50 protein-coding genes and 1 pseudogene (2 of these 51 cut by a window edge) are annotated in these 57203 nt (G+C 63.4%); 34 read left to right on the forward strand and 17 right to left on the reverse strand.

Annotated elements, in window-relative coordinates; all coding sequences use genetic code 11:
• The 3 genes and pseudogenes from ACFOWB_RS10120 to ACFOWB_RS10130 all read right to left on the reverse strand — a co-directional run.
• Nucleotides 1-218 (reverse strand): annotated as a pseudogene (locus tag ACFOWB_RS10120) (SDR family oxidoreductase); it reaches 842 nt to the left of the window's first position.
• 67 nt (nucleotides 219-285) lie between these two features.
• Nucleotides 286-690 (reverse strand): DUF2177 family protein, encoded by a 405-nt coding sequence (locus ACFOWB_RS10125; protein ID WP_261405050.1) that lies wholly within the window; start codon nucleotides 688-690, stop codon nucleotides 286-288.
• Nucleotides 687-899, reverse strand: coding sequence for a hypothetical protein (locus ACFOWB_RS10130; protein WP_261405049.1), 213 nt, complete (start codon nucleotides 897-899; stop codon nucleotides 687-689). Before ACFOWB_RS10130 ends, ACFOWB_RS10125 begins: the two co-directional genes overlap by 4 nt.
• A gap of 185 nt (nucleotides 900-1084) precedes the next feature.
• On the opposite strand from ACFOWB_RS10130, the gene ACFOWB_RS10135 reads away from it, so the two are divergent.
• The 3 genes from ACFOWB_RS10135 to ACFOWB_RS10145 are packed head-to-tail and all read left to right on the forward strand — an operon-like array spanning nucleotide 1085 to nucleotide 2981.
• A complete protein-coding gene (locus tag ACFOWB_RS10135; protein ID WP_261405048.1) occupies nucleotides 1085-1276 on the forward strand; it encodes a hypothetical protein in 192 nt (63 codons plus the stop codon).
• 47 nt (nucleotides 1277-1323) lie between these two features.
• Complete coding sequence (locus ACFOWB_RS10140; RefSeq protein WP_261405703.1) at nucleotides 1324-1707, forward strand: LexA family protein; 384 nt, start codon at nucleotides 1324-1326, stop codon at nucleotides 1705-1707.
• Entirely contained in the window at nucleotides 1704-2981 is a 1278-nt protein-coding gene (locus ACFOWB_RS10145; protein ID WP_261405047.1) for a Y-family DNA polymerase, read from the forward strand. Before ACFOWB_RS10140 ends, ACFOWB_RS10145 begins: the two co-directional genes overlap by 4 nt.
• 7 nt (nucleotides 2982-2988) lie before the next feature.
• Here the strand turns inward: ACFOWB_RS10145 and ACFOWB_RS10150 are convergent, their stop codons facing one another.
• Nucleotides 2989-3894 (reverse strand): LysR family transcriptional regulator, encoded by a 906-nt coding sequence (locus ACFOWB_RS10150; RefSeq protein ID WP_261405046.1) that lies wholly within the window; start codon nucleotides 3892-3894, stop codon nucleotides 2989-2991.
• Between the two features lie 102 nt (nucleotides 3895-3996).
• Here ACFOWB_RS10150 and ACFOWB_RS10155 point away from each other — a divergent pair, with 102 nt between their 5' ends.
• Nucleotides 3997-4866, forward strand: coding sequence for an SDR family oxidoreductase (locus ACFOWB_RS10155; RefSeq protein WP_261405045.1), 870 nt, complete (start codon nucleotides 3997-3999; stop codon nucleotides 4864-4866).
• A 19-nt stretch (nucleotides 4867-4885) separates the two neighbouring features.
• Here ACFOWB_RS10155 and ACFOWB_RS10160 read toward each other — a convergent pair whose 3' ends face one another.
• On the reverse strand, nucleotides 4886-5821 hold the full coding sequence (locus ACFOWB_RS10160) for an ATP-dependent DNA ligase (RefSeq protein ID WP_378147096.1): 936 nt from the start codon (nucleotides 5819-5821) through the stop codon (nucleotides 4886-4888).
• A gap of 1085 nt (nucleotides 5822-6906) precedes the next feature.
• Nucleotides 6907-10143: a response regulator gene (locus tag ACFOWB_RS10165; RefSeq protein WP_261405043.1), complete on the reverse strand. Its 3237-nt coding sequence runs from the start codon at nucleotides 10141-10143 to the stop codon at nucleotides 6907-6909.
• A gap of 763 nt (nucleotides 10144-10906) precedes the next feature.
• On the opposite strand from ACFOWB_RS10165, the gene ACFOWB_RS10170 reads away from it, so the two are divergent.
• The 5 genes from ACFOWB_RS10170 (at nucleotide 10907) to ACFOWB_RS10190 (ending at nucleotide 14727) form a co-directional block, all read left to right on the forward strand.
• Entirely contained in the window at nucleotides 10907-12325 is a 1419-nt protein-coding gene (locus ACFOWB_RS10170; protein WP_378147099.1) for an MFS transporter, read from the forward strand.
• Nucleotides 12326-12338: 13 nt separating this feature from the next.
• A complete protein-coding gene (locus ACFOWB_RS10175) occupies nucleotides 12339-13187 on the forward strand; it encodes an alpha/beta fold hydrolase (protein ID WP_261405041.1) in 849 nt (282 codons plus the stop codon).
• A 104-nt stretch (nucleotides 13188-13291) separates the two neighbouring features.
• Nucleotides 13292-13822, forward strand: coding sequence for a VOC family protein (locus tag ACFOWB_RS10180; protein ID WP_261405040.1), 531 nt, complete (start codon nucleotides 13292-13294; stop codon nucleotides 13820-13822).
• Between the two features lie 21 nt (nucleotides 13823-13843).
• Complete coding sequence (locus tag ACFOWB_RS10185) at nucleotides 13844-14029, forward strand: hypothetical protein (protein WP_261405916.1); 186 nt, start codon at nucleotides 13844-13846, stop codon at nucleotides 14027-14029.
• A 179-nt stretch (nucleotides 14030-14208) separates the two neighbouring features.
• Entirely contained in the window at nucleotides 14209-14727 is a 519-nt protein-coding gene (locus ACFOWB_RS10190) for a GNAT family N-acetyltransferase (protein WP_261405039.1), read from the forward strand.
• Nucleotides 14728-14827: 100 nt separating this feature from the next.
• On the opposite strand, the gene ACFOWB_RS10195 is transcribed toward ACFOWB_RS10190, so the two are convergent.
• Nucleotides 14828-15664 (reverse strand): oxidoreductase, encoded by an 837-nt coding sequence (locus ACFOWB_RS10195; RefSeq protein WP_261405038.1) that lies wholly within the window; start codon nucleotides 15662-15664, stop codon nucleotides 14828-14830.
• A gap of 156 nt (nucleotides 15665-15820) precedes the next feature.
• Between ACFOWB_RS10195 and ACFOWB_RS10200 the strand changes: the two genes are divergently transcribed.
• The 6 genes from ACFOWB_RS10200 to ACFOWB_RS10225 all read left to right on the forward strand — a co-directional run bounded on the left by ACFOWB_RS10200 (nucleotide 15821) and on the right by ACFOWB_RS10225 (nucleotide 19784).
• Nucleotides 15821-16714 (forward strand): LysR family transcriptional regulator, encoded by an 894-nt coding sequence (locus tag ACFOWB_RS10200; RefSeq protein ID WP_261405037.1) that lies wholly within the window; start codon nucleotides 15821-15823, stop codon nucleotides 16712-16714.
• A gap of 158 nt (nucleotides 16715-16872) precedes the next feature.
• A complete protein-coding gene (locus tag ACFOWB_RS10205; RefSeq protein WP_378147103.1) occupies nucleotides 16873-17172 on the forward strand; it encodes a hypothetical protein in 300 nt (99 codons plus the stop codon).
• A 72-nt stretch (nucleotides 17173-17244) separates the two neighbouring features.
• A complete protein-coding gene (locus tag ACFOWB_RS10210; protein WP_378147105.1) occupies nucleotides 17245-17955 on the forward strand; it encodes an SDR family oxidoreductase in 711 nt (236 codons plus the stop codon).
• A 149-nt stretch (nucleotides 17956-18104) separates the two neighbouring features.
• The gene (locus ACFOWB_RS10215; protein WP_261405034.1) at nucleotides 18105-18641 is read left to right on the forward strand and encodes an RNA polymerase sigma factor; all 537 of its coding nucleotides are present in this window, start codon (nucleotides 18105-18107) and stop codon (nucleotides 18639-18641) included.
• Nucleotides 18642-18682: 41 nt separating this feature from the next.
• Nucleotides 18683-19414, forward strand: coding sequence for an anti-sigma factor family protein (locus ACFOWB_RS10220; protein ID WP_378147108.1), 732 nt, complete (start codon nucleotides 18683-18685; stop codon nucleotides 19412-19414).
• 100 nt (nucleotides 19415-19514) lie between these two features.
• Nucleotides 19515-19784: a hypothetical protein gene (locus tag ACFOWB_RS10225; protein ID WP_378147110.1), complete on the forward strand. Its 270-nt coding sequence runs from the start codon at nucleotides 19515-19517 to the stop codon at nucleotides 19782-19784.
• A gap of 100 nt (nucleotides 19785-19884) precedes the next feature.
• On the opposite strand, the gene ACFOWB_RS10230 is transcribed toward ACFOWB_RS10225, so the two are convergent.
• The gene (locus tag ACFOWB_RS10230) at nucleotides 19885-20778 is read right to left on the reverse strand and encodes an AraC family transcriptional regulator (protein WP_261405032.1); all 894 of its coding nucleotides are present in this window, start codon (nucleotides 20776-20778) and stop codon (nucleotides 19885-19887) included.
• 170 nt (nucleotides 20779-20948) lie between these two features.
• Between ACFOWB_RS10230 and ACFOWB_RS10235 the strand changes: the two genes are divergently transcribed.
• The 6 genes from ACFOWB_RS10235 (at nucleotide 20949) to ACFOWB_RS10260 (ending at nucleotide 30007) form a co-directional block, all read left to right on the forward strand.
• Nucleotides 20949-21527: a DUF308 domain-containing protein gene (locus tag ACFOWB_RS10235; protein ID WP_378147322.1), complete on the forward strand. Its 579-nt coding sequence runs from the start codon at nucleotides 20949-20951 to the stop codon at nucleotides 21525-21527.
• Nucleotides 21528-21587: 60 nt separating this feature from the next.
• On the forward strand, nucleotides 21588-22013 hold the full coding sequence (locus ACFOWB_RS10240; RefSeq protein WP_261405031.1) for an organic hydroperoxide resistance protein: 426 nt from the start codon (nucleotides 21588-21590) through the stop codon (nucleotides 22011-22013).
• Nucleotides 22014-22062: 49 nt separating this feature from the next.
• Nucleotides 22063-23436 (forward strand): FAD-containing oxidoreductase, encoded by a 1374-nt coding sequence (locus ACFOWB_RS10245; protein WP_261405030.1) that lies wholly within the window; start codon nucleotides 22063-22065, stop codon nucleotides 23434-23436.
• 307 nt (nucleotides 23437-23743) lie between these two features.
• Nucleotides 23744-25672: a toll/interleukin-1 receptor domain-containing protein gene (locus ACFOWB_RS10250; RefSeq protein ID WP_378147113.1), complete on the forward strand. Its 1929-nt coding sequence runs from the start codon at nucleotides 23744-23746 to the stop codon at nucleotides 25670-25672.
• A complete protein-coding gene (locus tag ACFOWB_RS10255; protein ID WP_378147115.1) occupies nucleotides 25669-27219 on the forward strand; it encodes an argonaute/piwi family protein in 1551 nt (516 codons plus the stop codon). The genes ACFOWB_RS10250 and ACFOWB_RS10255 overlap by 4 nt, the downstream gene beginning before the upstream one ends.
• A 262-nt stretch (nucleotides 27220-27481) precedes the next feature.
• Nucleotides 27482-30007: an MFS transporter gene (locus tag ACFOWB_RS10260; protein ID WP_378147117.1), complete on the forward strand. Its 2526-nt coding sequence runs from the start codon at nucleotides 27482-27484 to the stop codon at nucleotides 30005-30007.
• Nucleotides 30008-30051: 44 nt separating this feature from the next.
• On the opposite strand, the gene ACFOWB_RS10265 is transcribed toward ACFOWB_RS10260, so the two are convergent.
• From ACFOWB_RS10265 to ACFOWB_RS10290, 6 genes are all read right to left on the reverse strand, one after another.
• Nucleotides 30052-30498, reverse strand: coding sequence for a hypothetical protein (locus ACFOWB_RS10265; protein WP_261405024.1), 447 nt, complete (start codon nucleotides 30496-30498; stop codon nucleotides 30052-30054).
• Nucleotides 30499-30630: 132 nt separating this feature from the next.
• Nucleotides 30631-31842 (reverse strand): MFS transporter, encoded by a 1212-nt coding sequence (locus ACFOWB_RS10270; protein ID WP_261405023.1) that lies wholly within the window; start codon nucleotides 31840-31842, stop codon nucleotides 30631-30633.
• Between the two features lie 127 nt (nucleotides 31843-31969).
• On the reverse strand, nucleotides 31970-34216 hold the full coding sequence (locus ACFOWB_RS10275) for a xanthine dehydrogenase family protein molybdopterin-binding subunit (RefSeq protein WP_261405022.1): 2247 nt from the start codon (nucleotides 34214-34216) through the stop codon (nucleotides 31970-31972).
• Between the two features lie 10 nt (nucleotides 34217-34226).
• A complete protein-coding gene (locus ACFOWB_RS10280; protein WP_261405021.1) occupies nucleotides 34227-34673 on the reverse strand; it encodes a (2Fe-2S)-binding protein in 447 nt (148 codons plus the stop codon).
• A 17-nt stretch (nucleotides 34674-34690) separates the two neighbouring features.
• Nucleotides 34691-34891 carry a hypothetical protein gene (locus ACFOWB_RS10285; RefSeq protein WP_261405020.1) on the reverse strand — a complete coding sequence of 67 codons (201 nt, stop codon included), beginning with the start codon at nucleotides 34889-34891 and terminating at the stop codon, nucleotides 34691-34693.
• 139 nt (nucleotides 34892-35030) lie between these two features.
• Nucleotides 35031-35681: a response regulator transcription factor gene (locus tag ACFOWB_RS10290; RefSeq protein WP_261405019.1), complete on the reverse strand. Its 651-nt coding sequence runs from the start codon at nucleotides 35679-35681 to the stop codon at nucleotides 35031-35033.
• A gap of 452 nt (nucleotides 35682-36133) precedes the next feature.
• Here ACFOWB_RS10290 and ACFOWB_RS10295 point away from each other — a divergent pair, with 452 nt between their 5' ends.
• The 7 genes from ACFOWB_RS10295 (at nucleotide 36134) to ACFOWB_RS10325 (ending at nucleotide 44890) form a co-directional block, all read left to right on the forward strand.
• Nucleotides 36134-37624, forward strand: coding sequence for a PAS domain-containing sensor histidine kinase (locus ACFOWB_RS10295; RefSeq protein WP_261405018.1), 1491 nt, complete (start codon nucleotides 36134-36136; stop codon nucleotides 37622-37624).
• Nucleotides 37625-37754: 130 nt separating this feature from the next.
• Nucleotides 37755-38480 carry a cysteine hydrolase gene (locus ACFOWB_RS10300; RefSeq protein WP_261405017.1) on the forward strand — a complete coding sequence of 242 codons (726 nt, stop codon included), beginning with the start codon at nucleotides 37755-37757 and terminating at the stop codon, nucleotides 38478-38480.
• A gap of 47 nt (nucleotides 38481-38527) precedes the next feature.
• The gene (locus ACFOWB_RS10305; RefSeq protein ID WP_378147121.1) at nucleotides 38528-39718 is read left to right on the forward strand and encodes an HlyD family secretion protein; all 1191 of its coding nucleotides are present in this window, start codon (nucleotides 38528-38530) and stop codon (nucleotides 39716-39718) included.
• Between the two features lie 11 nt (nucleotides 39719-39729).
• Nucleotides 39730-41316, forward strand: a complete 1587-nt coding sequence (locus ACFOWB_RS10310) for a DHA2 family efflux MFS transporter permease subunit (RefSeq protein ID WP_378147123.1) — start codon at nucleotides 39730-39732, stop codon at nucleotides 41314-41316.
• Between the two features lie 106 nt (nucleotides 41317-41422).
• Complete coding sequence (poxB, locus tag ACFOWB_RS10315; RefSeq protein ID WP_261405016.1) at nucleotides 41423-43147, forward strand: ubiquinone-dependent pyruvate dehydrogenase; 1725 nt, start codon at nucleotides 41423-41425, stop codon at nucleotides 43145-43147.
• A gap of 147 nt (nucleotides 43148-43294) precedes the next feature.
• Nucleotides 43295-44062 (forward strand): alpha/beta fold hydrolase, encoded by a 768-nt coding sequence (locus tag ACFOWB_RS10320; RefSeq protein ID WP_378147126.1) that lies wholly within the window; start codon nucleotides 43295-43297, stop codon nucleotides 44060-44062.
• Nucleotides 44063-44170: 108 nt separating this feature from the next.
• A complete protein-coding gene (locus ACFOWB_RS10325; RefSeq protein WP_378147128.1) occupies nucleotides 44171-44890 on the forward strand; it encodes a hypothetical protein in 720 nt (239 codons plus the stop codon).
• A 468-nt stretch (nucleotides 44891-45358) separates the two neighbouring features.
• Here the strand turns inward: ACFOWB_RS10325 and ACFOWB_RS10330 are convergent, their stop codons facing one another.
• Together ACFOWB_RS10330 and tehA are read right to left on the reverse strand one after the other, a co-directional pair.
• The gene (locus tag ACFOWB_RS10330; protein ID WP_378147130.1) at nucleotides 45359-47050 is read right to left on the reverse strand and encodes an FAD-dependent oxidoreductase; all 1692 of its coding nucleotides are present in this window, start codon (nucleotides 47048-47050) and stop codon (nucleotides 45359-45361) included.
• A 105-nt stretch (nucleotides 47051-47155) separates the two neighbouring features.
• Nucleotides 47156-48154 (reverse strand): dicarboxylate transporter/tellurite-resistance protein TehA, encoded by a 999-nt coding sequence (gene tehA / locus ACFOWB_RS10335; protein ID WP_378147132.1) that lies wholly within the window; start codon nucleotides 48152-48154, stop codon nucleotides 47156-47158.
• 377 nt (nucleotides 48155-48531) lie between these two features.
• On the opposite strand from tehA, the gene ACFOWB_RS10340 reads away from it, so the two are divergent.
• From ACFOWB_RS10340 to fdhE, 6 genes are all read left to right on the forward strand, one after another.
• Nucleotides 48532-49044, forward strand: coding sequence for a Dps family protein (locus ACFOWB_RS10340; RefSeq protein ID WP_261405011.1), 513 nt, complete (start codon nucleotides 48532-48534; stop codon nucleotides 49042-49044).
• A gap of 126 nt (nucleotides 49045-49170) precedes the next feature.
• Complete coding sequence (locus tag ACFOWB_RS10345; protein WP_378147134.1) at nucleotides 49171-50805, forward strand: Na+/H+ antiporter; 1635 nt, start codon at nucleotides 49171-49173, stop codon at nucleotides 50803-50805.
• Between the two features lie 270 nt (nucleotides 50806-51075).
• Nucleotides 51076-54159, forward strand: a complete 3084-nt coding sequence (fdnG, locus tag ACFOWB_RS10350; RefSeq protein ID WP_378147136.1) for a formate dehydrogenase-N subunit alpha — start codon at nucleotides 51076-51078, stop codon at nucleotides 54157-54159.
• Nucleotides 54160-54169: 10 nt separating this feature from the next.
• The gene (fdxH, locus tag ACFOWB_RS10355) at nucleotides 54170-55138 is read left to right on the forward strand and encodes a formate dehydrogenase subunit beta (RefSeq protein ID WP_378147139.1); all 969 of its coding nucleotides are present in this window, start codon (nucleotides 54170-54172) and stop codon (nucleotides 55136-55138) included.
• On the forward strand, nucleotides 55135-55893 hold the full coding sequence (locus ACFOWB_RS10360; RefSeq protein WP_261405010.1) for a formate dehydrogenase subunit gamma: 759 nt from the start codon (nucleotides 55135-55137) through the stop codon (nucleotides 55891-55893). The genes fdxH and ACFOWB_RS10360 overlap by 4 nt, the downstream gene beginning before the upstream one ends.
• A 4-nt stretch (nucleotides 55894-55897) precedes the next feature.
• The gene (gene fdhE, locus ACFOWB_RS10365; protein WP_378147141.1) at nucleotides 55898-56827 is read left to right on the forward strand and encodes a formate dehydrogenase accessory protein FdhE; all 930 of its coding nucleotides are present in this window, start codon (nucleotides 55898-55900) and stop codon (nucleotides 56825-56827) included.
• A 312-nt stretch (nucleotides 56828-57139) separates the two neighbouring features.
• Here the strand turns inward: fdhE and ACFOWB_RS10370 are convergent, their stop codons facing one another.
• A protein-coding gene (locus ACFOWB_RS10370; RefSeq protein WP_261405007.1) for a response regulator transcription factor crosses the window boundary here: on the reverse strand, nucleotides 57140-57203 show its 3' end. The gene runs 323 nt beyond the window's last position; only the last 64 of its 387 coding nucleotides appear in the window; its start codon lies beyond the right edge, outside the window — the gene reads right to left on this strand; it ends in the stop codon at nucleotides 57140-57142.

Here is a 57203-nt window from a genome sequence, read left to right on the forward strand (position 1 = left end):
CGCAGCCAGCTCGTGATGAACACGTGCATCGGCTTTGCGCCTGACAGCTTCCCCCGGAGCGCGGCCTCGTCCAGCAGGTCGGCTGCGATCGGCTTCACCCCCTCCTGTCTCTCGGGGTTGCGTGCGAGACCAAGGACCTTCCATCCGTCGGCGACGAGGGACTCGGCGAGCGCGCTTCCGGCGATCCCGGTCACGCCGACGATGAGGGCGGTGTTCATGGACAGTCCTTCAGTTGAGGTTGAGCGGCCGCGGGGCTACAGGACCAGCCTTCACGGCCGGAGCGCGTCAGCCTGAGACCGCCGGCGTTGCGACGAAGCCGACTGTTGCGGCGACCGCGGACAGGACCGTTCCCCAAGCCAGGTCGACCATCGCCAGCATCGGCGGGAAGCCGCGCACCACGGCGAGGTTCGTGAGGTCGTAGGTCGCGTAGCCGACGAGACCGAGGACCGCTCCGTTGACCAACGCTGTCGTCCACGATCCCGACGCAAGCGCCGGCGAGACCGCGAACCACACCAGCCCGAACACGAAGATCAGGTAGAAAGCGGCCGCCGCGGCGATGCTGGGACTGGGCGACATCAGGTCGCCCATCTGGCTCCTGTAAAAGCCACGGGCAACGAGACCGAGCCAGATCCCGTCGATGACAAGGAAAGCGACGGCCGTGAAGCCGTAGGCGATGAGGTTCGTCTTCATGCCTTCGCCTGCTGGACGGCCTTGCCTTGCTCGAGTTGGTAACGAGCAGCGTCCGCGCTCGGAATGGTGTGCTCGTCGACGATGCTGGTCTTGGAAGGTGCGGTCTTCGTGAAGATCTCCATCGCCGCCTCCTTGCTGTCGGCCTGCACCGCCCAGCGGCCGCCGTCCTTGTCGTCGAAGACCCATCCGACCACGTCGTTGTCGCTCATGCCCGTCTCCTGAAAGAATTCGGCGGCGCGTCTGCGCCACCCTCAGACAGGCAACGTCCTGCGGACATGGACGTTCGGAGACAGCGTCCGGTGCCCCGAGGCGGACTGACGCGTCGCTCCGATCAGGAACGGACTTGTTCCCTAAATGTTCTCATGCATCCTTGCGCTCCTTTTGGGAGAGTTGGATGCCGGACGTCGCGGACAAGCTGCTGGAAGACGAGGGCTCGGACGTCGAGCGCGCCGTCGACGACGCGATTCGGCAGGCTGGAAGCGAGCGCGCCGCGATCAGGTCCCTGATCGCCCTTCTGGAGAACGCCGAGCGTAACGTGTCCCTCGGCTATCGGCGCGGACTGCAGCCGCCGAGGCCCGCCCCGTGAGCCGCTTCGTCCGTGCGGTCGCGCTCGGCCCCGAGCTTCGGGTGCCGATGTTCGAGCACGGCCTCTGCGCGGGCTTCCCGTCTCCGGCCGACGACTTCCTCGAGGACGCGGTCGACGTGGCGCGGCTGCTCATCACCAACCCGCCGGCGACGTTCCTGTGGCGGGTGGACGGCGACAGCATGCAGGACGCGGGGATCTTCGACCGGGACATCCTGGTGGTCGACCGAAGCCTCGAGCCGCGCGACCGCGACGTGGTCGTCGCCATCGTGAACGGCGAGCGGTCGCTGAAGCGGCTCTCGCTGGCGGGCCGTCCGCGGCTCGCCTTCGCCAACAGGCGGCTCCCGGACTTCGAGGCGCCGGAGCTGGCCGAGATCGAGCTCTGGGGCGTCGTCACGTGGAACCTGCACCGCCTACGGGCGGTGCGCCCGTGACCGAGCGTTCCTTCGCCCTCATCGACGGCAACAGCTTCTACTGCTCCTGCGAGCGCGTGTTCGATCCCAAGCTCGCGACCCGTCCCGTGATCGTGCTGTCGAACAACGACGGCTGCGCGATCGCAAGGACCTCCGAGGCCAAGGCGCTCGGCATCAAGATGGGCGACCCCTTCTTCAAGATCCGCGACCTCTGCCGCCGCGAACGGATCGCGGTCTACAGCTCGAACTACACGCTCTACGGAGACATGAGCCGCAGAATGGGCTGGATCTACGAATCCTGGGCTCGCGAGGTCGAGACCTACTCGATCGACGAGAGCTTTCTCGATCTCTCGAACTTCCGGCTGTCCGAACGGGCCGAGCTGGCCCGGGACTTGCGCGCGACCGTGCTGCGCTGGACGGGCGTTCCGACCTGCGTCGGCATCGGGCCCACCAAGACCCTGGCTAAGGCGGCCAACGCCATGGCCAAGAAGGATCCCGAGGCCCGCGGCGTCGTCGACCTCACCGATCCGGCCGAGCGACAGGCCAGGCTCGACCGCTTCCACGTCTCAGACGTGTGGGGCGTCGGACCGCGGTCGTGGGCGAAGATGGAGGCGCTGGGGATCAAAACGGCGGGCGACCTCGCGCGCATGGACCCACGTCAGATCCGGATGAAGTTCACCGTCGTCGGCGAGCGGACGCTCCACGAGCTCCGCGGCGTCACCTGCATCGACCTCGAGACTGTTGTTCCTCAGCGGAAGGGCATCGCCGTCACGCGCAGCTTCGGACGACCGGTGACCACGCTGGAGGGCCTCATCGAGGCCGTGGCCTCGCACGCCTTCCGCGCGGGCGAGAAGCTGCGGCGCCACGGCCTCGCCGCGACGCACCTGTCGGTGTTCGCGCACTCCAACCTCCACAACGGCGACCCGCACTTCTCCGCGGGCGCCACCGAGGACCTAATCGAGGCGACGAGCGACGGGCTGGCGCTCATCGCGGCGGCCTCCCGCGGGGCGCGTCGCCTCTGGCCACCGCGCGGCGCCAAGCTCGCGAAGGCGGGCGTGATCTTGGACGACCTGGTCCGCGCCGACCACGCGCCCGCTGCGCTGATCGGCGGGCGCGACCGCGAGAAGGCCGACCGGATGATGGCCGCGGTCGACGCCGTGAATGCGCGCTTCGGCCGAGGCGCCATCATCTCGGCGGCGGCGGGCATGAAAATGCCGTGGGCGACGAAGTTCGAGATGCGCTCGCCGCGCTACACGACGCGGGTCGACGAGCTCCCGGTGGCGAGGGCGGGCTAGCCCCGGATCAACCCGCGCTCTGACTGACGTAGGCGGCGAGCTCGTCAGGGCTCCCGTTCGGGAAGGCATCCCTCAAGTGGTCCAGGAACGCCGCCACGCGAGCGCTGAGAAGCCGTCGGGTCGGGTACAGCGCCCACAACGTGGTCTCGGGTCCCTCGACGTCGCCCCAGTGCGCAAGTCGTCCGGCGACGATGTCGGGACTGGCGAGCGACAGCGGAAGCCGGGCCGCGCCGACGCCCATGCGAACCGCGTCTCGCACCATGACGAGCGACGACAGCCCCAGCTTGGGATCCACGGCGATGGATGATCGCCCTTCCTGCGTGCTCACCTGCCAGGCTTCGGCACCACCCACCGATCCCCTCACGACGGCCGGGACGGCTTCGCTGCCGATCAAGGGGCGTGCGAGACCGGGACTCGCCACGACCACCAGGCGGTCGCGGAGGAAGACGCGGCCGACCAACGTCGCGTCAGGCTCCGGGTTCACCCGGATGACGAGGTCATAGCCTTCCTCGATCATGTCGACGGGCCGATCCTCGGCCGTGACCTCGAGCCTGACGTCGGGATGCTTCAGCGCGAAGCCCGCGGCGAGTCTTCCCATGGTCGTCTGGGAAAACAGCGACGGCGCGCTGATCCTGAGCCTCCCCCGCGGACGGCCTCCGCGGGATGCGATCTCGGTCGCCGTCTCGTCCAGCTCGGTCAGCATCACAGCAGTCCGCTCGAACAGCGCGCGGCCTTCCTCAGTCAGTTTCAAGACACGGGCCCCTCGCTCGAACAGGCGGAGCTCGAGGCTAGCTTCCAGCTCGGTTACCCGTCGGGACAGCGTGGCCTTCGGGCGTGCGGCCGCGCGAGCGGCCTTTCCGAACCCGCCATGGCGGGCGACGAGATTGAAGTCGGCGAGCGCAAGCAGATCCATCTGTTCCACCAGTGAGACACAGCGTTCAGATATAGCGTCTATCGAGACGAATGTGGATCACTCACTTTCGGGCTGTCCTCAACCCGAACAGGAGCGATTCCAATGACCATTCTCGTCACCGGCGCCACCGGCCGCGTCGGCCGCCATGTCGTCGACCAGCTCGTCAAGCGCGGCGCGGCCGTGCGCGTCCTCACCCGTGACGCCTCGAAGGCGGATTTCCCGAAGGAGGTCGACGTCGCGCAGGGCGACCTTCTCGACATCGAAGCGCTGCGCAAGGCGTTCGACGGCGTGACCACGCTGTTCCTGCTGAACGCCGTCACGGGCGATGAATTCACCCAGGCGATCATCACGCTCAACGTGGCCCGCGAGGCGGGGGTCGACAGGGTCGTCTACCTCTCGGTGATCCACGCCGACCGCTTCGCGAACGTGCCGCACTTCGCGGTGAAGTCCGGGGCGGAGCGGATGCTCGAGCAGGAGGGCTTCAGCGCCACGATCCTGCGGCCGTCCTACTTCATCGACAACGAGGTCATGGTCAGGGACGTCATCGTGAACCACGGCGTCTACCCTATGCCGATCGGCGCCAAGGGCGTCGCCATGGTGGACGCCCGTGACATCGCCGAGGTCGCAGCCATCGAGCTAATCCGGCGCGACCAGGCGCCCGGCAAGCTGCCGATCGAGACCATCAACCTGGTTGGCCCAGACACGCTGACGGGCGCCGATGTGACCGCGATCTGGTCCGACCTCCTGGGCCGCCCCGTCGTTTACGGCGGCGACGACCCCAGCGCCTTCGAGCAGAACATGGCGACGTTCATGCCGAAGTGGCAGGCCTATGAGATGCGGCTGATGGCCGAGCGTTACGTCAGCGACGGCATGATCCCGGAACCGGGCGACGTCGAGAGGCTGACGACAATCCTCGGTCGTCCCCTCCATACCTACCGGGAAGCTGCAGCCAAGCTCGTGCCCACGGTCTGAAGGTCGACGCGCGGGTCGCTTAGCCCGACGCGACGCCTTTTAAGGCCGGATGCCTGAGGTTCCCCAAGGGCGTCCGGCCGCGGTACTCGACCTCGACCAAGGCGAAGCCCTCGGCTGCAATCCGCGCCCTAATCGCGTCCGCGGCGCGCTCGCTTAGGCCCGCCCCGACCGAGCCGACCGAGACCAGGCCACCGTCCTTCAGCTCGGCTAGGTCCAAGGACCGCGAGCCCGGCAGGTAGGCGGTCACACCGAACGTGCCGACCTGCGTGCACTTCACCTTCAGCCAGCTTTTGCTGGGACCCGAGCGATAGGGGGCATCCTGGCGCTTGGCGACGACGCCCTCGAGGCCCATCCGGCAAGCCGCGGCGACGATGTCGGCGGGCGCGCCCTCGACATTTTCCGAGAACCGAATCGCCTCCGGTTCGCCCGCCCTCAGCAGCAGGTCTTCAAGCAGCAGGCGCCGCTCGTCGAGGGGCAGCTCCCGAAGGTCCTGGCCGTCGAGGTGCAGCAGGTCGAACGCGTAGAGAAATGCCTGCGGGGCGCGCTTCTTCGCCAGCGCCGAGTGCAGGGCGAAGAAGTCGCTGATACCGTCCTCGCCGACCATCACGGCTTCCGCGTCGATCACCGCGGCCTCGACGGGCAGCCGCTCGAGGGCGGATCGGATCTTTGGCGCCCGGTCGGCCCAGTCGAGGCCGGACTTCGTAAAAAGCCGGACCGCCCCGGCGTTCACGTGGGCCTGCATGCGGTAGCCGTCGTGCTTGATCTCGAACGCCCAGCCCTTGGCCGTCGGCGCGTCGGTGACGAGCGTCGGCTTGCATGGCGGGACGAACTCTGTGCGGAAGAGCTCCGCCTGCCGCGGATCGCGGCGGCGGACAAGAGGACGGCTCGCGACTGCAGCGTCGGACGCCTCGGTCGACCGCTTGATCTCCCGAAGTCGGCGCGGGGTCTTGGCCATCCACAAGAGGATCACCGGGACCGGTTAAGGGTGGGTGGAGACCCTACGCGCGTTCAGCGGTAGCGCCCCAATTCCAGTGACACGTTACCGGCCTATCGAACGTCTGCTTGTCGGAGAACACACGAAGTCCGCTGTTGATGCTGGACGGCTCTCCGACCCCGAGTGACGGCGCCGCTGATGCGTCCAGCGCCTCGTCCGCGCCAGGGCACCCCTCGAGCATGGGCAGACTAATCGGAAAGAAGGCGGTCCCGCGCCTAGATTCAAAGTATGAGTACATATACTCATCGCAGATAAATGTGAGTATTAATGCTCACGAACAAAACGAAATGTTCACTGTTATCGATATCTATACAAAACAAGAACGCGCTTAGTCAGCGCTATTTATTTCGCCTGACGCAGATATTCCATTTAGACGGTCCGCTTCGCGTTGAGCGTCTTCTTTTATAAGACGGATAAGCAGCCTGTCATCGTCTACGATGGCCCCGACATTATCCACGACGCACCAACTCGCGTCGGTAAAAAAATTGAGCCTTTGAATCGAGTATGGTGGGCGACTTTCGCGTGTGGGGCGCATCGCGCTCGCTCCCTAGAGGGGCGAGAGCGCGTCGCATCTCCCAGTCGCCGATGCCTGTATTTTGTCGACGATGACAGGAACTTAGGTCAGCACAGCAAGCAGGCAACGACGGGTCGTACGCAATCAAAATTTCAAGCCTTGACGACATCGATCCAAGTTAGAGGGAAGAACGATCGTTATTCCATCGCTGGAAGTCGAACGAGGATCGGTCGAAACTCCATGAGCAGAAGCAGCTCAAACGTAGAGACGTGGTCGCCGTCGATTGTTTTCACGTCTATGGTTTCGCGGAATTTGGTCCGCAAAGCTGTAGCCGTTGCAAAGGCCTCAAATGCGCCGAGCACAACAAACGTAGGAAACTCCCGTCTGCCACGTCTTGAGACACAATATGCTTTTTGCCTTAGCATCACGCGCCCCGAGCATGCTCAGAATTCGACCTGCTCGGCAAAATCTTGAGCGGGCTGAGCCGCGATCCTTGAAAAGGATCTGAGGTCCGACAAGCTTCGGAAAATACTTAGGCACCAGTTCCGTCGCTTGACGCGGTGGCTGCGAGACGGACAAGGTCTGGAAGTGATTTCGCGCCGGTCTTGGCCATGATCGCCGCTCTGTGGTTTTCGACCGTTCGCTGACTGAGGCCGAGATCGCTCGCGATGATCTTGTTCGGATGCCCAGCAAGGATTCGTCCGAGGATGTCGTGCTGGCGCATGGTCAGCCCGGCGATCTGCTCCGCTGCGAGACGCCGCGCCGCGTCGCGACGGCCGGCGTCGACCGACTGGTCAAGCGCCTGCCGGACGCTCGCAAGTAAGTCGTCAGGCGTCACGGGCTTTGAGATGAAGTCGGAAGCGCCGGCCTTCATCGCGTCGACCGCCATCGCGATCTCGCCCGCGCCCGTGATCATGATCGTGGGCAGAGGGTCGTGATCCTGACGCAAACGACGAAGCACATCGTGGCCACTCATGCCCGGCAGTCCGACGTCGACAAGCAGGCATCCACTCAACCCACTTCGATAGTTCGCGAAAAAGTCCTCACCGCTCGAATAGGTCAGGACCGTCGCGCCGCTGTGCGCCAGGATTGCGCGCATGGCGTCCAACACCATCGGGTCGTCATCGACGACATACACGACTGAAGTTTCGCTTTGGAGGTCGGCGGAACTGGCCTGTTCTTGTCGCGGCGATGATAGTTGATCAACGAGGTCGAGAAGCGCCGAGGGTTCGACGGGCTTGCTCAAGCGATGGTGGCCGGCGTCGGCGATCTCCCGAAGCGTCGACGTAGAGATGTCGCCGCTCAGGATGATGACCGGGATATCGCGATCCAGTCGGGTACGCAGCTCCTTCGCAGCCTGGACGCCACTGAGCGCCCCGGGCAGATTGTTGTCCGCGAGGATGAGATCGGGTCCTGCATCGCCGCGATTAGCAAGACGCAAGGCGTCTTCGCCGTCGCGCGCCGTGGTGACCTGATGGCCGGCCTGGCTGAGGAGAAGCGCCAAGAGCTCGCGGATCTGCGGATCGTCGTCAATCGCGAGAATCCTGGAGCCGTGCGTTCGCCGTTGCGGCGGCGAGATCCGCCTTCCGACAGTCTCGGACGCCAACCGCGACGACAGCGCTCGATCGGCCGAGATCGAGAACATTGAGCCGCGATACGGCGTCGAACGGACGTGGATGGAATGGCCGAGAAGGTCGGCGAGACGCTTGACGATCGAGAGGCCAAGCCCGAGGCCGCGGCCCCGCCCATGCGCGGGCGAGCCGATCTGGTAATATTCGTCGAAGATCAGAGACAGTTCTTCGCTCGGCATGCCGGCGCCGGTGTCCCACACCTCCAATCGAACCGATCCCGCGCGCCGGCGACAGCCGAGCACGATCCTGCCCTGATCGGTGTATTTGAGCGCGTTCGACAGCAGGTTGCGGAGCATCTGCTCCAGAAGCTGGCCGTCACTCCGAACGGAGAGACTGCACGGGATGACACGCAGCTCGACGCCCTGAGCGCTCGCCGGATAGCTGAACTCGTCCTTCAACCGATTGAGCAGGTCGCCAATCGCGACATCCGCGGCTGCGATCTGGATCGTCCCGGCTTCGATCTGGTTCACGTCGAGCAGCTTGTTGAGCATGCCGGTCATCGCCCCGAGCGCGCCGGACATTCGGACGAGCAGGTTCTGTGCGTCGGGCTGATGGACCGTGGTCGCAAGCAAGCCGTGCAGCAGCGACAGGGTCTGAAGCGGCTGACGGAGATCATGGCTTGCGGCGGCGAGAAAACGGGTCTTGGCGGCGTTGGCCTGGTCGGAAACGCGCCGTGCGGCGTCGAGCGCATGAGCGACGCGACGTCTGTCGGTTACGTCGGTGAACGTGATGACGACGCCTTCGACCGCGCCGTGCTGCGTTCGGTAGGGCTGAATCCGCCGAGTGAACCAGATGTCGTCTTTGGTCTCGATTTCCGTCTCCATCGAGACGGAGGTTCGCATCACCTCGCGGGCGTCGTCGAGCAGGCCGAGGTCGTTCGACAGCGCGCTGAGGTCGGCGAGAGGACGGCCAACGTCGCTCGGGATAACGCTGAACAGTGATCGGATCGCGGGGGTGTAAAATCTGATCCTGAGTTGGGCGTCCAGAAACAGCGTCGCGACGTTGGTGCTGAAGAGGACGTTCTGTAGGTCGTCGCTGGTCCGGCGCTGTTGCTCGAGCGTCTCCTGCAACTGGGTGTTCAGCGTCGTCAGCTCTTCATTCAGCGATTGAAGCTCCTCCTTCGAGGTGACCAGCTCCTCGTTGGTGGACTGGAACTCCTCGCTGATCGAGAGCGCCTCCTCGCGGAACGTCTTCTCCTCTTCAGTCGCCCTCTCGAGCTCCTGGAGCGCGGTCTGAAGATCGAGCCGCGTCGCTGTCAGCTCAGTTTCGAGTTCATCAACACGGACCGTTTCCTGGGGCGAGAGATCCCGCCCGGGCGAGGCGTCGTGGCGCTGTGTTTCGATGAAGCAGACCAGCGTCAAAGGCTCAGCCTCGTTCGGCGCCGCCTGCGCGGTCAGCGTCAGCTCGTACGTGCCCCCGCCATGCGAGACCTTTCCTCCCGTCGCTGTCGCGCGGGCCTGGGTGCGGGCGGCTTCCTCGATGACATTCCTGAGACGCGTGCGAAGCGCCTGTGGGGCCATCGCGAGGAGATCATGCGAGGCGTAGCCCTGCGGGATCTTCAGATATCGGTCGAGCGGTCCAAGCGTGTAGAGGCAAGCATATTGGGCGTTGATCAGGACGGCGGCTGGCGCGTGCTCCGCGAGCACGAGCTCTCGCGTGAGATCCGCGAGCGCTGTCGCGCGGGGCGGAGGTTCACGGCCGGCGGCGCGTAGCGGGCTGCGGACCTCCAGCGCGCCGCCGGCCGAGAACCCGAAGTCCATCGGACGGCTGCGACCGATGCGACGGTACAGCCGCTGGGCCTTGGAGATCGGCTCGAACCGCCCGGCGATGTCGCCGGCGGTCTCGGCCCCGCCAAGCAGAAGCAGCCCTCCGTCTTTGAGCGCGAAGTGGAACAGGCCGATCACGCGCGCATGCGCTTCGGGGCCGAAATAGATCAGGAGATTGCGGCACGAAACCAGATCAAGCCGCGAGAACGGAGGGTCGGACAGGACGTCGTGGACGGTGAAGACCACGGAACCTCTGAGTTCGGGCGACGCCCGGTACCCGGTCTCTTCCTTGATGAAGAACCGGTCGAGGCGTTCGGGCGAGACCTCGGCGGCGATCGACGGATGGAACAGACCGCCGCTGAATGTCGGCATTCAGGACGAGCGGCAACTTCCGTTATTGGCGCCAGGCGGCCGTGCTTCATTGGCCGCGGATGACCCGTTGCGGTCCTTGAGACCGTCCGCTTGATGCAGGCCACACCGGTCACGTTCGGACATCGACGCGACCCCTCTATTCGCTCGCCATTGATGTCGGTCACGAGAGGTTCGGCACGGCATTTCGCGGCACTGAGCGGAAGATTGCGCGCCCTCGACGAGCCATGCGCCGTCGCACAAGCATCGCGCCGGATCCTGGCGACCCGCCCCCGGGGTCGAGGAGACAAGATTGACCTGACGGTGCGGCTCGCCGTCCTCGAAATACGATTCAGAGCTCGCCGGCCCTGACTAGGACCATCTTCCGAGGGGACCGCAGCGCGTCCTCTTGGCCGGATCGGCGCCGCTTGCTCGGCTAAATGAGATCAACAGCGGGCGCCGATAGAGTACGGAAGTCGAGCGCCATCGACAGCAGCCCGCACAAAACTGAACGCCGACAGTACAGTTGTGTCAGTTCCGAAGTAAATTGGCGCAGTTATGTTATGCGCCATCGGCTGAGGCGCGTCCTCCGTAATATTTCCGAAGCCCATAGAGGCGCGCTCTCCGAGCGGCGCATCGGCTCCTGTCGCTTTTGGGGCTGATCACTCCAGCACGGTGTCAGCCAGTGAAGGTAAACGCCATGAGCGCTAGCAACTCACCTGCGCCAGATGTGATTGGTATCCCGACTGAGCCAGACGTCGTAGCGCTGGACCCTCGGCGATGGGCGATGTTCGCTGTGCTGCTGGTCGGCGCTTTCCTGCCTCCGCTCGACTTCTTCATCGTCAATGTCGCTCTGCCTTCCATCCAGCAGGACCTCGGCGTGTCTTCGTCAGTCGAGCAGCTGGTCATTTCCGCTTATGCAGGCCTCTACGCCGTCACTCTGATCACTGGCGGACGGCTCGGCGATCTCTTCGGTCGAGAGCGGATGTTCGTTGTCGGGCTGCTCGGCTTCGCCTTGGCGTCCATGCTCTGTGGTCTCGCCTGGTCTCCATGGGCGCTCGTATCAGGCCGGGCAATCCAGGGCGTGACGGCCGCCGTGATGGCGCCGCAGGCGCTCGCTTCGGTCCAGGCGAGCTTTTCAGAGAAGGAGAAGCATCTCGCGCTCAGCCTCTACGGCGCCGTGTTCGGTTTGGCGTCCGTGGTCGGTCAGGCCTTGGGCGGCGTGCTGATCTCGTTGAATGTCTTCGGACTGGGGTGGCGAGCGATCTTTCTCGTCAACCTGCCGGTGGCGTTCCTGCTCATCGCCTTTGCTGTCCCGCTACTGCGCGCGCCGCGCGCCCGCGATCCGCGCAAGCTCGATCTGGTCGGGGCCGGGCTCTCGGTGGCGACGCTCGCCGCTCTGATCATCCCACTTACTGAAGGCCGAGAGGCGGGATGGCCCCTATGGACGTGGATGTCGCTGGCCGTCGTTCCGATCCTGGCGGGCGCTTTCTGGCGCTATGAAGGGACGCTCGCACGGGCGAGCGGGTCTCCGCTGCTTGACCCCCGCGCCCTGGGCGCGCCTGGACTGGCCCGCGGGCTGACGATCGCGTTGCTGTTCTACACGATCTCGACGTTCTTCCTGCTGTTCTCTGTCTATCTGCAGCAGGCCGTGCGCCTAAGCGCGCTGGAAGCAGGCCTGGTCTTCCTGCCCTATGGCCTGGGCTACCTGCTCGGCCCCCTCATTTCGCCGGCGCTGAGAGGTGTGTTTGGGCTCACCGTCACCCCACTAGGCATGACTCTGGAGGCGATCGCTCTGTTCGGCATCGCCTGGCTGATCGGAACCACGACGCCGGGCGCGCCGCCCGACCAGATTTGGATGGTCGCGCTGCTATTCCTGACCGGAGCCGGTCAGGGACTTGCGACGCCCGGCCTTATGCAGATGGTCACCAGCCGCGTTTCGCCCGCCTTCTCGGGAATGATCGCAGGAGTGACCGGATCCACCCTGCAGGTCAGCGTGGCGCTCAGCGTCGCGGTAATCGGCGGCGTCTTCTATGCGCTCGGCGGAGCACGCGCCGGCGCCAGCCAGATCGCTCACGCTTTCGTCGTGACCCTCCTTGTCATCGCCTCCAGCCAACTCATCGGCGCCGGGCTCGGCCTGACGATCGCCCGACGGCCTGCGCCCGATCCCGCGCACAGATCTCATCCGAACAACGCCAACATCTGACTGGAGGGCGATCATGATCGCGACTTTGAAGGGGTTCACCCAGCGACTGGCGCCGGTGAACGGCATCAAGATCAACGCCGTTACGGGCGGATCAGGACCGCCGATACTCTTGCTGCACGGTTGGCCGGAGACATGGTGGGAATGGCACGACGTGATGCCGCTCCTGGCGGAGCATTTCAGCGTTGTGGCGATCGATCTACGCGGCGCTGGCTTTTCCGACTGTCCGATCGACGGCTACGACAAGGCGACGATGGCGCGCGATGCGCACGAAATCATGGTCGCCCTCGGGCATGAGCGCTACGCCGTGTGCGGACACGACATCGGTGGGATGGTGGCGTTGCCGCAAGCCGCCATCTTTCGAGAGGCTGTCACGCATCTTGCTGTCCTCGATGTGCCGCTTCCCGGATGGAGCGGATGGGAGGCGACGACCTCCAGGCTCTGGCACTTCAGCTTCCATATGAACCGGGATCTGCCTGAGCGCCTGATCCACGGGCGTGAATATGACTATGTATCGACCTTCATGGCCGAGCGGTTCTACGATCACAGCGCATTCGATCCGGCCAACATAGAAATCTACGCCAAAGCGATGGCTCTTCCGGGCCGCATCCGCGGCGGGATGGAATGGTATCGCACGCTCGAAGCCGATCATGCGGCTGCGCTTGAGTACAAGAAGCAGCCGCTTGAGATGCCGGTGCTTGGCCTCGGCGGGGACCAACGGTTCGGCCCGCATATGGTGCCGATGCTCGAGGAGTTCGCCTCTAACGTGAGAGGCGGTTCGATCGCGCAGTGCAGCCACTATGTCGCGGACGAGCGGCCGCATGAAGTCGCGGCCGCTCTCATCGATTTTCTCAAAGCCAACTGAATCTCTGCGCCTGGGCCGCGGTGGCTCCGGCGGGATCGCGACGTTGCCGGTGAAACGCGCCGCAGCGATCGCGATGGATCGACCAAACAAGAAAGGGAAATGTCATGACCAGCCCCGTCATTCGCGGCGTCAATCACATCGGCATCACGGTGCCCGACATCGAACAGGCGAAATCGTTTCTCGTCGAAGCTTTCGGCGGCCAGCTGATCTACCAGTCCTTCGGACCGCAGGACCCGCCGCGGAAGGGTCCCGAGTTCGAGCGGGCCGTCGGGGCCTATCCCGGTACGGTCGTGCGCGCGCAGGCGATGGTCAAAATCGGAACCGGAGCTGACATCGAGCTCTTCGAAATGCATGGCCCCGAGCAAGCTGAGCCTGTGCGGGCGAGCGACTTCGGCATCACGCACTTCGCTGTCTACACCGACGACATCGACGCGTCGGTCGAACGCTTCGAGAAGGCGGGAGGCACACCCTTCACTGCGCCGCGCGCCATCCCCTACGCGACCGAGAAAGGGTCGGGAAACAGGGTCTGCTACGGCCGCATGCCCTGGGGCACGACGATGGAGTTCATCACCACGCCTGACCGGATGGCCTATCGCGATCAGACGGATCTGCGCAGGTGGCAGGACGAGGACTGAGCAAGGCGCAAGTCTGAACAGATGCACCACGCCGTCGATCCAGTCCGCGGCCTCGGCGCGGCGATGAATGCAACCGGGCAGCGCGAAGAGCTTGCCCACAGGCTCCTACTGAAGCACGCGGCCGACGCAGCCATACCGGGCGTCGCGGACATCGCGCCCTACGTGGCCTTCGGCGCCTTCTACTTCCTCGTGTCCCAATCTGGATGACGGTGGAGCAGTTCCGGTCGCCGAGTGAGACCTTCGAACCATCAACCCCGCAGGTGCCGCTCGAGCTCGGCTAAAGGGCAGCGAACAGGGAGGTCGGCGGCAGACGCCGGCCTCCAGAAGATATGGCGACCCATGGCGACTCTTTGCGACTTTCCACATAGCCGCTTTAATGTCCGTCTATGAACATCTTAACGACTGCGCGGCTTGTGCTTCGGAGCCCGTCCCCTCACGATTTTCAGGATCTGCACGAACACGTGCTATCTGATCCAGTCGTCATGGGACGAGTTTTCTCTGGCCATGCTCTGCAATTAATGCAGTCCAGAGAATTCTTTGAAGCTAATTTCGATCATGATCAATCCGGTAAGAAGCTCGGTATGTTAGTGGAGCGCGGGACGGGGTCTCTCATCGGCTTCGCAGGCTTAATATCTTGCAGCGCGCTTGATCAGCTAGATTACGAACTTGGCTTCGTTCTGCGTCGGGAAGCCTGGGGCCACGGCTATGCGACCGAGATCGGGCTGGGCCAACTTGACCACGGCTTTAAGACGCTCGGTCTGCCGCGCATTCTGGCCCAGGTTTACCCAAGTAATGCCGCATCGATTTCTGTCATCACGAAAATCGGCATGACGCTTCATTCCAGAGTGCGCAGCCGAGAGCGCGGCGAGCGACACGTTTATATGAAAACGTGTAACTCGCTCTAGCACTCCCGGAAGTACGGTTGAGCCGACCAGTGTGATGGAAGCTATCAGCCTGTCGGCAGAGCTGCCGCAGGTGACAGTCATCCTGATTAGGTCGAAGCGTCTAGGTTGGAGCGCCGAAATCGGTCGCGATGGATATGTCGCGCCAGGCGGCGATGTCAGCTCGGAATGCGTCCAGCTTTCGCTCCGCAATCGCGTGAGCGCGCGGCCCGATCGGAAGGTGCAGCGGCGGATGCTCGGCGTCGATCGCTTGCAGCATGACAGCTACGGCCTTGTCCGGATCGCCCGCCTGCCGACCGTCGTTGGTCTCGCGATAGCGTCGCCTCGCCCTTACGGTCTCCGCGTATGCGTCGATCTCGCGCGCGGCGGTCGCCATCGAGCGGCCCAAGAACTCGGTGCGGAAGGGGCCAGGCTCGACGATGATCACCTTCAGGCCCAGAGGGGCAAGCTCCTGCGCGAGCGCCTCTGAGAGGCCTTCCACGGCGAATTTGGTTGCGTTGTAGAAGCCGAAGCCTGCAGAGCCGGCTATTCCCGCCCCCGACGAGAGATTGACGAGACGGGCGCCTGGACGTTCGCGGAGCGCGGGAAGCGCGGCTCGGGTCGTCTCGATTAGGCCGAAGACGTTTGCCTCGAACATCGGCCGGTATTCGTCGGGCTCCGCCTCCTCGATCGCGCCAATGAAGCCGAAGCCGGCATTATTGACGAGCACGTCCAACCCACCGAACGCGCGCTTGGCCAATGCCACCGCCTTCGCGGCGTCGCCCGCGCGGGTTACGTCGAGCGAGATGCTACGCACCGTCTCGGGATATCGCTCGGACAGGGGCAGCAGGCTATCGGTGGAACGAGCGGTGGCGACAAGCCTGTCGCCGCGCGCGGCGACGGCTTCAGCAAGCCGTTGGCCCAGGCCGGACGAGCAGCCGGTAATCAGCCAGGTCTTCATCATGTTCTCCTTCAGCTTCTGAAGTGGGGCCGGGCGACCCAACGCGATGGGCTTGGTCCGGACCCAAGTCTCGGGATGAGGAGACATGTGCCGATTGAAATCGTTCGATAACTGACAGTATCGTACATTTTTCGTTCGTTTTTGTGGGGGTGCGCGATGGAATGGAGCGATGTCAGAATCTTCCTGGCGGTTGCCCGCACTGGCACGTTGGGGGCAGCCGCGCGCGCTCTTCACCTAAGCCACCCCACGGTCGGACGCCGACTTCGCGCGCTCGAACAGGCTACCGGCCATACGCTGTTTCAAAGAACAGTCGACGGCTTCATTCCAACGGAGGAAGGCGCCGCCGTTATCGCTTTGGCGGAGCAGATGGAGGACGGCGCGCTGGCCATCGAACGGCGGCTCGCAGGCCAGGAGCAGGAGCTCCAGGGCACCTTGCGCATATCCTCCGCCGACTGGTTCGGAGCGTACGTTCTGCCGCCAATCATCAAGGATTATGCGAAGGCGTATCCGCACGTCGACGTCGAAATCCTGACGGGCACACGCCTGTTCAGCCTCGCGCAGCGGGAGGCTGATATCGCCTTTCGGATCGTCCCGTTCGATGGTCCCGACATCGTGCAGCGCCGGCTCGTTCGTCTGGCTTATGGAGCCTACGTGGCGGCGCGCCTACCCGACCCCGAATACGGCTACGGAGAGGGGTTCAGGCTGATCACTCATGACACGTCGACAGGCCAGTTCCCGGATATCGCCTGGCTTCAAGAGAGCTTCCCGAAAGCGATGACGGTTCTTCGCTCGAACAATCGTAACGTTCAGAGCCGCATGTGCAGCCAGGGCATCGGCATCGCCGTCCTGCCGCGGGTGGTGGGCGATCAAATGGCCGATCTGCGCAGGCTCAACCTGCCGACCGAGCCGCCATCGCGCGACATTTGGATGGGGTATCACAAGGACATCAGACGTCTTCAGCGGTTGCGGGCGTTCATCACTATGGCGACCGATCATCTGGCGACCGCGCAAAACCAGACGGAGCGGCCGCAGCCCGACGCGTCAGGTTGAGGTCGGGCGCAAACGCTCACGGTGTCGAGCGTCGGTCGTCAGGCGCGTTCCTCAATCGATCGAACCGAACGCCGCAACTTCATGGCCCACACAAATGAACGGAGAGCGTTCAAGTTTGTAAATTGAAAGCTGCATTTCATGGGATCAAATACTAGTCCATGACAAGCACAACACTTATCGTGACATGCAGCGGCGGGACATATTTCGATCGCGACTATTACGTCGATGTTCACTTGCCACTGGCGCTCGCATGCTGGGCGCAACATGGACTGGAAAGCGCCAGCGCCTTCTTCCCTCGCGACGCCGACGCCGCAGATGTCTCCGTGGGAATCTATCGGTTTCGCGATGAGGCCGCGCTGCGCACTGCGCTCGCATCCACCGAGACCGAGGCTGTGATGACGGACGTCCCTCGCTTCACCGACGCTGTCGTGTCTCGCAGCATCGGCTTGCCGCTCTGAATGGTCCGGGTAGAGCCCGGCCGCAGATTGGCATCCGCAAATCAGCTTCTTTCACATCGAAGGTTTTTCGCGATGAGCTTTTCTGATCGCAAGGTATTCGTCGTCGGCGGTAGCCGTGGCATAGGCGCGGCGATCGTGCGGCGCTTCTCGTCAGAGGGCGCGACAGTCACGTTCACTTACGCTTCGTCGGTCGCTACCGCAGCTCAACTCGCCGCCGAAACCGGCGCGCAGGCGCTTCGGGCGGACGCCAGCGAGCGCAAAGAACTCGTCGCGGCGATCCGCGACGCCGGACCGATCGACATCTTTGTCTATAACGCCGGCTTGCTCGTGTACGGCGATCCGCTGACGCTCGCCGCCGGCGACGTCGAGCGGATGATCAACGTCAACGTCAACGGGGCCTATTTCGGGTGTGTCGAAGCTTCGCGCCTGATGCCCGATGGCGGGCGTATCATCGTCATTGGGTCCGACACTGCCGACAGCATGCCGTTCGCCGGGTTGTCGGCCTATGTGATGACCAAGGCGGCGGTGCAGGGCATGGCTCGTGGGCTGTCGCGCGACATGGGCCCGCGCAACATCACGGTGAACGTGGTCCAGCCCGGCCCGACCGACACCGATATGAACCCGGCCGAGGGTCCGCGAGCAGCGTCCATGCTCGGCCCGATGTCGATCAAGCGCTATGGCGCGCCTGACGAGGTCGCAAGCCTCACGCTCTATCTCGCCGGCCCTCAAGCACGCGGCATTACGGGCTCTATGCATACGATCGACGGGGGCTTCGCGGCTTAAGCCCACCAATTTTCGCCCGTGCCATAAGCTGTCGCACATCGCTGCAGCAATGCTTCACGGAATGATCCTGCGTGACGGGTATTCGGCAGCATTGCCTCGCTGTCGCTCCGCAGGCGCGTCCCGCACAACACCCAAAGCTGACACCAATCATGCAAGACATGCTCGTACTAATCGAGCCGGTCATTCCGGCGTTGCGACGCTATGCGAGGGCGCTGCTCCATAATTCGACCGCCGCCGATGATCTCGTTCAGGACAGTCTTGAACGCGCGATTTCGGCATGGGGCCAGCGGAGGGCCGACGGCGACGTCAAATCTTGGCTGTTCACCATTCTCCACAACCTCGCGATGAACAGTTTCACGCAGGCCCGTCGAAGAGGCGAGCATATCTCGCTGGAAGAAGCCGACCCATCGGCCTTCGCGCGCGACGCTCCGCAAGAGAACGGTCTGCGCCATCGCGAACTGGTCAACGCGCTGGCCCAACTGCCGGACGACCAGCGCAGCGTGATCCTGCTCGTGTCGGTGGAAGGGCTGTCCTATGCGCAGACCGCGAAGGTGCTGGCCGTGCCTGTGGGCACCGTCATGTCGCGTCTGTCGCGCGGAAGAGAGCGGCTCGCCACGTTGCTTAAAGCCGATTCTGGGGGCCAAGCGGCGCATAGATCGGCCCCGCATCTGAGGAGGGTAATATGACGGCCGTCCGTCCCATTCTGGAGGACGACCTCCAAGCCTATGTGGACGGCGAACTCGACGCCGGCCGCCGCGCCGAGGTTGAGGCCTATCTCGAAGGCCAACCTGACGTCGCGCGACGCGTCGCGGAGTTCGTCGCCCATCGCGCGGAATTGCAGGCGGCTTTCGGGCCGATCGCTCACGAAACGGTGCCGGTAGAGCTCAGCGTGGCTCGCCTGATCGCTGATCGGCGAAAGGCTTCGGCGTATCCGGGATGGGCTTCGATGGCGGCCGCGGTCGCGATGCTGGTCGTTGGCGCCGGAGCCGGCTGGTATGGCCGTGGAGCGTTCGAACCGCGCCTGGTCGGCGTCGTGGCGCTCGCGCAGGAGGCTTCCGCAAGCTTTGCGACCTACGCGTCCGACCATAGCAGACCAGTCGAGGTCGAGGCCGGTGACAGCGAGGGCCTGCTGAGCTGGATTTCAAACCGCCTCAAGCGCCCCGTCACGGTCCCCGACCTGACATCGTCGGGCTATCGTTTTATGGGCGGCCGCATCGTGGCGACCACGCATGGGCCGGCCGCGATGCTGATGTACGACGACGACCGAGGATCCCGGCTTGTCATGCTGATGCGGCCAATGCGGGAGCAGTTCGTTCCGATGTCGGATCAAAGCGCTGACGGCGTCGCGGGCTTCGCCTGGGCCCAGAACAGCATGGGCTATAGCCTGACTGGAGATATCGCCCCGTCGGTCCTGCACCCGATCGCGAATGAAGCGCGCCGTCAGGCCGACAAAATTTAACGTCGTCGAGATTTGAATAAAAAATTGTAGAGTGCAGGAATAAAGCGCCGATAATACTGTCTAATTATTACGATCGTTTTGGATCGATGGAGACAAGACAATGAAAATCTCACTGATCAAGGCCTTGGCCGTCGCGCTTGCTATTGCGGCCCCAACTGCAGCCTTCGCAGCGCCCCACGACGGCCTGATCCCGGGCGTGACGTTCATTTCGGCCAACACCGCAAGCGCCGATCACGCCGGCCGCCATGCGAAGCCTGTGGTTGAGCGTGCCGAAAAGGGTGGTGTGCTCGACGAACGCAAAGGCGGGACGCGGCCCGCGCCGCTGGACGACCCCTACGCGCGCTGGGACGCAAACACGAACGCCGGCTGACGGGGCGCGTGGGCGGGCAAGATCATCGTCTTGTCCGCCGCCCTGGCTGGCGCGCTCTGCAGGCGCCCGTATGGTTTTTAAGAGGCGGCCTGACGCCACCTCATGCGGCGCCGCCGGACTTCGGGGCGTTTCGCGGCGAGTGGCCGAAGATGTCCTTGTAAGCCCGACTGAAGGCGGCCTCGGACGCGTAGCCGATGCGCAGGCCGACCTCTCCGGCCCGCGCGTCGGGCTCGGCCAGCATGCGCCGGGCGAGGCCGAGGCGCCATTCGTTCTGGTAGCGCAGCGGGGAGCGGCCGACGAGCGCGGCGAAGCGGTCGCAGAAGTTCGATCGCGACATGCCGGCGGCCTCGGAAAGCGTCGCGACGCTCCAGCGCCGCATCGGCTCGGCGTGGATCATCTTCAGGCAGCGCGCGATGCGCGCGTCGGACAGTCCGCCAAGCCATCCTGACGCGCGGCCGAGCTGAACCCAGGTTCGCAGCACGCGGATCACCACGAGGTCGATCAGCCGCGAAATCATCAAGCCTGATCCCGGCTGCACGTCGTCGGCCTCGATCATCATGAAATGAACGATGCCGTCGATCCAGTCGGCGGCCTCGGCATGACTGAGATGAATACAGGCCGGCAGCGCGAAGACCATGCCGCGCAGGCTGTCCGGATCGAACCAGAAGCGGCAGACCACGATCTCGGCCGAACCGTCGGCAGCCGAAAGCGTCCTGTCGCCGGGGCCATGGGACAGCAGCACGAGGTCGCCGACGTCGATCCGTGAGGGCGCTTGATCGCCGCCCTCCAGACGCACGCCGCCCTTCGTTACGACCACGACATGCGCTTCACCGTCGCTCATCGGCAACTGCTCTCCCGGGGCGAGCGCGCGGGCGAACACATGGTCGCCCGTGAGCCGAATCTGGGACAGCACGCTCGACAGCAGATCGGCCGACGCCGCCGCTGACGTGTCGGGTTCTGGACGAACGATCAAGTTTTCCAGTGAATCGGCCATGGCTGGAAAGCCCCTGACGCCGCAACTTACGGGGCGAAGACGGCGACTATCAGCCTGATATCACGTCGCTTCAAAGTCAGACAACCGCGCCGTCCAGGCGCTTCGGCACCGACCGATATGGGTCGGATCGTCCGATCTCGGACGCCACAATCGTGAGAGCTTCCATGACCATTGAGATGATGCGCCAGCCCGACCGCCTCGCTGCTTCGCGCTGGCTCAGAAACTACTCCTTCGCCCGCGCGGCGTTCTCGATCGCGTGGGTGGCGGCCGCCCTCGCGGTCGGCCGCCAGACGCCGCTCGCCGCCGCGGCGCTCCTTGTCGCCTATCCGGCCTGGGACGCGATCGCCAATCTGGTCGACGCCCGGCGTAACGGCGGTCTCAGCGCCAATCGCAGCCAGAGCCTGAACGTGGCGGCGAGCGCCGTCACGACGCTCGCGGTGGCCGTCGCCCTCGGCTTCGGGCCTAACGAGGTGCTGGCCGTGTTCGGCGTCTGGGCGATCCTCTCAGGGCTGTTCCAGTTGCTCACCGGCGTGCGTCGTTGGCGGATGGGCGCCCAGTGGGCGATGGTTTTGAGCGGCGCCCAGTCGAGTCTCGCCGGGGCGTTCATGCTTGTCCAGGCGAGCGGCACCAAGCCCGCCAGCATCGCCGACATCGCGCCCTACGCCGCCTTCGGCGCCTTCTACTTCCTGGTTTCGGCGGTCTCGTTGACCGTGAGCAACGCACGCCAACGCAAGGCCGGATTGGCCTAAGCGGCCCCAAAATCACGACCTCCGCAGGAATGACCTGCGACTACGAAAAAGGAATGGATCATGACAGTCGACGTCAAGTATCGCACCGCCGCCACCGCGAGCGGAGGGCGTGACGGATACACCCGTACTGAAGACGGCAAGCTCGATCTGAAGCTGTCCACGCCGAAGGAACTCGGCGGGCCCGGTGGCGAGGGGACCAACCCCGAGCAACTGTTCGCGTCGGGATATGCCGCTTGCTTCCTCGGCGCATTGAAGTTCGCCGCTCGCCAGCTTGGCCTCCAGGCGACCGCGGATGCCACAGTCACCGCATCGGTGGGCATCGGATTAAGCCCCAATGGCGGCTTTGGCCTGGACGTCGAGCTATTGGTTTTGCTCCCGGGTATGGAGCGCGACGACGCTCAGCGACTGGCGGAGGCAGCTCACCAGAACTGTCCCTACTCCAACGCCACGCGTGGCAACATCGACGTCCGTCTCAGCGTCGTCTGAACCCGTCAACGCTTCAGCGTCATGCCTCAATCAACAAGGTAGCCTCAAGATGCGTAGTTTCGACGCGATCATCATCGGGGCCGGCCAGGCGGGTCCCTCGCTCGCTGGCCGGCTGAACCAGGCCGGTCTGTCGGTCGCCATCATAGAGCGCCACCTTGTTGGCGGCACCTGCGTGAACACCGGCTGCAAGCCGACAAAGACGCTCGTCGCCAGCGCCTACGCCGTTCACACCGCGCGGCGCGGCCAGGACTACGGCTTCAACGTGGCCGAGCCGATCGAGATCGACATGAAGAAGGTGGCGGCTCGGGCGGACCAGGTCATCCGCGGCTCACGGTCGTCCAATGAGAGTTGGCTGGCCGGCATGGCCGACGTTGAGCTGATCCGCGGCCATGCGCGCTTCGAGGGTCCAAATATCGTCGCCGTCAATGGCGAGCGACTGACGGCGCCGCGGATCTTCATCAATGTCGGCGGTCGCGCTGTGACGCCGGACATGCCCGGAATTGATCAGGTCCCCATCCTCACCAACACCGACATGGTGGCGCTCGACATGCTGCCAAGGCATCTCGTCGTCATCGGCGGAAGCTACATCGGGCTTGAGTTCGCCCAGATGTACCGTCGCTTCGGCTCAGAGGTCACGGTTGTCGAGCGGATGGACCGCCTCATCGGGCGGGAGGACGCCGACGTGTCCGAGGCCGTGCGTGACATCCTCGAGGCTGAAGGGATCTCGATCCGCACAGGCGCGGACTGCATCGGATTTGCTCGCAGCGGTGACGATGTCGAGGTGCGCGTGGATTGCGCCGAGGGATCGCAGCCGATCGTAGCCAGTCATGTCCTTATGGCGGTCGGGCGGCGTCCGAACACAGACGACCTCGGACTGGAAGCCGCAGGCGTCGTTGTCGACGCACGCGGCTACATCACCGTCGACGACAGGTTGGAGACCAGCGCGCCCGGGATCTGGGCGCTCGGCGACTGCAATGGTCGCGGCGCCTTCACTCACACGGCCTACAACGACTTCGAAATCGTCGCCGCGAACCTCCTCGACGGCGAAGATCGTCGGGTCAGCCAACGCCTTCCGGGCTATGCGCTCTACATCGATCCGCCGCTCGCGCGTGTGGGAATGACGGACGCGGAGGCGCAAAAGAGCGGGAGACGGCTGCTTCATTCGAAGCGACCCATGTCGCGCGTCGGTCGTGCGGTCGAGAAGGGCGAGACGCAAGGGTTCATGAAGGTGGTGGCCGACGCCGACACCCGGCGCATCCTCGGCGCGGCGATACTGGGAACGGGCGGCGACGAGGCCATCCACGGCGTCCTGAACATGATGAACGCCGACCAGCCGATCGAAGCGCTGCGTTGGTCGGTGCCGGTTCATCCGACGGTTTCAGAGCTTGTCCCCACCGTCCTGCTAGATCTCGCGCCGCTCTGAGGCTGCACCGGAGAGGCCACTGCGTCTACCGTGAGACGAATGGAATTAGCGGGCTTGATCCGTTTGGCTCGCCGACCTAGTCGGCTTGCCGGTCTCCGAGTCCAAGTCTGAGGTAAGCGTCCGCAATCGGGGGAAGCGTCAATGGCCGTTCTTGGCCCCGAGCCGCTTTGAGTCGCCTGCGTTCTACTGGCGAACAATCGCCCATCGACAGTCCTGGGCGGCATCCCGCAACAAACCCACTGACGTTCGATCGGTGATGGCTCCGTCTGCTTGACCGCAATCGGGGCGCGCATCCTATCATGCGTCTATGGCTCATAGCTTCGCGAATCTGTCAGCGACTGATTTCGAGGAGCTGAGTCGAGACCTGATCGGCTGCGCGCTCGAAGCCCGGTTCGAGGGGTTCACACCGGGCCCCGACGGCGGGATCGACGGGCGGCACTCCGTCGGGTCGAACACGACCATCCTGCAGGCCAAGCACCTAGAACGGTCGTCATTCAGCGATCTGAAACGCACCATGCGCAAGGAGCGCGCGTCGATCGACCGGCTCGCGCCCCAACGATACGTGCTGACCACCTCCCAGGGACTGACGCCATCCAACAAGAAAGCACTCCGGGAGATCATCGGTCCATCGCTGCAAAGCGAGCGCGACATTTTCGGCGCCGACGATCTGAATGGGCTGCTTCGCGCCTTTCCCGACGTCGAGAAGGCCCATCCGAAGCTCTGGTCCGTCCGCGGCGGCGTTTTGCAGACGCTCATCGCGGAAGCGGTCAGCGAGGGCGTCGCGACCTCCAGGCAGGTCCCGAAACCGCTTGCGGATCTCATCGCCGCGAAAGCTCCCGCCCCGGAGGCTGCGGACAAGTCCCGCCCCGCTGTGGCGCGCGACGTCCTGTTCCTCGCCAAGACAAGCCAGGACGACGAGTTCGCATTGTGGCTGGCGCCCAAGCTCGAGGCGGAAGGCTACAACGTCTTCGCCGACATTCTCACTCTGGAGCCCGGCGACCGGTGGCGAAAGGAGCGAACGCAGGCCCTGCGCAATCGCGCGAGCAAGGTTCTGGTTCTTTGCCGCGACGCGTCGCTGGCGTCCAGCGACATACAGGACGATCTCTCCGTCGCTGTGGAACTCGCCGAGGAGCTCGGCGACAAGCGGTTCGTCATTCCACTGCGTCTTGAGCCCTACAAGAAGGTCCATGGGCTCGGCGACGCAGTTCACGTCGACTTCGTTCGGGGATGGGGCGAAGGCCTGCAGTCGCTCTTGACTACCCTCAAACGCCAGCGCGCGCCAAAGCGTGCGGACGGTCCCCGCGTCCATCCGAACTGGGAGATCTTCCGCAGGCGCGGTGCGATCCCTCTGAAGGACGAACCCGAACGCCTGACGTCGAACTGGCTTCGCGTGGCCGCGGCGCCGGACAAGATCTTCTTCTATGAGCCTGTCGGCCACATCGATCGATCGATGCTCAAGCGCGCGCTCACGAGTTTTCCCCGTCCGATCAGCCCGTACGCTTCCGGGTATTTCACGTTCGCCGACGGCCACGAAGTCGACGGGGCTCTCAGCCATCTGGGCAGGTTCTCGGTCAAGCACGCCATCCCGCTGGACCAGTTTCTAGAGAATGGGTTTGCCGAGCTAAGCCTTGAGCGCCAGACCGCGCAGAACATTCTCTATTGGTTGAGCCGAGCCGCTTGGGAGGCCTATTGCTCAAGGCTCGGCCTGATCGAACGCCAGTATTCGAATGCGCTCGGATTTCACGTCTCACGCGATCAGGCCGCGATCCGTCAGCGGATCCCATGGAGCCGGCAGGGAGAACGGCGCTGGTCGATGCTGCGCAATGTTGCCAAGGGCCATGTCTGGTCGTTCGGCGTCACGGCAATTCCGGTCTTCGAGCCATTCTTCCACATCCGCCTCAAATCGCGGGTCCTGTTCGCAACCCCGGACGACAAGTCCGGCGAGACCGTAATCGCAGATGTGCGCAAGCAGCATCGCCTGCGGCGTTCAATCTGCAAGGGTTGGCGCAACAAGCAATGGCACGGCAGGCTACTGGCGTTTCTTGAAATCCTGTCCGGCGAGTCCGCCTTTGTCAGGCTTTCGGTGTCCGACACGGCGGCGATCGTGCTCGAAGCCACTCCGATGCTCTTCACCTCTCCCGTGAGCACGCTGTCGCCGGACGCGCTCGAGGACGATGAGGAGGAGCAGGACGCCTCCACGCTCGGCCGGCCCGAGCCTGAAGAGATCGACCCATGAAGTTTCCGGAACGGACTCTCCTCGTCGAACATTTCCATGAGCCCGTCCTCGAATTCGCCAGCGGCCAGACGACGGCCCATCCCAAGGACGGCCTGTTCCTCTATGGGCCTCACGACAAGGCGAAGAAAATCCAGGAAGTGCGGATCGGCGTCGTCGGCACGCCGGACGGCGTCAAGCACTTCAGGGCGTGGAGCGCCAGGATGGGCGCGATGATCGCGGTGCCGCCTCCCGGCAAGGGACAGAAGGCGGACCGCCTTCACCTGGCGAATTTCCCCGGCATCGAACCGACGTTCGGCGTCACCTTTGATCCGGAACGCGCCAGCGTGCTCACGCTCTCACTGGCGGACATCGATCGCAAATCCAGACTGCTCAACCACAACGAGGCCGTCAGCGAAGTCGCATCGCTCTACGTCAATCGCGTCAGAAAACATCTGAAGAACGACGAGAGAGCAGTCGACCTCTGGGTCATCGTCATCCCGGAAATCGTCTACGAGCGCTGCCGTCCCGAGTCTCGTCGTACCGGTCTTCCGATGCAGGTCGGCAGTTTCGTCAAAAAGCGCCGGACCAAGGAGGATCTGCCTCTCCTTGCCCCGGTGCTGGATCAATCGGCGGAGAGCATTTTCGAGAACGCGCCGGACTTCCATCGGCACATCAAGGCCCAGTTCCTCGACATCGGTCCAACGCAGCTGGTTCGAGAAACGACGATCGCGCCTGAGGCGTTTCTCAACAAGGCGGGCTATCCGTCCCGGAAGACCCAGGATGAGGCGACGATCGCCTGGAACCTGGCGACCGGCCTCTATTACAAGACCCAGCCGCGGCCGCCGTGGAAACTTGCGCAGGTCAGACCAGGCGTCTGCTACATCGGCATGGTCTACAAGGCGCTGCCCTCCGATCCCGAAGGCCATTCCTGCTGCGCAGCCCAGATGTTTCTCAACGAGGGCGACGGAGTCGTCTTCCGCGGAGCGAACGGCCCATGGAAGACCGGGGACAACGATTTTCACCTCAAGCCGGCGGCAGCCAAAGAGCTGCTCAAGATGGTCCTAGAAACCTATCAAGAAGACCATGGCAGGCCGCCGGACGAGCTCTTCCTCCATGGGCAGACCTATTTCAACGACGAGGAGTGGCGCGCGTTCGTCGACGTGGCTCCGAAGGGAACGAACGTGGTCGGCGTCCGCATCCGAACCACCAGCGGCGAGACGAAGCTGTTCCGCGACGGCGACTATCCGGTTCTGCGAGGGACGGCCCTGCTGATCGACGACCGAAGCGCGTATCTCTGGACCACGGGTTACGTCCCTCAGCTGGACACCTATATCGGCCCGGAAACTCCCAATCCGCTGCTGATTAAGACCTTGCGGAGCAAGTCGGCCATGCCAGACATTCGCACGGTGCTCGGCGACATCATGGGCCTCACCAAGATCAACTATAACTCCTGCAATTTTAACGACGGGCTCCCGGTGACCGTTCGCTTCGCGCGGATGGTCGGCGACGTGCTGACGATGGGAGCGGCCAAAGGGGCTGAGCGGCAGCCCTTCAAATTCTATATCTGACTACGTTCCGCGCAGAAGATCGCACCGGCCAGCATGGCACCCCTACTCTGATATCGCGGCGCAGCCGCAGGGGCCGTGAAACGCCTCTGCCGGCTTTGCGCAGTCGGAGGAAGGGCTCAGGCGGCGTCGCCGCGTCGCAACCTGGCTCGTAGCTGTCAGCCTACCTACCGACATACGCCACCGTATAGGTTGGCGCCCGCGATGCCCGCTGCAAAAGCAGGAGAGACCCGGCGTTCTCATGCGCCAGCGGACTGGGCGGGCAATGAAGCTAGCAAACATCAGATCGTCAGGCCAAACGACCGAACGCATCCTCCTGGCGAGCCTCATCGGGACCGCGGTCGAATTCTACGACTTTTACATCTATGCGACCGCGGCTAGCCTGATCTTTGGCCCACTCTTTTTCCCGACAGCCCTTCCCGGTTACGAGCTGCTCGGCGCCTACGCAAGTTTCGGCATAGCGTTCATCGCAAGGCCGCTCGGCGGTGCCGTCTTCGGGCATTTCGGAGACCGCGTGGGGCGTAAGACGACCCTTGTGGCGTCCCTGCTTTTAATGGGCGCGTCTACGGCCGCGATTGGCTTCCTGCCGACTTATGCGGTCGCTGGCTGGGTAGCGCCCTTTCTGCTGTGCCTTCTGCGGTTCGGCCAAGGCTTGGCGCTCGGTGGTGAGTGGACTGGCGCGACGCTTCTCGCACTTGAAAACGCCCCGCCTGGCTGGAGAGCCCGGTTTGCGATGTTCGCACCCTTGGGCGCCCCGATCGGTTTCATTCTCGCGAACGGGCTCTTCCTGATCCTCACGCTGACTTTGACGTCGGATCAGTTCCGCGATTGGGGCTGGCGGGTGCCGTTCCTGCTCAGCGCTCCTTTGGTCTGGATGGGACTTTGGGTCCGCCTCAACCTGCTTGAAACCGCAGAGTTCGCCAAAGCCCTCATGGAAGCCCAGCCGCCCCGTGTGCCGCTTCTCGAGCTCATGCGAACGCACACCGGCCAGGTGATCGCGGGCACCTTCGGCGTAGTCGCGTGCTTCTCGCTCTACTACACCGCGACCGCATTCGCGCTGGGCTACGGCACGACCACGCTTGGCTACTCGAGATCGTCATTTCTTGTCGTGGAACTGGGGGCGATCCTGTTCATGGCGGCGGGCATCGTCGCAGCCAGCTGGCTTTCGGATCGGCTCTACCCGGAACGAGTGCTCATCTTCGGATGCGCGGGCACGATCCTTTCAGGGATCCTCCTAGCGCCCATGCTGGGCGCCGGATCCTTGTGGATCATCTTCATCTTCCTCGCGTTCTCGCTGCTCGTCATGGGCTTCGTGAACGGACCGCTCGGCGCGTGGCTGCCTAGCCTGTTCCCGGCGCGCGTGCGCTACACCGGCACTTCGGTCGCCTTCAATCTTGGCGGCATCCTCGGCGGCGCGTTCTCGCCCACGATCTCCCAAGCTTTGGCCGAACAGAGCGGCTTGGCTGCGGTCGGCTTCTATCTGGCTCTGACTGGAGGCGTGAGCCTCATCGCCTTCGACGCCAGCGCGCGAAAGCGAGCACTGGGCGACTTGGCGCGCAGCGAAAAGCGATACCGGTCAATCTTCGAGCAGACGCATGTCTCGCTGCTCGAGATCGACTTCTCTTACGCTCACGAGAAGCTCGTCAGCCTAAGAGCGAGGGGCGTCGTCGACCTTGCCGAACACGCCCGGGACGCCCAAGCATTCTGCTCCGAGTGCGTATCCAGGAGCTTCGTCGTAGACGCCAATGAAGCGACCGTTCGCATGCTTGGTCACAAGTCGAGGGACGATATACTCGGTCCCTTGGACAGGATCCTGCCTGGCAAAGACGACATCATCACTCAACTGCTCGAAACGATGTGGCGCGGCGAGGATCGGTTCGAGCGCGAGATTGAGTTCAGCGCCGGCGCGAAGGGAAACGGAACGGCTCTCCTTGTCATCGCCCTTCCCGAAGAGGCGACCGCTTACGAGCGGCTGGCATGTGCGATGATCGACGTCACCGAGCGGGAGCAAGCCAAAGAGGCGCTCATCGCCGCCCAGGAGGAATTGGCCAGAGCAGGTCGGATATCGACCGTCGGCGCAGTATCGGCCTCCATCGCCCATGAGGTGAACCAGCCGATCGGCGCGATGGTGATGAGCGCCCAAGCCTGCCTGCGTTGGCTGAGACGCGATCCGCCCGATCTCGATGAGGCCACGCTTGCCGCCGAGCGCGCGGTCCGCGACGGGTTGCGGGCGGGCGATATCGTTCAGCGCACACGAGAGCAACTTCGGAGAACCAAACGGCGTCCGGAGGCAGTCGACCTTCGCAGTCTGGCTGTAGAGGCGAGCGGCCTTCTGGAGCGGGAGCTAAGTTCGATCTCTGCAACGGTCGACGTCCAGAGCACCGGCCCTTCTTTGGTGACCGCCGATCGCGTCGAGCTACAGCAGGTCATCGTCAACCTGATGTCGAACGGTCTTCACGCCATGATGGATGTCGCGAGCGCCCAAAGACGGCTTGTCGTGACCGTCGGCCCCTCTGGCGACGATCTCGTCAGTCTGACCGTCAGGGATTTTGGCGCCGGTATCGACGCCGCTAATTTGGCGAAGCTCTTCGATCCCTTCTTCACGACCAAGCGCGAGGGAATGGGTATCGGCCTGGCGATCTGCAAGAGCATCGTCGAAGGCCACGATGGCTCGCTCGCGGCCCGCAACAATGAAGACTGCGGGGCGACCTTCGAGGTCAGACTGCCGAAGACGGACCCCGACGCGATCCACGCGAATGGCGCTGAAGACGTCAGGGCGGTCTTGGCCTAGGTCGGGGCGCTTTGGAAGAGACGCCCCGACACCTGGCTCATCGATCAGCCTTCGTTGCGGTTCGATTCCCACGACTGCTGACGATCCCTCGGCTGACCGGCGCGGTCGCCCTTCATGAGGATCTCTCGGGTCTGGCTCATGGGGGCGATGGCGCGGCCCTTGAGCGCCCCATTGGCGCGCTCGCCGACGGGATTGAGAGGAACACCTTCGGCGACCGCAGCCGACGCCGCGTAGCCGGTAATCGTGTATCGGGTGACCGGACCGTCGTTGGCCTTGTCGAGCGTCTTTCGATCGTAGATCGGGCGCGGCGCGACGGTCAGCGGCAGACCGCGGGCGTAGGCCACCGACGCTGAGTATCCGGTGATGGTGTCCTGGCTGACACGATCGGTCGACTTGACGGTGATTTCCTTCAGTCTGGTCGTCGCGGCTTCAGCCTGGAATGCGGTGGCGGCGGCGATAGCGATGCCGGCGGCGTAGATTGCGAGCTTCATAATACTTCTCCTCTTGGCGAAGGAACCGCGCTGGCTCCGATGCGGAGAAGGTAAAAAAATCTGCCTTCAACATTAATTCTACTTCGATATGGATAGAGTTATACGGATGTTTGGCCGTTTGATGCGATCGATTTACGTGGCGCGAATGGCCGCTCGCTTGCCGACCTGATCGAACAGGATCGCCAGCAGCACGCAGAGCGCTCCGGTCAGGCCCAGAGCGGTTACGCTGATCTTGTCGACAGTCACGCCGCCAAGAAAAGCGCCCAGCGCAAAGCCCGCATACTGGAAGCTGGCGTTCAGCGAGAGAGTGATCGGCGCGTTGCCGACGCCTCCGGCCCCGATGAGGTGAGACTGTTGAGCAGGGAAGAACGCCCAGGCGCTGAAACCCCAGACTGCGACCAGCGACAGCGCGACCACTAGATGAGGTCCGGCGGCCCATTCTGCGATGGCGGAGAAAAACAACAGAGCAAGCATGAGGGTGGGCAGGGACATCGCCACTACCCAGCCACCACCGAAGCGGTCCGCCGCTCGGCCGCCGATCGCCAGGCCGATACAGGCCGAGACCCCCCATAGAAACAAAACGGGGCTGACCTGATCATGCCCAAGGCCTGCAGTCTTCAACAGGAGCGGAGACACGTAAGTGTAGGCCGAGTAGGTGCCTGCAGCCCACAGGAAGGTGGCGAACAATCCAAAGGTGACGGATGCGTCGCGGAGCGGCTTCGCACGCTCCCGCAACGTCATGGCTTTCGGTGTGCCTCCAGCGTCCTTGGGCAGACCGATCGCAAGACCCGTTGCAGCGATGACAGCCAGGATTGAGACGGCGACGAACGTGACGCGCCAGCCGAGGTGCGCCCCAATGAAAGCGCCCGCCGGCACCCCCAGAGCCACGGCGGCGCTGAGCCCACCTGTGACGATCGCAAGGGCCTGGCCTCGTTTTTCAGAGGGCGCGAGCGCTCCCGCCAGGGCGTTGGCGTTCGGTACGAACAGGCCCGCCGCCATGGCCATCACCAGTCGAGCCACAAGCAGTTCTAAGAAGCTCCCCGCCATGGCCGCCATGACGTTCCCCGCAGCGAACACGAGCATGCAGGCCGTCAGCAAACGCCGACGATCTAGACGCCAGGTCAGCGTTGTCAGGAGCGGAGACGTCACCGCGTAAGTCAGCGTGAAGGCCGAGACCAACAGTCCAGCCGAGCCTACCGTGACGCCTACGTCGCCAGCGATCTGGGGCAAGATCGCCGCAATCATGAACCCTTCCGTCCCGATCGCGAACGCCCCGCTGGACATCCAGTAGAGCGGCACCCTCCAGGCCGGACTGAGCTCGGAAGAGGATTGGGCGATCGCCATTTCTGAAGCCAATCGGATGGAAGCCAATGCAGCGAGCGGCAGCGGTCGAGTAACAAGAAGCAGTCAGCAATGCGCGTCGCCGGTTCTTGGCGACGCGCAGTGAACGAGGTTTGCGGCAAGCGAGCCTTCAAACGCCGGAGAGCTTGGTCTTCGAAATCGGCAAGCTACGGATCCGCTGACCGGTCAACGCCGCGACAGCGTTGACGACCGCCGGCGGAACGCCGGGCAAGCCCGGCTCTCCGATGCCTCCCATCGGTTCGCCGCTTTCGATGATCCCGACATGGACGGCCGGCATGTTCTCCCGGCGAAGGATTTGATAGGCGTCGTAGTTCTTCGCCTCGCGAACGCCATTCTCGTAGACGACCTGCTCGAACAGGGCGGTCGAGAGGCCTAGCGCCGCGGCCGACTCGACCTGAGCCTTCACGATCGCCGGGTTCACGATCGAGCCGGGATCGATGACCACCCAGATGTTGTGCACCCGCGTGGAACCGTCCTCGAGCGACACCTCGGCGATCGTCGCGGTCTCCGATCCGAAGGGCGACGCCATGGACACGCCTCTGGCGCGCTTTCCGCCTTCGGCTTCATACGGGCCACGTTTCCATCCGCCTGATAGATCTGCGACCGCCTGAAGAAGCTTTTTCTGGCGTGGCTTGTCCTTGAGCAGTGCAAGCCGGAGCTCGAAAGGATCCTTGCCGCCCGCCAGGGCGATCTCGTCCAGAAAGCCCTCGTAGAAGAAGTCGTTCATCGAGTGGCCGACCGACCGCCAGAAGGCGATGTTGACCGGGTGAGCCAGCTTTACGAACTCCATCTTCCGGTTCGGGATCGCATAGGGCTTCTCGACGACGCCCTCCACCGCGGAGCTGTCCACCGGCGTGTTGAACAGCGCGCCGAACCAGCGTCCGATCGGACCCTCTCCGACTGTCCGCGCCTCGATCGCGGTCGGATAGCCATCCGCGCCGAGCGCGGCCCGGAAACGGGTATGGCTGAGCGGCCGCAGGGCGTCGTTGAGGAACTCCTCCTCACGCGACCACAGCACCTTGACCGGCCTTCCCGTCGCCTTCGCAAGCAGGATCGCCTGCTGGAAGGGATTAGATGGGCCGTACATGAAATGCCGCCCAAAAAAGCCGCCGAGCATCGGCGAATGGACGATCACCTGGTCAGGCTGGATGCCGGCAGTCTTCGCGGCCGTCGCTTGAAACAGTTCCGGCATCTGGTTCGGCAGCCAGATTTCCAGCTTGCCGTCGCCGTTGAAGCGCGCGATCGCGGAAGGCGGCTCCAGCTGCGCATGCGCCAAGTACGGCGCGTCATATTCAGCCTCGATGACCTTTGCGGCGCGAGCGAACGCAGCCGCGGCGTCTCCCTCGCTTTCAGCCGGCAGCGCCTCCGACTTCGATCCCTTCAAAGCGTCGAGCATGCCCTGAGATGAGAAATCCGCGGCGATCGTGTCGATCCCCGTCGGCTTGGGCGATGTCCACTGGGCCTTAAGCGCCTCGACGGCTTTGCGGGCGCGCCACCAGCTGTTTGCCGTGACCGCCACTGCGCCGGGAAGAAGGTGTATCGAATGCACGCCCGGCATCGCCTTCACCGCAGCCTCATTGTCGAGAGCTGTCGGGTTCGATCCGAAATGAACGGCGTGCTGAACCGCGGCGTAAAGCATGCCGTCGACCTTCTGGTCGATGGCGTAAATCGCCTTGCCCGTCGACTTGGCGCGAACGTCGAGGCGGGCTATCGGCCGCTTGATGTAGCGGAACGTCGCCGGATCACGCAGGACGACGTCGTCCTTCGGCGTGAGCAGAAGCGCCTTGGCGGCGAGTTCGCCATAGCCCACGGTGCGGCCGGAGGCCTTGTGGACGACCTTGCCGTCATCGGTCTCGAGTTCAGAGGACTGAACGCCGAGCCGTTCTGCGGCGGCGCGGATCATCATCTCTCGAGCCGTCGCCCCAAGCCGGCGCATCGGCGCATAGCTCGATCGGGTCGAGAAGCTGCCGCCGGTCATGCGGATTCCGTTCACGAGCGCATAGTCCGGTCCGGGCGGCGCACATTCGACCTCGAAGCGCGCCGGGTTCACATCGAGCTCCTCCCCGACGATTTGCGCGATGCCGGTGTTGATGCCCTGTCCGCCCTCGACGAAGGGGCTGAGCAGCTTCACCGAACCGTCTGGCCGGATCTCCAGAAAGGCCGGAACTCGAGTTCCCGGCTTCGGCGGGATCGCGGCCGCGCCTTCTTCTGCTTTCGCTCGGCCGAGGGGGAGAGCGACTCCGAGCAGCAACGCCCCGGCGGAGCCGAGGAAGCCGCGCCGGGACATGTTCGCGACGCCGGATTGCGGCAGGAGCGGCGTCACGGCGGAAAGGTCGAGGGGAGCGATCGCGTTCATGTCGCCGTCCTCACGCCGCCGCCTGCCGCACGGCCGCGGCGACCATGTTGTAGGTTCCACAGCGGCAGAGGTTCGACATCCCGTAGAGGATGTCCTCCTCGGTCGGCTTCGGAGTTTCCTTGAGGAGCGCCGTCGCAGCCATGACCTGACCGGACTGGCAGTAGCCGCATTGCGGCACCTGCTGCGCCACCCAGGCCTCAACCACCTTGCGCCCGACCTCGTCCTGCTCGATCGCCTCGATCGTCGTGATCTTCGACTTGCCGACACGACTGACGGGAAACTGACAGGAACGCATCGCCTGATCGTCCACGAGCACGGTGCAGGCGCCGCACTGTGCGATGCCGCAGCCATACTTCGTGCCGGTCATGCCGAGCGTGTCGCGAAGCGCCCAGAGAAGCGGGGTTTCCGGTTCAACGTCGACGGTGTGGCTCTCGCCATTGATGGAAAGCGTGATCATTGCGCTCGTTCCTTCGATCAAGCAGCCGCACGCGTCACGACCCGAAGACGGGTCGATGATCTGCGGGTTGAGGTGCCGGAAAGAGCATCCGGCTGGCTTTCGGGCTGATCAGTTCGACAAGTCGTGTGCTTGCGAGGCGCGCCTGGATTGCTGGCGACGAGGATCGACATCCGATCGTTCCAGATCAAGGCAGCCTGAACATCCGTCGTGTCGAACATGTCATCCCCCTTGGTGACCTGGGGGAGGATCGAACTTAGTTGGCGTGCGCGTAAGAATACGTGCGTAGCGAGGCCCCATACGTTGGTATGGATCTAATCTGCACGACGCTTGGACGACGCAGATCCGTCGGCCTGCAGATCAATAGGTTGCAGCGCCGGCTCCGCCCAGGGCTTCCGCCATACGAACGAGGTCGGCAAGAGACCGCGCCGCCATCTTCTGCATGACATGGCCGCGGTGGATTTTGACGGTGATCTCGCTGAGCCCGAGTTCCCCGGCCACCTGCTTGTTCATCAAGCCACGTGTCACGAAGGTCATCACCTCTCGCTCGCGAGCGGTCAGCGTGTCATGGCGCGCGCGCAGATCCTCCTGGGCGCGGACAGTCTCGCGGCGCACGCGGTCTCGCTCGATCGCGGTCGAGACTGCGTCAAGCATGTCCTGATCACGGAATGGTTTGGTCAGGAAGTCGATGGCCCCAGCCTTCATCGCCCGGACGCTCATTGGGATGTCGCCATATCCAGTGATGAAGATCACCGGAGCCTGGAAACCAGCGCTGGCGAGCTGGCTTTGAAAGTCGAGGCCGCTGACACCGGGAAGCCGAACGTCGAGGACCAGACAGGTCGGCGCGTCCGGCAGCTTTGCTTCGATCAGATCGCTGGGCCGTTCGAAGAGTTCAGTCCGCAAGCCTACCGATCGAAACAGACTGCTCATCGCAATACGGATCGACTCGTCGTCATCGACAACGATAACCGTGGGCTCTGCAGGTGCTGACGGCGTCTTTTTGGGGGGCATCGCCAGGATCCTTTGAGTTCCGTCTCGGTCTACGGAGGCCGGAAGGCGCCTGACAGCCGCCAAGCACATACGCCGTCCGGCGCTGCGCCTCCGTGGCGCTACCGTCATGTCCCAGCCGACGGCGCGCAACTATCCCGACGTATGTGTTGCTCGAACTCGTGAACTGGATCCGTGTCCTCTTTGAGCTAGCAGAGGAGGCCGTCGTAAATTCTCGGTTCGAATGGCGCTCGGCCTAATGCGCTCATACGTGCGTATGCTTGAGGCGTCATCTAAGGCGGGATTTTATGCTGCTTCCGATGGTTAGCTGCGAAGAGCGGTTGATCAAGCACGTCCATCAATAGGTTTGCGGGATTTCCGCGCCGGAGCGCCCCACGGTCGTGCAAGTTCAAGCCACCTCTACGCAGCGCGGGAATGACTACCCATTCCGCGAGAACCCGGTCGTGATGCGAGCGATGGCGCTCGTACTCGGCAGCGCGATCTTTGTGGTCGACACATTCACGCCTCTCGAGGGGGCTGTCGCCGTTCTCTACGTCCTCGTCGTGCTAATCGCGGCCCGGTCCGGACTGACAGACGACCTTTTCATAGCAAGCGCCTGCGTCGTGATGCTGACGGTCGTCGCATATCTCTGGTCGCACGGCCCGGCGCCGACCAGCTCTTCCTTGATGCGGGCTGGCGTAAGCCTGGCCGCGATCGGCATTGCGAGCGTTCTCGCCTACCGAAACGTCATGGCGACCCAATCGCTGCTGAAAGCCAACGACGCTCTTCGAAAGAGCGAGCAGCGCTATCGCCGAATGTTCGCCACGAGCCGCATTGGGGTGCTCGAAGAGGATTGGTCGCCTCTGCGACGCATGCTCGACGGGTTCGACTTCAGGACGACGGCCGAGCTTGCTCGGCATATCGGCGAGCATCCGGAGATGATCGCTGAAGCCAAGCGGTTTCCCCAGATCGTAGCTGCGAACCCCGAGGCGCATCAGATGCTCGGGAAGGCGCCGGACACCTCGAGCCTGGGCTCGATCGATCGGCTGTTGGCGCCGACCGACCGGACATTTGAGGGCGCATTACTGGCGTTCGCTTCTGGAGCGCCTTCGTTCGAGGGTGAGACCGAAATCTTGCGCTCGGACGGCAGCACCATTCCGGTGCTGTTCAGTCTAACCTTTCCGAACGGTTCGGACGAGGATGCGGTGCTCGCATTCATGATCGACATCTCGGAGCGGAAGCACGCACAAGAGGCAATGCTGGCGGCGCAAGCTGAGCTTGCTCATGCCGCTCGAGTGGCGACGCTTGGAGAACTGACGGCGTCGATCACGCATGAGGTGAACCAGCCGCTGACAGCCATCGTGACCAGCGGAAACGCAGCCCTTCGATGGCTCAATCGTGACGAGCCCGACCTTCCTGAGGCCATCGCATCGGTGACCCACGCTGTCTCCGAGGGCAAGCGGGCCAGCGCGATAGTTCATCGGATCCGAACCTTCCTCACCAAGACGCCGATCGAACATGCCCCGTTGGATCTCCGCGAGGTCTTGAACGACGCGGCTCGATTGGTCGAACGGGACCTTTCGCAGCACAACGTGGTGCTTCGGTTGGCGATCGCGCGAGACCTGCCCGCCGTTTCCGGCGACGCAGTGGAGCTTCAGCAGGTCGTGGTGAACCTCCTTCTCAATGCTGCTCAAGCGATGTCGGAAACCAGGGGACGGCGGGTCACGACCCTGACCGCGTCCCGGTTGGCGGATGGAGTTCAGGTGGTGATCGCCGACAGCGGGCCGGGCATTTCCGGAGATCTGGAGGACCTTTTCCGGCCCTTCTTTACGACCAAGGCCAACGGAATGGGCATGGGCCTCGCGATTTGCCGTTCGATTGTGACCTCTCACGGTGGTCGGCTCTGGGCGAGCTCAGAGAAAGGCGAAGGCGCCAAATTCCACTTCGTTCTTCCGAAAGCAAATTAGTCCAGATCACGGCGTTGAATGCATGCATATGCCGTCACCTATACGACAGTATGTTGCTTGATTACCGAAGTGCGATTTTAGATTTTGTTAGAGAGCGCAAGACTGCTCCGGCATTCAACGGAGCGCTCAGATGCCTGCTGCTTCTACGCCAGCCAAATACCTTGATCCGGTCGATCCGGCGCTGCCGAAAGTCGACGTCACCCTCGAACTGCCACGAACAGCGCTGGTCGTAACCGATCCGCAGATCGACTTCTTGAGCCCTAAGGGCGCCGCTTGGGGAGCGTTCGGAGAAAGCATCACCGAACTCAATACCGTCGAGAATCTCGGCCGGGTTTTTGAAGCCGCAAAGCGCGCCGGGATCGAGGTCGTGATCTCCCCGCACTACTACTACCCGTTCGATCATCGGTGGGACTTCGCCGCGACGGGCGAAACGCTGATGCACAAGCTTCGGATGTTCGATCGTCGAGACCCCCTCTCGCTTGAAGGGTTCGACGGCTCCGGCGCCGACTGGATGCCGGAATACAAGCCCTACATCGAAGACGGCAAAACGATCGTCTGCTCGCCGCACAAGATCGCCGGCCCGCAGACCAACGACGTCGTTTTCCAGCTTCGGAAGAAGAAGATCGATCAGGTCATCCTCGCCGGGATGGCCGCGAACTTCTGTGTGGAGTCGCATCTCCGCGACTTCGTGGAGAAAGGATTTGAGGTCGCTGTCGTGCGGGACGCCACGGCGGGGAGCAAGCTTCCCGAGGGGGACGCCTATCTCGCCGCGCTCGTGAACTTCAGATGGTTCGCCAACGCCTTATGGAGCGCTGACGAGGTGATCGATCGCCTCGCCGCGAAGGGCGCGTCCTGACGGGTTTCTGATCACCGCACCTAAGCGTGGAATGCGTGAGGCGCAGCATGACGCAGCACCCAAGTCAGTTGGACGTAGAGCGCGAGATCGGTCGCCGCGAGGCTGTCGGCGACTTGGTGATCTCAAGCGCTAACAAGCCTGAAGCAACTGAGCGTGAACAGGGCGGACAGGCGAACCGAGGAGGGCTGCGCAAGCTCCTCATCGGCACGCTGGCGGTCGCAATCGTCGCCGGCGCGTCATGGTTCGGCTGGCGTTACTGGACGGTCGGCCGCTTCCGCATTTCGACCGACGACGCCTATGTTCAGGCGGACAACGTCGCCATCGCACCACGCGTTGCCGGTCACCTCGTCGAGGTCTTCGTTGGGGACAATGAGCCGGTCAAAGTCGGCCAAGCGCTCGCGAAGATCGACGATCGCGATTATCTCGCTGCGCTCGACCAGGCTCGCTTCGATGTCGCGACTTCGAAGGCGGTCATTACTGGCAAGAGGGCGGCGATCGAAACGCAGCGGTCCGTGGTCGACGCGGCCAAAGCGACGGTCGCCGTCGACGAGTCCAACCTGATCTTTGCGCGACAGGAAAACCAGCGCTACGCGGATCTCGCCAAGACCGGCTACGGCTCACTGCAAAATGCGCAGAGTGCGGCGGCTCGCATCTCGGGCGCTCAGGCGAGCCTCGCGCGGGACACTGCGAGCTTGGCTTCCGCAATCAAGCAGATCGATGAGCTCAAGGCCGATCTAGCGCAGGCTCAGGCGAAGCTCGGCCGCGACGAGGCCGTCGAGCGTCAGGCCGTGCTCAATCTTGGTTACACGAACATCGTCGCGCCGGCCGACGGGGTGGTCGGCAATCGCACGCTACGGGTCGGGCAATTCGTACAGCCAGGCACTCAGTTGATGTCGATCGTGCCCCTGCATGCCGTGTACGTCGTCGCGAATTACAAGGAAACGCAGCTTACTGAAGTGGTCGCGGGACAGATGGTCGAGATCGAGGTCGACATGTTCCCCGGTCGCGTGTTCCGGGGGCGCGTCGACAGCCTGTCGCCCTCGAGCGGCCAGACTTTCGCGCTGCTCCCGCCCGACAATGCGACTGGCAACTTCACGAAGGTCGTCCAGCGCATTCCGGTCCGCATCGCGCTCGACGACGACGCGCGGGCGTCGGGCGAGCTCCGGCCAGGCATGTCGGTCGAACCCAGCATCGACGTGTCGGCGCGACCGTCCGCGCGCGCCACGGCGCCGAATTGAGCGCTCCGGCGATGTCCGCAGCCTCCGCCACCTTCGACGCGCCGCCCGTTCGCGAGACCGCCAGCGTCCGGGAATGGATCGCGGTCTCGGCCGCGATGATCGGCGCGTTCATGGCGATCCTCAACATCCAGATCACCAACGCGTCGCTGCTCGACATCGAGGGCGGCATCGGCACCGGCATCGACAACGGCGCCTGGATCTCGACCTCTTATCTAATCGGCGAGATCGTCGTCATCCCGCTGACCGACTATCTGAGCAGGGTCTTCTCGTTCCGCCGCTACATGCTGACGAATGCAATCCTGTTTCCGCTGTTCTCGATCGCCTGCGCTTTTGCGCACGACCTCGGGACCATGATCGCACTGAGGGGCCTTCAGGGCTTTGCGGGCGGCGTGCTTATCCCGATGGCCTTCACGATGATCCTGACCAGACTGCCGAAGGGCCAGCAGCCGATCGGGCTTGCGATGTTCGCACTTGCCGTAACCTTCGCGCCCGCGATCGGGCCGACGATCGGCGGCTACATGACCGAGAACTATGGCTGGCAATCGATCTTCTATGTGAACGCGGCCCCCAGCCTGGTGATGATCGTCGCGCTGTTCGCCACCCTCGACCGGTCGCCGATGCGCTTGGAACTGCTTAGGGAAGGCGACTGGCTCGGCATCGTCACAATGGCGATCGGCTTGTCGGCGCTCCAGACCGTCTTGGAGGAGGGCAACAAGGACGACTGGTTTGCATCGCCGTTTATCTTCCGGCTCGCCGTCGTTGCGGCGGTCTTTCTCTCAGCTTTCATCGTGATCGAGTTCACGGTGAGCAAGCCGCTCGTCAATCTCAGGCTACTCAGGCAGCGCAACTTCGCGGTCGGCGTCGTCTCGAACACGCTGCTCGGATTCGCGCTTTTTGGATCGGTGTACCTGCTTCCGCAATATTTGGGGCAGGTCCAGCGCTACAATGCGGAGCAGATCGGGCTCGTCCTGGCGTGGACTGGCCTGCCGCAACTCCTGATCATCCCGTTCATTCCGCTGATGATGAAGCATTTCGACGTGCGGGCGATCGCGTTTGTCGGCCTTGCGCTGTTCGCGCTTAGCTGCTTCATGAACGTCCAGCTTTCAGCAGACAATTCGGGCGACGAGTTCCTGATCCCGAACATCATACGCGCTGTCGGGCAAGCCCTGGTCATCACTCCGATCAGCGCGATCACAACCGGCGGCATAGCGCCGAAGGATGCGGGCGCGGCGTCAGGGCTTTCAAACATGCTGCGCAATCTCGGCGGCGCAGTAGGCACTGCAGCGCTCGCGACCGTCATCACCAAGCGCGAGCAGTATCACTCCAACGTCATCGGACAGTCGGTGAACATCGGGCGGGAGGAAGTCCGGCAGCGCATCGATCAACTGAGCGCATATTTCATGTCCCACGGGGATAGCGATCATGCGGCGGCGACCGGAAAGGCGATTGTGACGATCGGCCAAATCGTCCGGAAGCAGGCGCTCATCCTCGGCTTCGGTGACGCCTTCGCGGTCGTCGGCGCGCTGCTGGCGCTCGCCGCAATTTCCGTGTTGTTCGCCAGGCGACCTTCGGCCGCCAAGCCGGGTCAGGCGCACTGACGAACAGCGGCGCTGGCGGCGCCCCTGGCGGCCGCCGGTGCATTTCCTTTCGAGAGGCGTGACGCAGTTACGCGCCAGCCTCAGCCACGATTCACGGAGATGCGGAATGGCCCAGACGATCGCCGACCTTCTGGTCAAGACATTGGCGAACGCCGGCGTCAAACGCATCTGGGGCGTCACCGGCGACAGCCTGAACGCCATGAACGACAGCCTTCGGCGGCTGAAGTCGATCGACTGGATGCATGTCCGGCACGAGGAGGTCGCGGCCTTCGCGGCCGGCGCCGAGGCAGCGCTCACCGGCGAGCTCGCGGTCTGCGCGGGAAGCTGCGGACCCGGCAACTTGCATCTCATCAACGGGCTCTATGACTGCCACCGCAACCACGTGCCGGTGCTGGCGATCGCGGCCCACATCCCCTCGAGCGAGATCGGACTGGAATACTTTCAGGAGACGCGGCCGACCGAGCTGTTCCGCGAGTGCAGCCATTTCTGCGAAATGGTGCAGGACCCCCGGCAGATGCCGGAGATCCTGCATCGCGCGATGCGGACCGCGATCGGCCAGAAGGGCGTCGCGGTGCTGGTCATCCCGGGCGACATCGCGCTGAAGCCAGCGCCAGGGGCGGCGCGCTCCGACTGGTCGAAGCTTTCCGAGCCGCGCCTGTTACCAAACCTGGCGGACGTCGATGCGCTTGCCGAGCTTCTGGACGGCTCGTCCGCCGTGACCCTGCTCTGCGGCGCAGGCTGCGCCGGCGCCCATGACGAGGTCGTGGCGCTCGCCGACGCGCTTGGGAGCCCGATCGTCCACGCGTTCCGCGGCAAGGAGTTCGTCGAGTACGACAACCCGTTCGACGTCGGTATGACCGGGCTGATCGGCTTCTCGTCCGGCTATCACGCCATGATGTCGTGCGACACGCTGCTGATGCTCGGCACCGACTTTCCGTACCGCAACTTCTATCCGCCCAAGGCGAAGATCGTTCAGGTCGACCGCAATCCCGGCGCGCTCGGGCGGCGGGCGCAGCTCGCGCTCGGGATCGTCGGCGACGTGAAGGCGACGATCGGCGAGTTGCTGCCCAAGATCAAAGCCGGGCGCGGCCGCGGCTTCGTCGACACCGCGCGCAAACACTACGCCGAGGCCCGCAAGGGGCTCGACGATCTCGCGACGTCGGCCGCCAAAGGCAAGCCGCTGCACCCGCAGTTCGTGGCCAAGACGATCGACGCGCTCGCGGCGGAGGACGCGGTCTTCACCGTCGACGTCGGCACCCCGTCGGTCTGGGCGGCGCGCTACCTCACCATGAACGGCAAGCGCCGCATCATCGGCTCGTTCCGCCACGGCTCGATGGCGAACGCCATGCCGCAGGCGCTCGGCGCTCAGGGCGCCTTTCCGGACCGGCAGGTGGTCTCGATGTCGGGCGACGGCGGCTTCGCCATGCTGATGGGCGACCTGCTGACCGCCAAGCAGCTGAAACTGCCGATCAAGATCGTGGTGTTCAACAACGGCACGCTCGGCTTCGTCGAGATGGAGATGAAGGCGGCCGGCTATCTCGACACCAATGTCGCGCTCGAAAATCCCGACTTCGCCGCGCTCGCGCAAAGCGCGGGGATCAAGGGGTTTCGTGTCACGAGCTCCGAGCAGCTGGAGGACGCGCTGAAGGGCGCCTTCGCCCATGACGGCCCAGCCCTGGTCGACGTCCACACCGCGCGCACCGAACTGTCGATGCCGCCCAAGATCGAGATTGAGCAAGCCAAGGGCTTCAGCCTTTACATGCTGAAGGCGATCATCAATGGCCGCGGCGACGAGGTCATGGAACTCGTCTCCACGAATTTCAAACGATGAAATAACGGAAGTCTAGAATTCGCATGTCACTACCTAGACCCACGTATATGTTCGCTTAAGCGAAGATTTGCCTTAACCGGACTGCATACGAGATCTAACTTTTTGCCAAGAAGCGATGTGCGCTTCGTGGACCAAGTGGGGATCTCAATGCGCAAATCGATCGTTGCGGCTGGCGCAGCATTGGCTGCTCTGACCAGCGGCGTTGGCTACGCCAAAGACAAGCCGACCATTGTTCTTGTCCATGGCGCGTTCGCCGAAAGCGGCAGCTGGAGCGGCGTCATCGCGGAACTCGAAGGACACGGCTATCCCGTCATTGCGGCGGCCAACCCGCTGCGCAGCGTCGCGGGCGACGCGGCGTCCGTGGGAGCACTGGTCAAGTCGGTTCCAGGGCCCGTGGTTCTGGTGGGCCACTCATACGGCGGTCCAGTGATCACGGACGCGGCGGCAGGAACGTCGAATGTGAAGGCGTTGGTATACGTCTCAGCCTTCGCGCCCGATGTCGGCGAGTCTGCGCTTGGATTGACCGGCAAGTTTCCCGGATCAACCCTGGGTGACACGCTCCACACTGTCTCGACGTCGGACGGTGGGACCGATCTTTTTGTCCTGAAGACCAAGTTTCACGCTCAGTTTGCCGCAGACGTGCCTGCGTCGACTGCGGCGACGATGGCGACGACCCAGCGGCCTGTTGCGAAAGCAGCCCTTGAGGAGCCGACGAAGCTCGCCGCCTGGAAGACCATCCCAAACTGGTGGATCTACGGCTCGGCCGACAAGAACATCCCGCCTGCGGCCATGGCCTTCATGGCTGAGCGTTCGAAAGCTCACAAGGCAGTGAGAGTTGAAGGCGGATCGCACGCGCTGATGGTCTCCCATCCGCATGAGGTCGCGCAGATCATCGAAGAGGCGGCGGCGAACTGATCTCGTCTCCAAGTCATCGAATACAACCCATCACCTAAAGACCCAAAAGCATCACGGTGGGCGCCCCTGCTTTGCGGGGGCGTGTCACATGCACGAAGGAGGTTTGCTATGAATGAATTGCTCGAAAAGATTATACAGGCCCACGGTGGCTTCGATCTCTGGAGCGCCCATGACAAGGTCGAAGCGACCGTCGTCAACGGCGGAGGCTTTTTCCGCTTCAAGGGAATGCCCCAGGACACTCTGTCCAGGACGTTGACAGTCTGGCTTCATAAACCTCGGGTCACGCTCTCGAACATTGGCGCCTCCAACCAAATGTTCGTTTTCACGCCTGAGCGCGTAGCGATCGAAACGACGTCAGGCGACGTCGTCGCCGAAAGGAGCTCCCCCCGGGAAGCCTTCGCGGGCCACCAGATGCATTCGCCGTGGGATCCGCTGCATCTGACCTATTTCAGCGGAGAAGCGTTCTGGACTTATTTCACCGTGCCATTTCTTCTCGCCGAGGAAGGCGTAAGGATCACAGAAGTCGAACCCTGGCAGGAGGGAGCGGAGACCTGGCGTGTGCTTCGCGCTGAGTTCCCCAGCTCGATCGACACTCACAATTACGTCCATGACTTCTTTTTCGGCGAAGATCTGATGCTCCGTCGTCACGACTACAACGTGAACGTCGCCGGCGGTTTCGGGGCAGCTCAGCTGGTCTCCGATTACGTGAAGGCGGACGGGTTTTCGGTGCCGACAAAGCGTCGAGCCCACACGCGAAGCCCTGATCGCCATCCCATCCCCGAGATGCTCATGGTTTCGATCGACATCAGCGACATCCGGTTCTCGTGAGACAGCGGAACTGACCGACGCGGCACGATCGCCAGAGCGCGGCGCCGACTGGCGCGGCGTCTGGCGATCGACGCGTAGAACTGCGGACGCCGTCAGCGCTTGCGTGCGGCGTCATGTGTCCTGAGACGCGTCCCGGGCGCTCAAGCACGTTAATGGGCCAATCCTGGAGGCGCGGGATCCCTCCCCAATTGGGCTCCGCCTTTCGCCTCCTCCGAGAACGGCAGGGCAGCGTTTCGGCGGAGACGACTGGCGGCGGCATGATGACGACGCATCAGGCGATGTGAGGGATCGCGGCAGGCCCCGAAACTGCACGGCGCGCCCAGCACAACCTCGCATTGGCGAGGATCGGCTTCACACGCCCCTCAATGTCATGCGCTGGCTCCGACGCCTTGCGGATCCGGAGAGAACGGTCGTTTTGACCTCGAAGTCCGTCAAGGTCGCCGCGACGTTGCGGGCAGGGATGGTCGATCAGGCGCGCCGAACGTAGGGGAGCACGGCATCCGCCGGATGAGCCGAGAGATGGGCGTGGATCTGCGCGACCACCGCGGCGCCCTCACCGACCGCCGCGGCAACCCGCTTGGTGGATCCGGCGCGAACGTCGCCAATCGCGAAGACGCCGGAGCGAGACGTCTCAAGGGAGGCTGTTCGGCCACCGGTCTCTCCCCGGGTTTCGCCTGTCGTCACGAAACCCTTTGCGTCAAGTTCGACGCAATCTGTGAGCCACCCCGTATTCGGATCCGCGCCGACAAACAGGAAAAGGTGCCGAAGGGTCTGCGTCCAGACAGCCCCGCTTTCTCGGTTCTTGAGAACCGCGCAGGTCAACCCGCCGTCTGCAGCACCGGTGATTTCGGTGACCTCGGTGCGGGTGTGCAGTTCGACGTTCTCCAGAGCCGAGATGCGGTCAATGAGATAGCGAGACATCGAGGCGGCGAGGCCATTCCCACGCACGACGAGATGCAGGCGTTTCACGCGTGACGCTAGGAAGACCGCAGCCTGGCCGGCGGAATTGCCGCCTCCGACCAGAATGACCTCTTCGCCTTCGCACAGCTTCGCCTCGACCGGGGAAGCCCAATAGGACACGCCTGAGCCCTCAAAAAACTCAAGGTTCTTGATCTGCGGCCGGCGGTACCGAGCGCCCGAGGCCACCACCACAGTCCGCGCCTGCACAGGATCGCCGGTAGACAGGTCGAGACTATGATAGCCAAAGGAAGGGTAGTTGCATTTGAGAGCCGTCACCTCGGTGGGAATGGCGAGTTCGGCGCCGAATTTCTGAGCCTGATTGTAGGCGCGTCCGGCGAGTGCTTGCCCAGAGATGCCAGTCGGGAATCCGAGGTAGTTCTCGATCCGGGAGGAGGCACCGGCTTGGCCCCCGATCGCGCGGGCGTCAAGGACCAGTACAGACAGCCCCTCCGATGCTGCGTAGACCGCCGTCGCCAGACCTGCGGGCCCGGCCCCAACGACTGCCACGTCGTAGATGCGATCGGGGTCGAGCGTCGGCGTCATGCCAAGGCACAGGGCGGCTTCGGCGTTTGACGGACACTTCAGCACGGTTCCGGTTGGGCACACCAGCACCGGGAGATCCTCTGGAGCAATGCCCAAGCGTTCGACGATCGCGCGCCCCTCGGATGGATCGCCGGCGTTGATAAGTGTTTGCGGATAACCGTTGCGGCCGAGAAAGCCTTGGAGCCGAACAAGGTTCGCTTCTCCAGGTTTGCCAAGCAGAACTGATCCGGCGACGCCGCCTTCGATCAGGCCCACGCGCCGAAGGATGAGCGCCCTCATGACGATTTCGCCGATCTCAGCCGAACCGATCAGCAACGCGCGCAAATGCGCCGGATCGAGCGCAAATGCCAGGCAACCGTCCTTGCCAGCCTTGCCCAGCGCCAACGCCGGACGGCCTGCAAGCTGACTGACCTCACCGGTGAACTGCCCGGCCGACTGAGTGGTGATCGGTTCTTCGCGGCCGAGGCCGTCGCGGCGGATCAGATCAATCGATCCCTCCAATATGACCCACACCGGAGCCGCGGAGCCTATGTTGAAAACCGGCTCACCCGCAGCGAATCTCTGTTCGCCGGAACTGGCGAACCTTTTGACCACCGCCAACTGCGACGAAGTCAGAACAGGAAAGAATTGATGCCTCCGGGCGTCGATCATGCTCATCGTCGCGGACTCTCGAAGAAACGTTTCGGCGCTGCTGGACAGCCTTCAGGCCAAACCAAAGCTTCTGGCTCTGTGACCTGTCGGCTTGGTGCGGGTCGTCGATGATTAGGTCGGGATGGAGGTCAGCGGAGGCTTACCCAGCGACACGCTCTTGGCCACCAGTTTCCCCTGGATCGCAAGGCGGATCGTGCCAATCGCGACTGCGACTACAAGGACGTTCGCCGCGGCGAAGGTCACGGGCGCGATCCAGCTGATCATGCCGCTCTCGCCGCGGGCAAGCAGCAGAAGAGGCGCGGTCGAGAGTGCGGTCGCGCCGAAGGTGAACGCCCAGAACGAGGCGGAGAACCCGCCCTCGCGGATCCACGACATCAACCGAATGAGAACGAGCGCCTGCAGAAGTCCATACCCGATGAGGGCGTGAGCAAAGAACGTCGGGTCACCAGGATAGGCTGAGATGAACGCCACCGCGCCCACGGGGCCGGGCGCTAGCTGAACGCCCATTGTCGGCCTCAGCGGCACGGGCATTTCAGCCGCCGTGAAGAACCGATGGACAATCACAGACTCGATCGCCAGCCATGAGAAGGTGGCCGCGCCGAGCGCAAGCTGGCCCCAGTCGAGATGACCAAAGGCTGACGCAATCGTCGCCGCCACAAAGCCGCCTGCGACGGTCGGGAGGTATAGCACGGGCGTCGACGCCGCCTTTTCGCGCCCGCCCTTCCAGAGCTCACCGGTGCGCCAGACCGCGAAAGCCACAGTCCAGGTTGCCCCAAGAATGAACGTGGTCGCCGCCAAGCCAAAGGCATAGGGCTTAAGCAGTCCAGCCACGAGCATCGTTGCGACACCCGCCAGTCCGATGAAGCAACACTGCACCGGGTGGAAGGCTTCCGTCACCGCGTCACTGCGGGCCGCCAGCCACTTTGCGGCGTAAAGGATAGCTACGACAGCCCAGACCACGATCGCGATTGCTGCCAAAATCTCGCCGACGATTGCGGGCAGCCCCCAGACAGTGTGTGCGACGCGCCATGAAGTGCTGAGACCGGCGAGTCCGAGCACCATCCCAAAGAAGGCTGCGGGAATGACCGGGAGCGAAATTCGACGAGACATCTTCGGGGCCTCCAGTGGCTCGACGATCGACCCCTTCGCCCGACCGTCTGATTGGGGCGCTGAGCCGTCAGGACGGCCGCGACCAGTCCGCCAAATCTGAGCCTCGGCGTCGGCAAAAAGAACCCCACAGTCGTAGGCGAGAGAGATACCTTGGTTCTGTTCTGCCTATACGAAGGTTGGCACGTAGCCCTCGGCCCAAGCGAGACTCCGATCAGTAAACAGGATTGGCCATGCCAAGACAGCGCAGATGGTCTCTCATCCGCGCGTATAGATCAGCCCAACCTACGGGCTAGCTCAGAGATCTCTCAGTTGGATGGCGGAGCCGCATCGCCGCCAACAAACTTCCCTGAACTCGGCTTCGGAGGAAGAGACCTGTCATGTCCAATAGCATCGCAATCTCACGGCGCCGCGCGGCGCTCGACACACCCACGAGACTTGGGGCCGAGGCGCAGCGAGACATTTCCGCCGCACTGACCACCTTGCTCGCGGATATCTTCGCGCTCTACGTCAAAACTAAGAGCTTCCACTGGCACGTATCCGGTCCAAATTTTCGCGACTACCACCTGCTTCTCGATGAGCAGGCGACAGAGATCTTCGCTGCTTCCGACGCAATCGCGGAACGAGTTCGAAAGATCGGCGGCTCGACGCTTCGCTCGATCGGACAGGCCGCACGCATCACTCGTGTCTTGGACAACGACGCCGACTACGTCACGCCTGAGGACATGCTGAGCGAGCTTCGGGAAGACAATCTGAAGCTGGTCACGAGCTTCATGGCGGCCCACGAACTATGCGGCGCCAATCAAGATGTCGCCACCGCGAGCCTGATCGAAAACTGGATCGACGAGGCGGAGCGTCGGGTGTGGTTTCTCTACGAAACCACGCGCCGCTGACAAGGCGCTGCCCCATCGGAACGTCTCGCGTTGGCGGGCGATCGGAACCACGGTCGCCCGCATTTTCCATTGAGCCAACCGCAGCGCTGGTTGAAACGCCCGCGGCTGTCGCGACGAGGTCAGGTGATGGAAACCGTCACAGCTGTGCTCCTTTTGCTCGGCGCAGTTGTCGTCAGTGGTTTCGTCGCGCGGATCCGCGCTGGGTTATTCCCGCTACCGCTGGTTCAAGTTGGGATCGGCGTCGCGATCGACGGCTTTCTGGGGATGGGGTTGTCCATCGATCCAGAGCTGTTCTTTCTGCTCTTTCTGCCGCCGTTACTTTTTCTCGATGGGTGGCGGATCTCGAAAGACGACGTTGTACGCTACCGATCGGTCATCCTGGGTCTCGCCCTCGGACTGGTGGCTCTGACCGTGTTCGGGGTCGGCTATCTCCTGAACTGGCTCGCGCCCGCGATGCCGCTGGGCGTGGCGTTTGCTTTGGCGGCCGTCATTTCGCCGACGGATCCCGTGGCCGTCGCCGCGATCTCCGCACGAGCGAAGATCCCGGAACGGCTCATGCACATTCTCGAGGGGGAGGCCCTCCTCAACGACGCGTCTGGCCTCGTCTGCATGCGGTTTGCGGTAGCGGCGGTCCTTACCGGCGGCTTCTCGCTTGGCGACGCGATCGGTGACTTCGTGTGGCTGGCGTCAGGCGGCTTGGGCATTGGCGTCGTCGTCACGCTGGTGGTGACAAGAGTCAAATGGGCTGCGGTCCTTCGGCTGGGCGAAGAGGCAGGTTCTGAAATCCTGATCAGTTTGCTCATCCCGTTTGGCGCGTACCTCGTCGCGGAACGACTTGGCTGCTCCGGCATTCTCGCAGCTGTCGCTGCAGGGGTGACCATGAGCTACGTCGAGCAGACCGGCGTCGTTCTTGCGCTGACACGCCTGCGCAGATCCGCCGTGTGGGACGCGATTCAGTTTGCCGCCAACGGCATGGTCTTCGTTCTCCTTGGAGAGCAGCTTCCGAAGATCATGAAAGGAGCGTCTTCGATCGTAGGGGGCGATGGTTTTCTAGGCGCGATCGAGCTGAGCGCGATCGTCTTGACGGTCTACGCGGCTTTGGTGTCGCTCCGCATCGTATGGGTCTACATATCGATGCAGCTGTTCTTCTACAGTCGAGCAGAGGATCTGCGTCGACACCGGCATCCAAATCCACGATTGGTGTTGGTCGCGTCCTTGGCTGGCGTCCGCGGTGCGGTCACGCTTGCGGGCGTGATGACGCTCCCGCTGGCGACCGCCAGCGGGGCTCCGTTTCCGTCTCGAGATCTGGCGATCTTGCTCGCCGCCGGCGTCATCATCGTGTCCCTGGTCGCGGCGAGCGTCGGTCTGCCGAAACTTCTCAAGAACCTGCGCCTGCCGCCTGAACCCTCCCAGCAGCGCACGGAGGATCACGCACGAACCGTAGCCGCCGACGCAGCGATTGCTGCTATCGCTGGAGCTCTGGAGCGTTTCAGCGTCACTACCGGGAAAGCGGAGGCATACGCTGGGGCCTCGGCGACGCTGATGGCGGACTATCGAGGCAGGATCGATCGGGGCAGCAAGACCGGCGACGAGGCCGCAATGCTGAAGACGTTCGACAAGATCGAGCGCGAACTCCGCTTGATCGGCTACCGGGCGGAGCGGGACGCGCTCTACAGGCTGGCTCGCACTCACGAGATTTCGCATGAAGTCGCCAGGCGACTGGTGAGTGAAGTCGACTTTGCGGAAGCGCGGCAAAGCTGACCCTCAAGCGCTACCCGCTATCGATGGATTGCGAAAGAAGCCAAGGCGCGGTCGCCGCCAGCGCCAGCCGGAGTGTTCGGTCCCCATACCAAGGTATCGCCAAGGGCATTCGTTCAGAGGGGCGCCGAAGCCCTGTGTGTGAATTGCCTGACTTGGAGGTGTTCGAGAAAATGAAGGCGAAAACACTCGTCTCCGCAGTGGGTTACGCCAAAACTTCGATTGGTGGCTCCGGGACGGAAACGTTTTACGTCTTCACGAGCGGATGCGCCGATGACACCAATTTCGCGAAGAGGGTTCCTGGCGGGTTCGGCTGCGGCAGCCGCTGCGACGAGCTTGGAAGCCTTCGGGTTTTCGGAGGCTGAGGCCGCTGTGGCTGCGGCTGTCAAACCCTTCCACCTCACCAACACCACCGAGACACGCAACACCTGCACCTACTGTTCCGTCGCGTGCGGCATCATCGTCTACGCGAAGGGCGATCGCCGCAAAGGCGAGAAGGCCGACATCGTCCACATCGAAGGCGATGCGGATCATCCGACAAATCGAGGCACCCTGTGCCCAAAGGGCGCCGCCCTGCGCGACATCGTAAAGTCCGAGACACGGCTGACCCAGCCGATGGTCAGGCGACCGGGGTCGGATCGCTTCGAGCCGATCTCATGGGACTCCGCGCTAGACAAGATCGCGCGGGCGCTCAAGGACGACCGCGACGCCAACTTCATCGAGAAGAACGAGGCGGGCATTACGGTCAATCGCTGGCTGACGACCGGTTTCCTGGCAGCCTCCGCCACGACAAACGAGACGGCTTACGCGACCTACAAGGTTGTTCGTAGCACAGGAATTCTGGCGTTCGATAACCAGGCGCGCGTCTGACACGGACCGACGGTGGCGAGTCTCGCCCCAACATTCGGTCGCGGAGCCATGACGAACCCCTGGACGGACATCAAGAACACCGATCTCGTCGTCATCATGGGCGGCAATGCTGCCGAGGCCCATCCTTGCGGTTTCAAGTGGGTCACCGAGGCGAAGGCCAATCGTGGCGCGAAACTGATCGTGGTGGACCCGCGCTTCACCCGCTCGGCGTCGGTAGCGGACTATTATGCGCCGATCCGGCAGGGTACCGACATCGCCTTCCTGCTAGGCGTGATCAACTACTGCATCGCCAACGACAAGGTGCAGTGGGACTACACGCGCGCGTTCACCAACGCGTCCTACCTCGTCCAGGAAGGCTTCGAGTACGAGGACGGCCTGTTCACGGGCTATGATGAAAGCAAGCGCGACTACGATAGGTCGACGTGGGAATACCAGATCGGGCCAGATGGCTATGCGGTCGTCGATGAGACGCTTCAGCACCCACGATGCGTCTGGAGCCTCCTGAAGGCGCACGTCGCCGCATACACGCCCGAACTGGTAGAGCGCATCTGCGGAACTCCAAAGGACAAGTTCCTCACCGTCGCCCGGATGATCAGCGAGACGTCATCGCCCGCCAAGGCGATGACGTCGATGTACGCCCTCGGCTGGACCCAGCATTCGAAGGGCGCGCAGAACATCCGCACGATGGCGATGTTGCAGCTGATCCTCGGCAATATCGGCGTCCGCGGCGGCGGCATGAATGCCCTGCGTGGTCACTCCAACATCCAGGGCCTCACCGACATCGGGCTGATGTCGAACATGCTGCCGGGCTACATGAACCTGCCGCTCGATGGCGAGACGACCTTCAATCGGTACATGTCGACGCGCGCTTTCAAGCCGCTTCGTCCAGGCCAGACGAGCTACTGGCAGAACTATCGAAAGTTCTTCGTCAGCTTCATGCGCGCGATGTACGGCGCTGCGGCGCGAGCCGACAACGACTGGGCGTTCGATTATCTCCCGAAACTTGATGTCGCGAACTACGACATACTGCGCGCCTTCGAACTGATGCAGAAGGGGAAGATGAACCTCTACTTCTGTCAGGGGTTCAATCCAATGCAGGCGTTCCCCAACCGAGCCAAGCTCGTCGAGGGGCTCTCGAAGCTGAAGATGCTCGTCGTCATGGACCCCCTTCAAACCGAGACGGCTCGGTTCTGGGAGAACCATGGCGTCTACAACGAAGTGAACACCGTCGAGATCGAGACCGAAGTTCTCCAGCTTCCCACGACGTGCTTCGCGGAAGACGAGGGTTCGCTCGTCAATTCGGGGCGGTGGATGCAGTGGCACTGGCCCGGCGGCTCGCCTCCCGGCTCCGCCCGCACCGACACCTGGATCATGGCGCAGATCTTCGTGCGTCTACGGGAGCTCTATCGGAAGGAAGGCGGCGCCTTCCCGGACCCGATCCTCAATCTCTACTGGCCTTATGCCGATGCTGAGGAACCGACCCCGGAAGAGCTCACCAAGGAGATGAACGGCTACCTCGTCTCCGAGGTGGTCGATCCCGCTAATCCGTCGCGGATGACTCTGCAGCAGGGGAAGCAGCTCTCCGGTTTCGGTGAGTACCGCGATGACGGCGGCGTCGTCGGTGGCTGCTGGGTTTACTCGGGAAGCTTCACCGAGGCAGGCAACATGATGGCCCGCCGGGACAACTCTGATCCAGACGGCGCGGGGATGTACCTGAACTGGACCTTCGCGTGGCCGGCCAACCGGCGGATCATCTACAACCGCGCCTCGTGCGATCTCGACGGCAAGCCCTGGGACGCGTCGCGCAAGCTTCTGGAGTGGGACGGCGCGAAGTGGACTGGCTACGACGTCCCCGACATTTCGCCGACGGCCAAGCCGCGTGATGTCGGGCCGTTCATCCTGAATGCGGAGGGTGTCGGCCGTCTGTTCGCTCGTCAGCTACTACGCGACGGACCCTTCCCATCGCACTACGAGCCGTTCGAGAGCCCTGTCGCCAACCTCGTTGCCCCAAAGGTGCGCGGTAACCCCGTCGCGCGCGTGTTCGAAGACGATTGGAAGCAGTTGGCGGACATAGGCAGCGCCGATTTCCCCTACGCGGCCACGACCTACCGGCTCACCGAGCACTTCCACTACTGGACCAAAAACAACCATGTGAACTCAGTCCTCCAGCCAGAATCTTTCGTCGAGATCTCGGTCGAACTCGCTGAGGAGAAGGGGATCGCCAAGGGCGATTGGGTGCGTGTCTGGTCCAAACGCGGCGGGCTGTTCGCCAAGGCGGTGGTGACGAAGCGCATCAAGCCGATGCTCTGCGACGGCAGGATCGTCCACGTGGTCGGCGTTCCGATCCATTGGGGCTTCGTCGGCGCAGCCAGAAAGGGCTTCCCTGCGAACGTGCTCACGCCGTTCGTGGGCGACGCCAACATGGAAACCCCGGAGTTCAAGGCCTTCATGGTCAACATCGAGGCCTCGACGGGCCCGGTGGCATAGGAGGCGTAGCTTGTTTCCGCCAATCCCCAATCCGTCCGTCAAGCCCGAAGCCGCCAAGGCGCGCTTCAGCGAAAAGGACCTCGTCCGGCGTTCGGCGTCAGAAATAAAGCCGCCGGCGCAGCGCCTGACCGAGGTCGCGAAGCTCATCGACGTCACGAAGTGCATCGGCTGCAAGGCCTGCCAGTCGGCTTGCCTCGAGTGGAACAATCTTCACGAGGAGATTGGCGTCAATCACGGGGTCTACGAGAACCCCATGGACCTGACGCCCAACAGCTTCACGCTGATGCGGTTCACCGAATGGGACAACCCCGAGACCGGCCATCTCGAATGGCTGATCCGGAAAGACGGCTGCATGCACTGCGCCGATCCTGGATGCCTGAAAGCCTGCCCGTCGCCAGGCGCGATTGTCCAGTATTCGAACGGCATCGTGGACTTCATCCACGATAACTGCATCGGGTGCGGCTATTGCATCAAGGGCTGCCCCTTCAACATCCCTCGCATCTCCAAGGTCGACCACAAGGCCTACAAGTGCACGCTCTGCTCCGACCGTGTCGCGGTCGGCCAGGGGCCTGCCTGCCAGAAGGCTTGTCCGACACAGGCGATCGTCTTCGGCACCAAGGAGGAAATGAAGGGCTGGGCTGACTTCCGGATCAAGGACCTGAAGTCCCGCGGATTCGAGCATGCCGGCCTCTACGATCCGCCGGGCGTCGGAGGCACCCACGTGATGTACGTGCTCCATCACGCGGACCGACCGTCGCTCTATGCAGGCCTTCCGGACAATCCCAGTATCTCGGCCGTTGTCCAGGTCTGGAAGGGCGTCACCAAATATCTCGGAATGGCGCTTATGGGCGCGTCGGCGGTCGCCGGGCTCGTGCACTACGCCGTCATCGGCGGGAACAGGGTCACCGAGGAAGACGAGGAGAACGCGGAGCGCCTGCGCAGCCGGCGCGTCAGTGGCGGTGAGGATGCAAGAGCATGAGCGCCGTGGAGAAGGTTGGCTCCCGAGGAACAGCTCAGTCCGGCGACACAGTGACCGACGACTTTCCAATCCGCGTCCGAAGATATGGCGGCCTAGTGCGACTCAATCATTGGGTCACGGCCGTAAGCCTGGCGCTGCTGGCGATCTCGGGGATGGCGCTCTTCACACCGAAGCTGTTCTTTCTGACCGCCCTGTTCGGTGGTGGGCAGATGACGCGGATGATTCATCCCTGGATCGGGCTCGTTCTCGTCGTTTCCTTCTTCCTGCTCTTTGTCCGATTCTGGCGCGCGAACCTGCCGACGATCGCCGACGGCGTGTGGCTGAAGAAGATCATCGACGTGGTTTCGAACCGCGACGAAACGCTTCCCGAACTCGGGAAATACAACGCCGGCCAGAAGTTCGTTTTCTGGTCGATGTCGGCTCTCATCATGGTGCTGGTCAGCACCGGAGTGGTGATCTGGGACCAGTATTTCTCGGGCTTCGTCTCGATCGAGTTGCAGCGCTTCGCCGTGCTCATTCACGCATCGGTCGCGGTGTTCGCGATCTGCGTCTGGATTATTCACGTCTACGCTGCCTTCTGGGTGAAGGGCACATTTGGAGCCATGACCAAGGGCGTGGTCACCGGCGGCTGGGCGTGGCGCCATCACCGCCTGTGGCTCAAGCAGCTGGTTGAGCAGCGCGAGGCGAAGGACGTGGCGTCCGCACTCCCGGCGTCGGCCGATCCTTCAATCCCGCACTCCCGCTCGCAGGCCTAAACACATGCTTCGTGGACCGAGATTCGACCTGGACGCGCTGAGGCCAGATCCGACCGCGATCGGAGACGTGTCCGCACCGACATTCGCGATCGTTCCTGATCCGAGATCCCTTTTCTCAGATCGGGCGCAGCGGCTTAGGACCTATGGGGGCGTCAGCCCGATGAAGCTCTATCTCGACTTCGTCGCGGATATCGCACAGGCCCAGTCAGAGACTGTTTTGAGCCAAGGCTGGGCGCCGACAGACGTCATGGCAGCTCGGCGCGCGAGCACCTTCGGGATGCCGCCGATCGATCGAGTAAGGCTTGCTTCCGACGCGACGATCATTTCGACCCTGCACCAGTTCCTCGATAGGCTGGAACACTTCGTTATGCCCGTGGCTGCAGTGACCGCGCTTCACCGCGTGCGCCACGCGGCAAAGGAAGAGACCCAAGCATGGCAGCGCAGCGTGCTTGAGGGCGGGTCTCTGGTCGATGAGCTTGCTGAACATGCCCTCGTAGCAGCCGGCCTTCAGGTGCATTTGGCGACGCTGGCGGCGGGGCTTGATCCAAGCGCGCTTTCGCCAGTGGGCGACGGTGTCTGCCCGGCATGCGGTGGGGCTCCGGTCGCTTCGATCATAGTCGACCGCGCAAATGCGCATGGCAATCGCTACTGCGTTTGCTCCATGTGCGCGACGCAGTGGAATTTCGTCCGTATCCGCTGCTGCTCTTGTGGCTCAACCAAGGGAGTTGGTTATCAGGAGATCGACGGCGCTAATGGGACGATCAAGGCTGAAACCTGCGACGAGTGCGGGACCTATGTGAAGGTCATGTACGAGAACCTCGACACGACCATCGAGGCCACCGCAGACGACATCGGAACTCTGGCGCTCGACCTGCTTATGAAGGACGGCCCCTACCGCCGTGCGGCGTACAATCCGTTTCTGCTCAGGTTCTGAGCGTCATGTTCGAAGGGTGAGAAAGGCGCCTACTACACGACGCCTAGGGACGTCGGAGATGAAGGTTCGCAACGCTAGCCGGCAGATCGCGCGAGACGTATCGGTGGTGAGCTCCCATGAGACCTTCGGCCCTCGCTATAGCCCGGTCCGCGAAGCATCAGCCTGCGGCGGCTCGAGGTCCTCGTAGGCCGGCTTGCGGCTACTAGACCCACAGAGCTGATGCTCTGCAGTCGTCGACGAAGCCTTGACGACGTAACGCTCTAGGGGCGATCTATCAGATCTCTCTGCCCGCGTTGACGCTTGCCGAGACGCCTAGATGGTTTCCGGGTCGACGCCACCAGCGGCGCAAACCGTGGCGAACAGGTCGTCGGGCTCG

The organism is Chenggangzhangella methanolivorans (genome assembly GCF_042648545.1).
GTDB lineage: Bacteria > Pseudomonadota > Alphaproteobacteria > Rhizobiales > Methylopilaceae > Methylopila > Methylopila methanolivorans.

Bases quoted from the DNA above. Each gene is read 5' to 3' on its own strand.
- ACFOWB_RS10125 (WP_261405050.1), bottom strand. From the start codon at position 690: ATGAAGACGAACCTCATCGCCTACGGCTTCACGGCCGTCGCTTTCCTT.
- ACFOWB_RS10130 (WP_261405049.1), bottom strand. From the start codon at position 899: ATGAGCGACAACGACGTGGTCGGATGGGTCTTCGACGACAAGGACGGC.
- ACFOWB_RS10135 (WP_261405048.1), top strand. From the start codon at position 1,085: ATGCCGGACGTCGCGGACAAGCTGCTGGAAGACGAGGGCTCGGACGTC.
- ACFOWB_RS10140 (WP_261405703.1), top strand. From the start codon at position 1,324: ATGTTCGAGCACGGCCTCTGCGCGGGCTTCCCGTCTCCGGCCGACGAC.
- ACFOWB_RS10150 (WP_261405046.1), bottom strand. From the start codon at position 3,894: ATGGATCTGCTTGCGCTCGCCGACTTCAATCTCGTCGCCCGCCATGGC.
- ACFOWB_RS10155 (WP_261405045.1), top strand. From the start codon at position 3,997: ATGACCATTCTCGTCACCGGCGCCACCGGCCGCGTCGGCCGCCATGTC.
- ACFOWB_RS10160 (WP_378147096.1), bottom strand. From the start codon at position 5,821: ATGGCCAAGACCCCGCGCCGACTTCGGGAGATCAAGCGGTCGACCGAG.
- ACFOWB_RS10165 (WP_261405043.1), bottom strand. From the start codon at position 10,143: ATGCCGACATTCAGCGGCGGTCTGTTCCATCCGTCGATCGCCGCCGAG.
- ACFOWB_RS10170 (WP_378147099.1), top strand. From the start codon at position 10,907: ATGTTCGCTGTGCTGCTGGTCGGCGCTTTCCTGCCTCCGCTCGACTTC.
- ACFOWB_RS10175 (WP_261405041.1), top strand. From the start codon at position 12,339: ATGATCGCGACTTTGAAGGGGTTCACCCAGCGACTGGCGCCGGTGAAC.
- ACFOWB_RS10180 (WP_261405040.1), top strand. From the start codon at position 13,292: ATGACCAGCCCCGTCATTCGCGGCGTCAATCACATCGGCATCACGGTG.
- ACFOWB_RS10185 (WP_261405916.1), top strand. From the start codon at position 13,844: ATGCACCACGCCGTCGATCCAGTCCGCGGCCTCGGCGCGGCGATGAAT.
- ACFOWB_RS10190 (WP_261405039.1), top strand. From the start codon at position 14,209: ATGAACATCTTAACGACTGCGCGGCTTGTGCTTCGGAGCCCGTCCCCT.
- ACFOWB_RS10195 (WP_261405038.1), bottom strand. From the start codon at position 15,664: ATGAAGACCTGGCTGATTACCGGCTGCTCGTCCGGCCTGGGCCAACGG.
- ACFOWB_RS10200 (WP_261405037.1), top strand. From the start codon at position 15,821: ATGGAATGGAGCGATGTCAGAATCTTCCTGGCGGTTGCCCGCACTGGC.
- ACFOWB_RS10205 (WP_378147103.1), top strand. From the start codon at position 16,873: ATGACAAGCACAACACTTATCGTGACATGCAGCGGCGGGACATATTTC.
- ACFOWB_RS10210 (WP_378147105.1), top strand. From the start codon at position 17,245: ATGAGCTTTTCTGATCGCAAGGTATTCGTCGTCGGCGGTAGCCGTGGC.
- ACFOWB_RS10215 (WP_261405034.1), top strand. From the start codon at position 18,105: ATGCAAGACATGCTCGTACTAATCGAGCCGGTCATTCCGGCGTTGCGA.
- ACFOWB_RS10225 (WP_378147110.1), top strand. From the start codon at position 19,515: ATGAAAATCTCACTGATCAAGGCCTTGGCCGTCGCGCTTGCTATTGCG.
- ACFOWB_RS10230 (WP_261405032.1), bottom strand. From the start codon at position 20,778: ATGGCCGATTCACTGGAAAACTTGATCGTTCGTCCAGAACCCGACACG.
- ACFOWB_RS10240 (WP_261405031.1), top strand. From the start codon at position 21,588: ATGACAGTCGACGTCAAGTATCGCACCGCCGCCACCGCGAGCGGAGGG.
- ACFOWB_RS10245 (WP_261405030.1), top strand. From the start codon at position 22,063: ATGCGTAGTTTCGACGCGATCATCATCGGGGCCGGCCAGGCGGGTCCC.
- ACFOWB_RS10250 (WP_378147113.1), top strand. From the start codon at position 23,744: ATGGCTCATAGCTTCGCGAATCTGTCAGCGACTGATTTCGAGGAGCTG.
- ACFOWB_RS10255 (WP_378147115.1), top strand. From the start codon at position 25,669: ATGAAGTTTCCGGAACGGACTCTCCTCGTCGAACATTTCCATGAGCCC.
- ACFOWB_RS10260 (WP_378147117.1), top strand. From the start codon at position 27,482: ATGAAGCTAGCAAACATCAGATCGTCAGGCCAAACGACCGAACGCATC.
- ACFOWB_RS10265 (WP_261405024.1), bottom strand. From the start codon at position 30,498: ATGAAGCTCGCAATCTACGCCGCCGGCATCGCTATCGCCGCCGCCACC.
- ACFOWB_RS10270 (WP_261405023.1), bottom strand. From the start codon at position 31,842: ATGGCGATCGCCCAATCCTCTTCCGAGCTCAGTCCGGCCTGGAGGGTG.
- ACFOWB_RS10275 (WP_261405022.1), bottom strand. From the start codon at position 34,216: ATGAACGCGATCGCTCCCCTCGACCTTTCCGCCGTGACGCCGCTCCTG.
- ACFOWB_RS10280 (WP_261405021.1), bottom strand. From the start codon at position 34,673: ATGATCACGCTTTCCATCAATGGCGAGAGCCACACCGTCGACGTTGAA.
- ACFOWB_RS10285 (WP_261405020.1), bottom strand. From the start codon at position 34,891: ATGTTCGACACGACGGATGTTCAGGCTGCCTTGATCTGGAACGATCGG.
- ACFOWB_RS10290 (WP_261405019.1), bottom strand. From the start codon at position 35,681: ATGCCCCCCAAAAAGACGCCGTCAGCACCTGCAGAGCCCACGGTTATC.
- ACFOWB_RS10295 (WP_261405018.1), top strand. From the start codon at position 36,134: ATGGCGCTCGTACTCGGCAGCGCGATCTTTGTGGTCGACACATTCACG.
- ACFOWB_RS10300 (WP_261405017.1), top strand. From the start codon at position 37,755: ATGCCTGCTGCTTCTACGCCAGCCAAATACCTTGATCCGGTCGATCCG.
- ACFOWB_RS10305 (WP_378147121.1), top strand. From the start codon at position 38,528: ATGACGCAGCACCCAAGTCAGTTGGACGTAGAGCGCGAGATCGGTCGC.
- ACFOWB_RS10310 (WP_378147123.1), top strand. From the start codon at position 39,730: ATGTCCGCAGCCTCCGCCACCTTCGACGCGCCGCCCGTTCGCGAGACC.
- poxB (WP_261405016.1), top strand. From the start codon at position 41,423: ATGGCCCAGACGATCGCCGACCTTCTGGTCAAGACATTGGCGAACGCC.
- ACFOWB_RS10320 (WP_378147126.1), top strand. From the start codon at position 43,295: ATGCGCAAATCGATCGTTGCGGCTGGCGCAGCATTGGCTGCTCTGACC.
- ACFOWB_RS10325 (WP_378147128.1), top strand. From the start codon at position 44,171: ATGAATGAATTGCTCGAAAAGATTATACAGGCCCACGGTGGCTTCGAT.
- ACFOWB_RS10330 (WP_378147130.1), bottom strand. From the start codon at position 47,050: ATGAGCATGATCGACGCCCGGAGGCATCAATTCTTTCCTGTTCTGACT.
- tehA (WP_378147132.1), bottom strand. From the start codon at position 48,154: ATGTCTCGTCGAATTTCGCTCCCGGTCATTCCCGCAGCCTTCTTTGGG.
- ACFOWB_RS10340 (WP_261405011.1), top strand. From the start codon at position 48,532: ATGTCCAATAGCATCGCAATCTCACGGCGCCGCGCGGCGCTCGACACA.
- ACFOWB_RS10345 (WP_378147134.1), top strand. From the start codon at position 49,171: ATGGAAACCGTCACAGCTGTGCTCCTTTTGCTCGGCGCAGTTGTCGTC.
- ACFOWB_RS10360 (WP_261405010.1), top strand. From the start codon at position 55,135: ATGAGCGCCGTGGAGAAGGTTGGCTCCCGAGGAACAGCTCAGTCCGGC.
- fdhE (WP_378147141.1), top strand. From the start codon at position 55,898: ATGCTTCGTGGACCGAGATTCGACCTGGACGCGCTGAGGCCAGATCCG.